Raw genomic sequence first — 57,671 nt, forward strand, 5'->3', positions numbered from 1 at the left:
GGCGGCTTGGTTGCTGACTCATGAAAGGAGGTCGCGTCAGGTCTGGGCCATGTCGACGAAGCGGGAGTAGTGGCCTTGGAAGGCGACCGTGATGGTGGCGGTGGGGCCATGACGGTGCTTGGCGACGATCAGGTCTGCCTCGCCGGCGCGGGGTGATTCCTTCTCGTAGGCGTCTTCACGGTGAATGAAGATGACGACGTCGGCGTTGTCCTCGAGGGCGCCGGAGTCACGTAGGTCGTTGAGCAGCGGTTTTTTGTCGATGCGTTGTTCCGGGCCGCGGTTGAGGGTGGAGATGGCAACGATGGGGAGCTGTAGTTCTTTGGCCAGCAGTTTCAGGCAGCGGGCGATCTCGGAGATTTCCTCGTAGCGGTTTCCTAGGGGGCGCGTGCCGTAGGTAAGCATGTGTACGGCGTCGACGACGATGAGCCGGATGCCGTTCCTGGCGTGCAGGTAGCGGCAGTGGGCGCGCAGGTCGTGGAGGTTGGAGTAGGCGCCGTCCTGGATGTAGATCGGTGCAGCGCTGACTTGCGGCATCCGGCGGGCCATCCGCGTCCAGTCTTCGTCGGTCATGGTGCCGGACCGCATGTGGTGCAGCGCTACGCGGGCCTCTGCGGACAGCAGCCGCATGCCGACCTCGTTGCGTCCGGCTTCGAGGGTGAAGATGGCGCAGGGCATTTGGTGCTTGATGCCGGCTGAGCGGACGAAGTCGTAGGCAAGAGTGGACTTGCCCATGGCGGGGCGTGCGGCGATCACGATGAGCTGACCGGGGTGGAGTCCGCCGGTGAGGGAGTCCAGGTCGGTGAAGCCGGTTGGTACGCCGGGCAGGGTTGCCTCAGGGCCGCCGGTAGCCTCGATCCAGTCGAGGGTTTCTTCCATGACGTCCCCGAGGGAACTGGCCGGCGGCAGCAGGCGCCGTCTCGTGGTCGCGGCAAAGATCTCGGCTTGGGCCTGGTCGGCGATGCGGTCGGCGGCCTCGGGCCCCGCATCCGAGGCCATGTTCTCGATATGGATGGCGGCGATCTTTGTGCGGCGCAGCATGGCCGCGCTCTGGACGCGCTCGGCTTCGGCCATCCAGCTCTTGGACGGGGAGGGGCCCGCCATCAGCGCAGTGAGGTAGGCCGACCCTCCGATCTCCTCGAGCCGGTCCTGCTTCGTGAGATGGGCGGCAACGTTGAGAGGATCGACAGACTGGCCACTGCCGTACAGCTCGAGGACTGTGGTGTAGATCAGGTCGTGGGCCGGCCGGTAGAAGTCATGGCCGCCCAGGACGTCGACGATGTCGGCTATCGCGTCCTTGGACTGCAGCATCGCCTTGAGCACCGCCTTCTCGGCGTGCAGGTCGTGCGGATGGTGCAGTGCAGCGTCGGCGTCCTCAACGGTCACCAGGCTCTCCCCCTTGTTGCCCGATTGATCTTTGCGACCCGCTCCCCCAGGGCGCCGGGCCAGCGTATCCATGGCCCGCCCCGGCAGGGCGCTTTCGCTGTGGCCATCAGCTGCATGTGGGCCCGCTGAAGGCCCCGAGCACCGACATGCAGCCCGCGTCAGGCCTTCGCCTGGTGGGCCGGCTCACGCGGCATGCGTTGAGCTTGGTGCCATCCGGCCGCCTCGATATCAAGATCGGGCAGCGGCGTATGCAGCCTCGGTACGACAGCGCGTTCACCCTCCGGCGCAGCTGCAGGCCGTGGCATGCGCGGGACGTCCCCTTTGGTAATGCGGAGCTTGCGTATGCTGCCGGCACCGAATTCTGCGTTGAGGCGCTGCAGCAACGCGTCTTCCAGGAGCCGGAGCTAGTGAGCCATGCCGACGATGCGCCGTGCAGCGTGAGGGTCCCGGTGTGCTCATCGAATCCGACCGGGATCACGTGCTGGGCGACGTCGGGTCCGACCACGGATGGCCACTGGGCCAGCACGGAAGCCCCGACTGGGTGGCACAGGCCGCGTTCGGTGAGCATTTCCAGCAGAACCTGCCCGAGCGGCACCGACCGTGTACGCCCTCGCCGTGTCCGGTGGCGCGCACTCTCGGTGGCTTTGGTGAAGCGGTAGCGTCTGGCGTCCTCTCTGGCGCGCCTCAGCGCTATCCGGGCGAGATCGGTCTCAGGGGAAGAGGGCGGCGGCGGGGCTGTCATTGGTCGAACGGCTGGCGCGGAGTGAACGTGGCTGTTCCCCAGACCCGCTGCACGTGATGGTCGGTGAAGGCGTACACCAGCCGGTAGGCGGAGGCTGCATCAGGGCCCTGGCGCAGCTGCGTCAGGTGCCGTTCGGCTTCCTGCTCGCTCAGGCGCGGCGTGCCGCACACCTGCCAGATCTGCCCGTTCCACATTTCTGGAATCCAGCGCTTCTTCGGCTCGGGCTGGTCGGCGTGGATGCCGTGGCGGGACTGCACGCGGGAGGGCGGCGCATCGGCTTCCGTGTGCGGGGGTTCGTGCCCGGAGCGTGGGCGTGGTGTCCGCAGTCCTGCCCGGCGGCGGGTTTCGCACAGCAGACACAGGTCAGCGGCGTCCGCGTCGACGGGGCCGTGCGGGTGCTCCGGGCAACGCGTGGTCGGCTTGGCCGCGGTGATGGCGTCGTTCAGCAGGACCAGGGCGCGTTCGAGGTCCCGGCGGATCTCCTCCGTGCTGGCGGCGCTGTCCTGGTCCTCAAGGCGCTGCCCGTGTTCGCCAGCGACACGAAGGGAACGGCCCAGGGCGACGAGCTGGGCGTGATTCACAGAGGTCTCCTTCATGCGTGCAACGGTTGCGCAGAGCCCGACTGTCGTGGCCCAAGTTATGCGCGTGATCATCTGCCGGGGTGTGCGCTGCTACGGGCCAGCCTCAGCCGCATCGCACGCCACAATTCACCGGCACCGCGGCTGGTGGCCGGCTGAGTATCGTGCAGTCCAGGGCAGCAGGCGTCATGGACCACCTTGGCACTGCCGTAGTCACGGTGATGAGGTCCTGGCCACGCAACCCCGCCGACCAGATGGTAGACCTCGGTGTCGGCGAAGAGACGGGCCGGATAGTCCCCCGGCATCAGAGCGATCCACGCCTGCTCCACCGGGGGCTCCTCCCCCTCGATGACACGGGCGGGATCGGGGCCGGCCTGGGGCCGGTAGATGTTCACCCCGTCGAAGTCCAGGGTGCGGTGACGCTGCGTCGCCAGACCGCAGTGCGCACAAGGCACGGTCAGCTTGCGCCCCCACGCCGGCACCAGGTCGTCGCCCGGCCCATGCTGGGAAGGAACTCCCACGTCCGCTCAGCCTCCGATGCGTGATGGACGACAGCCACCTGGCCGGGCGCGGCTCGCCCCACAGGCAGCAAATCCCAGGCTAGCGCCACAAACTGACATACCGACAGTCGCTCATCCGGCTCGCTGGTGCAGCCGACCAGCCGCGACCCGGAGGCGGCATCCTCGCCTGGTCAGGGTGTGCGGACTACGGCTCCGGAGATGAACCACTGCACCAGGGTGGCGGCGAGGTGGACTCCCGCGCGGGCCGCCTCCAGGGTCTCGGGCACGGTCGCGGTCCGAGCGCCGTGCCGGGAGGTCTGCCCATCCCACAGTGCGCGCATCATCGCCTCGGCCGGGGCGATCGGGTCGCCGCCCACCGGGGTGGGGATCGCGGCGGTGAACTTATGCCGGGCGTTCCTGATCTCCCCGAGCATGGTGCCGAGAGTGGCCTTGGCATTGTTCGGCTGAACGACCGCATGCGCCGCCGACTCCACCGCCTTGATCGCCTCGCTATACGCGCGCACCGCGTCCGGGCCGCGTCCGTACGCCGCCTTCCACGCCGCCTCCAGGTGGTCGGCCGCAGAGCCGGCAGACTGCTGGTCTGCGGCCTCAACGATGGTCTGCCTCACCGCGTCCCGGACGGCCGGGGCCACCCTTTCTTCCAGCCCGTCCTCCATGTCCGTGACCCGGTAGGCGGACCCACCTTTGCTAAGGAGCAGATCAAGAGCTTCGACAGATCCGTCCGCCTCCACCTCGAACCAGTAGCCGAGCAGCGCGTCGACGATGTCAAGCAGGGTGTCCCCGGTGCTGCTCGTGAGGGTTTTCGTGTACGGGAATATCCCGGCGCGCTCGCGCAGCACGGGGATCCGCACCTGCACGCACAGGAGCTGCGCTGTGGCTTCGTCGTATCGGCCACTCCCGATGAAGAGGGCTTGTTCCACCCACTTTTGCAGTGGCCCGGTGAGGTGCGGGGGTATGCCCTCGAACGGCCCGTCGAATTCGGGTTCGGCGAGGCCGACGCGGACCGAGAAGCGTGGGCGGGGCGTGGTTGTCATCGCGAAACGGTAGCGGCACGTGCGATCACATTCGACAGATTTGCCTCCGAGCGGGTTGCTCGCTTGGGACCGCACCGAGGGTCTCCTCGGCGGGCCCTAGGCAGAGGCGATAGTTGCATGCCTTCGCTTGCCCCTGGCACCGCCAGAGGCGGTCACCGCCGACCTCTTCGGGCTGACTGGCCCCGATCCAGGCTGACAGCATGGGGAGTTCCGGACACTGGAGCGGTCATGTGTCAGCGAAGCTCTACAGAAGGAGCAGATGAGGCACACCGTCCGCCGTATAGCGGCATGGCGACGACGCCCTTGCTTTTGTGACGACTATCGTGCTTCGGCTCACCGACACCTCGCGGCAGCTGGCGCGGCACAGAAATCACAATCCGACTCTTCGTCCTCGGCGGGAGGGCCATCTGGCCGACGAACGCTCACCGTCACAGCCGCACTGTCCACCCCACACCCCCAGCCCACGGGCAATAGCCCATGTAGCCAAGGATGTCAGCGCAGGCCGCTGCACGCCCGCAAGATCGTGTTACGAGTTCTAACAACGGCTAACACAATGAGGTGGATCGCTCCTGGTTGCCGTGTCCAGGGCGAGAGTTGAGCGTTCGGTCCTCTGTGGGGACGTCACCGTGGATCGTGTCGGATGAGCTGTGGGATCGCTTGGAGCCGTTGCTGCCGCAGCGAGGCCGCAGGTTCCGGTATCCGGGCCGCAAGCCGTTGCCAGACAGGGATGTGCTGTGCGGGATCTTGTACGTGCTGCACACCGGGATCCAGTGGGAGTACCTGCCTCAGGACCTCGGCTTCGGCTCGGGCATGACGTGTTGGCGCCGTCTGCGGGACTGGAACGAGGCCGGAGTATGGCAGCGGCTGCACGAGGTCCTGCTGGCCGAGCTTAACGCGGCCTCCCGGCTGGACTGGTCCCACTGCGTGGTCGACTCCTCCCACGTCAGAGCCTTAAAAGGGGGTTGCACACCGGCCCCTCGCCGGTCGACCGAGGCCGGGCCGGCTCGAAGCACCACTTGATCACCGACGGGCACGGCACCCCGCTCGCCGTCCTGCTGACCGGCGGCAACCGCAATGACGTCACCCAACTCCTGCCCTTGCTCGACGCCATCCCGCCGGTCCGCGGCCGGGTCGGCCGTCCCCGCCGCAAACCGGACTCATTGTTTGCCGACCGCGGCTACGACCACGACATCTACCGTGACCAGGTCCGCGCCCGCGGCATCGTGCCCGCGATCGCCCGCCGCGGCACCCGGCACGGCACCGGACTGGGCACCTACCGCTGGGTGGTCGAGCGGACCTTCGCCTGGCTGCACGGCTTCCGACGTCTTCGGATCCGATGGGAACGCAGAGCCGACATCCACGAAGCGTTCCTCAAACTCGCGTGCTGCCTCATCACCCAACGACAGATTCGCTTCCTGTGTTAGCTGTTGTCAGTAAGCTGTAGGTATGACTGAGATGGCGGCTGGCAGGCCCGGGCCACGCAAGCCGCGAGAACTGCGTGATGTCCACGAGTTCCTGGACCAGGTGAGGCTCCGCCCGGGAATGTGGGTTCGCCGCGGCTCTCTTCAGCATCTGGACTCCATGCTTGTCGGCTACGCAGTCGCCTGCGAGATCCACGACAGCGATGAAAGTTTTGACTTCTGGAACAGCGGCCCCTTCTCCCAGTGGCTGTGGAAGCGGATGAACATGGCGTACCCCAGCAACCTGGGCTGGGCTGTCGAGATCGAACGGGCAGCCGAGTCTGCGGGTATGCCACCGATGGAAATGTTCTTCTCCCTCTTGGACGAGTTCCGTGCTGAGCGGGGTAGAGCGCGGAGTACGCACGAGAAGTAGCAATCACTCCCGACAGGCGGGGACCCTCACTCCCAGCCGAACGCACAACTCGCTCCACCATTGCTCCTATCAGGAGCCATCCGCCTCATTGTGTTAGCCGCTGTAAATGAAGTCGATGAAGACTTGGTTCGGAGCGTTCCATGTGGCCTGTTTGTCGGCGCGCCCCTCTTGGAAAGTATCGCCCGTAAGGCGCCCCTGGCTATCGAAGCGACCGGTGTACCGTCCCGGCGGCATCAGGAAGGTGATGTCAGTGTCTGTCACCCTGGCGTCCTGCAGGTCCGTGAAACCCGCCTTGTTGTGGACGTTGACCTTCCCCCTGAGCAAGCCGTGCTCGTCCTCATTGTCGATCTGCACGTGAAGGATGAAGCCGTTGCTCTGGGCGATATCCCAGTTACCTACAACGTTTCTTGGCATTACAGGCTCCTCGCTCCCTTTCTCGCTATTCAGTCAATATCAAACTACCTCCGCTCCCGAAAGGCCACAACCTGGAGAATTCGTTAATTGGGCAACTATTCACTCGCGGTCCGAGACGACTCACAGATAGTCCAGAACCCCGATCTCAACCTGCCGCTATCAGGATCAGCCGCAGTTGGGAGCAGCGGGCCGGGGTCCGATCGCCGCGCCACCGAGGGCGTGCCCGGGGTGCTGCGCGCCCGGACGCATGATGCGCACGCTCGCACTGTCCCACCCCCGCCGGGCCGGGTTCCGGGGCAGTCGCCGCGCGCTGCGCCGCCGCCTGTGGCGCTCGGACGGGCAGATCCTCACCGCTAAGCGGCGCGCCGGACATGGAGCGGTCACGTGCCAGTGAAGCTCTACAGAAGCAGCAGATGAGGCACACCGTCCACCGTATACCGGCATGGTGACGACCCCCTTGCTTTTGCGACGTCTATCGCGCTTCGGCTCACCGACACCTCGCGGCAGCTGGCGCGGCACAGGAAATCACAATCCAAATTCGACGTAATCGATATCCGTGAATTCGACCCTGAGATCTCCGGCGCGGCGACCGCCGTCCTTGAAATAGACCTCTTGCAGTCCTTCCGCCGCGATCCGCTCGAGTTCGCGCTCGGACGCGCCCTGCTCGCGGGCAGAGAAGAGCCTGCCCGCGTACCCGGGAGGCAGTGCCTGGGTGAGACGGCGCATGCGTCCGTCGTCGGTGGTGCCAGGCGCCGCGGTGAATCCGAACCTCGCGCGGGTCTCGATGACGATTCCCTGTGTGGCGGCCGCCTTCCGGGCGCGGGCGCGGACTCCCGGCTGCCAGCGGGCCCGGACGGCGTCGGCCAGACGTTCGGCGAGATCGGGGCGCGGGTGCTTGAACTGGCCGCGCACATAGCGCTCGACGGTGCGCTGGGAGATGCCGAGCAGGCCGGCCACCGCACGGGTGCCGTCCAACTGTCTGACCAGGTAACGCATCTGCGCACCCGCGGTCTTGGGGATGGGGCGGGTGTCCGCCTGTTGCACGGCCCGGTCCAGGCCGTCACCGATGAGACCCATCGCGGCCTCCTCTCTTGATCGTCTGTATAGCTCTATGGGGGCCAATCTCCGCCCTGAAGCAACTCGGGGTCACTGGCGGGGGGATCGGCGCCGTGCGGGGCGCTGGACGCGCTTCACGGGCGCGGGCTGGGTGTTCAGGTCGCTGCCATGTCGACGAAGCGGGAGTAATGGCCTTGGAAGGCGACTGTGATCGTGGCGGTGGGGCCGTTGCGGTGCTTGCCGATGATGATGTCGGCTTCGCCCGCCCGGGGTGATCCCTCCTCGTAGGCGTCCTCACGGTGCAGCAGGACGACCATGTCTGCGTCGTTCTCGATGGCGCCGGACTCGCGCAGGTCCGAGACCTGGGGGCGCTTGTCCTGGCGCTGCTCGGACCCTCGGTTGAGCTGGGACAGGGCGATCACGGGGACGCGCATCTGCTTGGCGAGGAGCTTGAGGCCGCGGGAGATCGTGGCGACTTCTTCCTGCCGGGAGGCTCCGCGCCTGCTGAGGGGGGTGATGAGCTGGAGGTAGTCCACGACGATCATGTCCAGGCCGTCGCGGGCGGCGACGCGGCGGCTGCGGGTGCGGATGTCCGCGAGGGTCAGGCCCGGTGAGTCGTCGACGTGCAGGCGGGCCTCGCCGATCGCGGGCAGGCGCCGGCCGATGCGTGCCCAGTCGTCCTCGGTGACCGTGCCGCCGCGCAGGTGGTGCAGCCCGACCCGGGCTTCCGCGGACAGGACGCGCATGCCGATCTCGTCCTCGCTCATCTCGAGGGAGAACAGCGCCACCGACAGGCTGTGCTTGATGGCGGCGGCCCGGATGAAGTCCAGGGCGACGGTGGACTTGCCCATGGCGGGACGTCCGGCGAGCACGATGAGCTGGCCGGGCTGCCAGCCCTTGGTGAGAGAGTCCAGGTCGGTGAAGCCGGTCGGCACGCCGGTAATCTCGCCGTCGTTGAGGGTGCCGATCTGGTCGACGGCCCGCTCCATGATGGCCGCGATGCTGCTGCCGGGCTCGCTGACGGCGCGGGCCTCGGTGACCGCGTACATCTCGGCCTGCGCCGTGTTCACGATGTCGTCCAGCTCACCCTCGCCCGCGTAGCCGAGCTGCGCGATGCGGGTGCCGGCCTCGGTCAGGCGGCGCAGCACGGCCCGTTCGTGGACGATCTCCGCGTAGTGCTCGGCGTTCGCGGCGGTCGGCACGGTCTGCACGAGGGTATGCAGGTAGGACGCGCCACCGATCTTGGTGATCTCGCCGCGCCGGGTCAGTTCCGCCGCGATCGTGATCGGGTCGGCGGGCTCCCCGGCCGCGTAGGTGTCCATGATCGCGGCGTAGATCGTCTCGTGTGCCGGGCGGTAGAAATCGCGGGCAGTCAGGGTGTCGGACACCTCGCCGATGGCGTCCTTCGACAGCAGCATCCCGCCAAGGACGCACTGCTCGGCATCCAGGTCGTGCGGTGGTACCCGGTCCAGTGCGTCCCGAGGACCGGACTGGCGTGGTAGATCGGCGGCGGCGGTGTCTACGGTGGTGGTCACGGATCTCCTTGGGGTCCGTCGCGCCCGGGGCAGGGAGGTCAAACCAGGCCCCGGGCGCCAGCCGTTTCAGGTCAGGAAGCGGATTGGCCGCCGGCGGGCCGCTTGCCGTGCAGCAGACCGATGAGCGCGGCCGTGTCGACCCTCGAGGGACCTCCCCGGCGCGGCCGGGACTCCACCGCGCACTGCGGGCAGTCGTCCGCAGGGAAGGCCCCGCCGCCGTGGCCGGGCTTGCGGCACATCTCGCGTACCGGCCTCCGGCTGGCGGGCCGCTGCCCGGGCACGGGCACACGTGAGCGCTCCGCGTGCTTGACCAGGTCCCGCCACTCCGGGCGGGCAGCCATCTCCCGGGCCCGGTCCGCGACCCAGCCCACGGGCAGTCCTGCTGCCAGCAGCTCCAGTGCCTGCTCCCGCATCGCCTCTTTATTGCCGTTCAGCAGAGGTCTGCCCAGCGCCTGGATGTACGCGGCGATCACCGCGTCGGCGGAGTCTTGGCCCTCGCTGTTGTCGACGGCCTCCGCTGGCGGTTTTTCCGGCGCAGCCGCCTCTCTCTCTCGTTCGTGGGGCTGCTGCGACGGTTGGTCGCCGAACGCAGCAGTGGGAACAGAGAAGAGAGAGTTCAAATCCTTACAACTATTGGTGCTCGATTTGAACACCCGTGAGAGATCGATTTGAACACCCGTGACAGGGGCTTCCTTCGGCGGGTGCTCAGATCGAGCACCCGCCGACCTGCGCTTTTTCGACGGGTGCTCGATCTGAGCACCCGTACTGCGGGCCGGTTTCGACGGGTGCTCAATCTGAACACCCGTGGCTGGGATGCGGCAGACGTCGTCCACGTTGTGGCCTCCCAGGCAGCCCGATTCGTGCCCGCCGGCGAGGTCGTAGACAGGCGGGCGGCGATCCGTCCTCAGGTGGCTCACCAGGTTCGGGTCACCCGGCACGAGCACTCCGTCGGCCTTCAGGCGCCGCAGATGCTTCAGCACCGTGGACTCACCCATCAGGCACTCGCCCGCCAGCGTCTCCGCCGACGCGTAGCAGCCGCGCATAGCGGCGTTGGTGTGGTTCGCCACGCGTAAGAGCACGAGCAGCTCCCCGCCGTTCTTGCAGTGCGTGATGCCGACCTTGTCGACCCACGTCTGCGCCTGGTAGCTCACCAGGACACCCCCGGCGCGAAGCTCTCCGCGTCCGTCGGTCCATAGTCGATATACGTGCGCTGTATGTCAGCCAGCAGGCTCAGATCCACTCGGCGCAGATCCGACAGCTGCCCGTTGGCAGGATCGGTCCTCACGGCCGAGAGCAGCAGACCGCGCTGGATCAACTGCTGCTCGGTGTCCTGGGCGGCAGGGAGCAGCATGTGAGCTTCGTCGGCGAGCAGCTGCAGGGGCTCTGACACGTAACCCCGGGCGTCGGCATGCTGGCAGCAGGCCATGAGGAACGCTCCCTCACTGACGCTCAGGTTGTCGGCCTGGAACACCAGGCGCATGTGCTGGATCATCGGCGCGCCCCTGCCGAGCAGCGGGCGAGGGTGGTTTCGGCTGGCCCTCGGCCGGCTGGGATGGTGGCGTCAGTCGCTGCGCGCGTGAGGTGGTACTGGTTATGCACGGGGTCATCTCCCCAGGTTGAGGAGCCGGGACCGGCGCATGTGACCTAGCAGGACACCCGGAGTAGTGGCGTGCGCAATTCCTTGCGCATACTCTGGTATAGGTGACTACCGGGGCCGCGAGGCCTACGGGCATCACCCCGGCGAGGTCACCTCACCGGACACGACTCAAGAGCTTGGTAGGCAGAGAGTCGATCGAGGGCGGTTCCGTTGTGGCGACGGGCCGCCCTCAGTTTTTTGGGTCGTCAAGTCATTGGGGCATCTTCCCGGACATCCAGGAGTGGAGAGCTTCGGTCCGCTCACGGATCAGCGACATTCGTGCCCGCCACTCCTCACCCTCCTTGTGAGCTGGGGAGTTTGTGATTTGTCCGCCGTGCTTGCGATACAGGAGACCTACCTCGCCGATGAACTGGCCAGGCGTCAGGGCATCGAGCCCGAGCAGCAAGCCAGTGTCGCCAGAGGCTGGCAGGGCCATCCAACCGCCGAGCAAGACCACCAGCTCACGGCGTGCGCAGAGCGACGCTGGATGGACCTGCGGACGCTGGTGCTCCGACCAGAAGGTGTAGGCGCTTCCCCGCGGTAGCCGACCAGGCTGAGGGTCGCCCAGTTCGAACGAGCGCGTGCGTCCGTCCTCCAGCAGATCGGTTACGCGCGACGTGGTCCAACCGATTTCGGCGTCTCCCTCCAGCGCAGCAAGGTCGCGTGCCAGAGCCCCCGGAGTGAGCTGGTCGTCTGAGTCGAGAACCTTCACGTAGCTACCCGACGAACGCGCAAGGGCCATCGTCCGAGCGACGTGAGGTCCGCCCCGCCGAGAGGCGGAGACACGAATCCGAGGGTCGTTGGTAGGAACTTGCGCAGTGGCGCTGACGTGGTCACCGTCCTCTTGCACACACCATTCCCAAGTCCATCCCGCAGGAAGGGTCTGCGCCTTCAGCGACGCGTAGGCGGCCGGCAGGAACTGCACGTTCTCGGCGTGCACGGGAGTGACGACTGAGATGGTGCTCACCTGGCGTCCCGCCCTTCGTTCATCACGCTCAGTCCCGGAGTCCAGCGCCAGCCCAAGCCGCGTAGAGCACTCAACCGCGGCAGCAAGACCTCATCTAGCGCTGCCCGTTCGGCCGGGTCCCAGTGCGCTGGCTGAGCTGTCGACTGCTGCGGATGCTTTCGATAGATCGCCCCGGGCTCGTCAATCATCCAGCCCTGCGAGACAGCTTCACAGAGCATCAGCAGCGCCACGTCTTCGGAGGCCGGGACCGCAGGCCATCCCCCCATCGCGACCACTAGATCGGCGTACGCGGTCATCGTGGTACCGACCACGGGAAACCGGCCCGCCTGATAGCCAGCCAGCATCACCCCGTCTGCCAGCAAGCCTGTGGGAGGGTCATGCGGACCAGGGAGCATGGAACCGTCAGGCAGAAGATCAAGACAGGCTGATACACACCAGGCCACGTCACGGTGCCGTGCCAGGGTGTCGATGGCACGGCTGAGTGCCCCCTGAGGCAGCAGGTCGTCCGCATCCAACGCTCGGACAAGATCCCCACGGACCCGCCCCAGCGCCACAGTGCGCGCCATGGCGGCGCCACCGCGGCGACTCGTTCCTCCAGAAACGCGACTATCGTCGGGGAGAATTGAAGGCAGGAAGCCCGTCTGTCCGTCTTCCTGCACGATCCATTCCCACTCCCATCCTGGAGGCATGGATTGAGCAAACAGCGATTCGTACGCTTCGCCGATGTAATCGTGCCCCCCATTCCAGACAGGGGTGATGATGCTGATAAGAGGCATTATTTCCAGCGCTCCAGCTGAGTGGTGTAGAGCAGCTCGATTCGATCTGCTGGGATCGGGATATCGGTCACTTCAACCGGAATGTCATCCGTCGAGTAGCTCACTTTTCGGATCCTGATGACCGGGACGCTGGGAGGGATATCGAAATCCCTGACTTCTTCCGGCGTGGGCATACTTGCCGTTACGTGATCAACGATTCTGTCCAGCTCCACCCCGATGGTGTATAGCTGGTGCATCGTGCCTCCGGGCCACGGCTCCCGCGTGGAGTCCAGCAGCTCGGGGTTGCCACGTACCAGGTCATAGGGGATGTAGCTGATGGATCGGCTGGCACCTGCCTTTCGCGCGTGCCGCCTGGTGTAGACGCGGCGCAGAACCGGAGCGCCTGGCGGGATTCCGAGCGCTTCCCCGATTTCTTTGGGCGACTCGATCACCGAATAGTCGGCAGTGTCCTCGTGCAGGTCGTTAAGTGGAATACCCGAGTCGGCCTCAGAGACGCCAGCCGCAGAGCGATCGGATTCAGGGAGCCGAACTGCTTCCTTCTCTGAGTGATAGCGGATGTTGTGGCGCCTCTTGTTGGGGGGTGGCACGCGTACCCAGGTACTTCCTCCGGCGAGTCCGGAGAGGACACCTGTTGCCTTGAGGCTCACGACGGCCTTGCTCGCGGTGTTCTTATTTACGCCGTGCTCATCGGCAAGGGCGGCGATCGTAGGCAGCTGATCGCCGGGGCGCAGGGTGCCGCTCCGGATCTGCGCCATGAGCGCTTCGGCGACTCTCTGCGCGCCGCCATGGGCTCCCGTCGCGGGCTGCTTGGTCATGAGCAACACCTTCGCAGATCAGTTGAGCCGAAGCAACACCTTCCTAGGAAGGTGTTGACGGCGGCGAGTTGGCGTGCCAATCTCTACCCACCTTCCTAGGACGCCCTGGCCGAACTGGGAAGGTGGCGGCGTCACATGCTCAGTGTGGGCAACGCAGCCGCTCAAGAAACAGCAGGACCAACTGCCTCTTCGGGGGTGGCGGCAAGTGGTGAGCCTCGCTCCCCGGTCGACGGCACCTGTACCGAATAGATCCACTGCAACACCCCAATCAGCGCGCTGCGCTGTCTGTCCGTCAGGATCTCCCGATCCCGGCCGGCCTGGCGCGGCAGAGAGAGCAGCACTCGATCGCCCCTATTGAAAGGAGCCCGCGAGATGGCAGCCCGTAAGCGTCCCGGCCGCGTCCGTACGAAGCGCACCAACCGCCGCCCACCTTTACTCCTCAGCACGATCGCCCCTCAGGACATCAACGTTCGCGAAGGCGAGACCTGGTCGATCGTCTGCCCCGACTGCCGCGCCTGGCGGCGCCTGATGGGCGAGACACAGCTCAAGATCCGCGAGCACTGCCACAGCGACCAGGTCCCCGAAGGAAAGACCCACGAGCGCTGCCCCGGCAGCAACCAGTTGGTGCTCATGGACCACAGCGTCGATCAGTGGGGCGAGGCCATGCTCACCGCGGACAGCACCGCGACCGGCCGCCGCTCCGCCCGGCAGCACCACAAGCCGCTCCCCGCCCCGGCCCCGGCCCTCACCCACATGGCGAAGCCGACCCGGGTGCCCGAGTACGACGGCCGAGCCCCGTGGATCGTGCGGGAGCTCCGGTGGGCGTCGACCGCCCCGGCCGTACGTGACACCGACACCCGGCGCGCCCAACTGCCAGCCGGGGACGTCCCCACGGACGGCCCGGCCGTCCCGCTCACCACGCTCCGCCCCCAGCGCCCGACGCGCTGACCCGTTCCGCACGAACGACCGCGGCCCCGGCCGACCCGATCATCTCGGGCCGGCCGGGGCCGCGGCTGCTCGCCCGACAGCCCGACTCTCACTAGGCATGAGCTTGCCGGTACGAACCGCCCCGACTCCCTGGCCGCCGCCCGCTTTCTAGTGGCAGCCGAGGACGATCCGCTGTTCTCAGCAGATGACGCGCACTGCCCGTCCGGCGCGCACCGCCGTGCGTCGATCTCGGTCAGCGTGGATGAGGTCACCACAGGCGCCGAGCACCAGTCGCCGACCACGTTCTGATCGAACATGCAGCCTGCGCTGCCCGCCGTCGACCGCCCCGCCTCGCGCGAGTCCGGTGGCCGGCGGAGTGCGCAGGACGCACTCACGCGATGGACCCCGGGGTAGCCGCCCCGGGGTCCTTTCGCAGGTCAACCTTCCGAGAGGACGACCCACATGCTCAGCATGACAGCGCCGCTTCCCACCCTCATCACCCTGCCCACCGCCGCCGACGAGATCGGCCCCCGCCATCCGGGCGCGATCTACCAGAACAGCGACGGCCGGTTCGAGGTCCTGGCGCTCATCACCGACCCGCGCGAGGCCGCGCAGCTGCTGCGCCGTGACAGCGCTCGATGGGCGGTCATCGTCCGCGACACCCTGCGCCCCGACGGTCAGCCGTACGCGATCGGCTCGACCTGGACGACGTCGGACTACCTGCTGCGCGAGGGCAGGCCCGCCTACACCCAGGCTGCTTGACGATCCGCCACGGCCCGGCTCCCACCCGACCAGAGCGTTGGGGGGTGGGAGCCGGGCCGTGGCGGGCCGTCAGGCCAGCCATACGGCGGCGGCTCCGGAGGTAGAGCTCCGGAGCCGCCAGTACAGGAAGGTCTAGTTCCTGTGATCGACAGCATGACATGCAGCCGGCCGGCTGTGGCAGACCAGGGCGCCCACCGTCGTCTCGGACAGCACCTTTTGAATGTCGTCCGCCGCCAGGACGCAGCCATTCCCGCCGACCGGCGCGCCCCGCGCACCGCCGCGGAGATGCGGCTCCGACAGAGCAAGGCGAGCGGCCAGCAGGCCTGCGGAACCTGCCAGGGCGCCGGCGGCCGCACCGTCGACAGCAGCAGCAGCGGAATCACCCGGCAGGGCTGGGTGCGCTGCGACAACTGCCAGGGGACGGGGCGCGCGTGATGCGGGCACGCATGACCGTCGTAGCCCGCCGCCTGGTCCTCGCGGCGGGCGGCCAGTGCTCCTGGTGCCACGCGTGGTTCGCCGACTGGAACGGCGGCACGTGCGACGCCTGCCGGGCCGCCGGGCACTGATGCCGCACGTCATACAGGCGGCCCGAGCAGCTCAGCACCGCGCCGCCCGGGCCGCCGTCCGGCTCGGAACCCGGTACCCCTTCGCCCGCCGCCTGCTCGCCGCTCCAGCCGCGGCGGCCATCACGGCGTGGGAGGCGGGGCGCCGGATGGCCGACCTCCACCCGTGCCACCGACACCACCCTGAGGAACCCCCGCGTGCCTGAGGACCTCTACGACCGCTACCAGGTCGCCTTCACCGTCCACCGTCAGCATCGCGCCACCTGCACTGCCTGCGCCGACACCAGCCGCTGCCCGCAGGGGCAGGCAGCGCCTGTACGAGTCCTTCGCCCGCTTGCAGGACGCCTACCTCAACCGTCAGCGCCGCAAGCGGCGCTGACGCTCCGCCAGCCCGATACCGCCACCTCTGTCGGCTGCCTGACCCGCACAGCCCGCCCCCGCCCCCGTCGGCGGCCGGGCTGTGCGGCGTCCAGGGGAGCCGCGCAGCCGCGCGATCTCACGACTCACCTCATCCCGGAGGCATCACCTCATGCGGACGCTCCCGTTACTGACCCCACTGGACGACCCCGGCCTGCCTCGCTGCCAGCCGCGCTCCCTGTGCCTGCACACCCCGGCCTGTCCGACCGTCACCAGCACGGACGCCGAACGCGCCCGCGTGGTGGCCGCCCGCCCGGAGCAGGGCTGGAGCCTGCTCTGCAATGGCGTCCTGGTCTTCGACGACACCGGTGAACTGCTCCCCGACGGCCGGGCCGCCGACCCGCACCGCCCCGCCGTCGCCGCCGACTACTGGATCCGCTGGCGGCACCCGCACGTCGCGGGCTCCGACCCCGGACCCTGGGACACCCTCACCGTCCAGGTCCGGCCCTTCACCGGGCTGGAGGACCAACCGCATCTGCCCCTCGAGGCCTGGCGCGACCCGGCCCTCACCCGCGAGCAGCGCCGCCGTCTGTCAACGGAGTACGACGCCGCGCAGGTCGCCTGGTCCCAAGCCCGATTGCGCCAGCAGGCGGCCCCGCTGCTGCGCGAGGCCGCTGCGCTGTGGCAGGCCTGGATCGCCGCACGCGACACCCTGACCCGCACTTTCGACGGGTTCCGGGAGGCCACCGACAGCCACTGGCACGCGCAGCTACTGCGACTGGCCGACGCTGAAGCCGCCGCTGAAGCCGCCGCCGACCGGTTCGACGCCGTCGCGGCCAGTCTCGCCCGGCTCGCCCACAAGCAGATCCGGACGGCAGGCGAGGAACACGACCTGCCCCTCCATACGGTCGCGCAGGAAATCGGCCTGGACGCCTCCGACTGGCGCATCGGCTGGCACGGCTCCTACGACGGCTCCGCTCCCACCACCTACGGCGACCGGCTGACCGACCACCTGCACCAGCAGATCACCACGCAGCGCACGCGGCTGCGTGAGCTGGACGCCCTCACCGAGGGCCTGCGCCGGCACAGCACACTCCCGGCCCCGCACCGAACACCACTGCGCCGGCCGTAGGAACACCCGCCCGGGCCCCTCGCCGGGGCCGCTTCGTGGGCACCGACCGCCGTTTCGGGGTCAGCCGCCCACGTTTCGGGAGCGGCCCCCACCGTTTCGCCCACACCCTGAACGACCCATTCCGGAGGCCCCCATGACGATCACCGACTGGCCGCGAACCGCAGCCGAGACCGACCCCGACTCGGCTACACCGGCCGCCGTTTCGGGAACGCGTCAGCCGGTTTCGCAAACGCTCGACACCGTTTCGGACGCGCCGGACCTCGCTTCGGAGACGGAAAGCGGAACCCGGACGGAGACCTCTGCAGGGAAGCTGACCGGAAGCCAGAAGTGGGCGGCCGGAGCGATCGTGATCGCCGCGCTCGCCCTTGCGGGCATCGGCCTGTACCTCAGCTTCGAGCACGTCGCGGTCTTCGCGTTCGAGGAGCTACGCTTCGGCTCGCTGGGCAAGGGCCAGATGTTCGCGGTCGGCGTCGACGTCGGCATCATGGTGATGATCGCGGTCAACCTGCTGATGGCCTGGCTCAAGCGCCCCATCAGCTGGATTCGCTACCCCGTGTGGCTGCTGACGGCCGCGACGGTCGTCCTCAATGCCGCGTCCGGCGCCCCTGAGGGAGCCTGGCAGCTCCTCGACTACGTCGCCGCCGGCGCCCACGGCGTCGTGCCGGTCCTCTTCATCATGGTGGTGGAGCTGGGACGCACCTCGATCGACCGCATCGTCCGGCCTGACCAGGACGAACGCGACTCGATCCCGTGGCTGCGGTGGGTCCTCGCCCCCGTCGCGACGGCTAGGATCTTCCGCCGGATGCGGCTGTGGGGCGTCACCTCTTACCCGGAGATGATCTGCCGCGACCAGCAGCTCATCGCCTACGAGCAGTGGCTCAAGCGCAAGCACGACGGCGACATTTCCCAGGCCAGCGAGGACGAACTGCTGCCGATGAAGATGGCGCCCTACGGCTATACCGTCGCGCAGGCCCTGGCCATGCCCGACGAGCAGGACCAGGCCGCGCTGGAGCGGGAGGAAGAGGCAGAGCGTCGGCGCCGGGCCGCGGAAACCCGCCGCGAGGTTGCCGACGCCGACGCCACAGCCGAACGGCTGCGGGCACATGGCAAGGTCGAGACCGTACGCGCCGAAGTCGACGGCCAGACCGCACAGGCCCGCGCCCACGCCAAGGCGCAGGCCAGCGCCGCAGAGCGGGCCGCTGAGGTGGAGGAGAAGGCGCTGGAGACGGCGCTGGTCGCCGAAGCCCGCGCCCGTGAGGCGCAGGCGGCCCGGCTGGAAGCCCAGGAGCGCGAGGCGCAGGCCGCAGCCGACGTCCGCACGGCCGACTTGGAGCGCCAGGCAGCCGAGAAGCGGAGGGAAGCAGCGGAGGCCGACCGGGTAGCCGCAGCGGAGGCTCAGGCGATCGAGACCCAGACCATCGCCGAATCCCGCGCGGCCGCTGCCGAAGCTGACGCGGCTGCTGCCGAAAGGGAGAGGGTCGCTGCCGAAACGCGGTGCCGCGCTGCCGAAGCCGACCGGCTGACAGCGGAGGAAGAAGAGCGTACGGCGGCCGCTCGCGCCAACACGCAAGCTGCCCGTGAGCGTGAGGCCGAAGCCGAAATCCGTGCTGCCGAAGCGAGGCTCGCCGCTGCCGAAGTTGAGCGGCGCGCGGTCGAAATCGAGGACGCCGCGAAGCTCACCCCGCGCGAGCGGTCGGTCCGCAAGGTGGCACGCATGGCGCTTGAGGCCGGCGCGGTGACCGTGGGCCTCGAGCCCGACGGAATCCACCGCGAGCTGTGCCGGGTCATTTCGATCGCCGACATCCAGCGCGAGTTCGACGTGTCGTCCACCGACACCGCCTCGAAGTACCGGCAGGAGGCCGTCGCGCTGCTCGCGGCCGGCTACCGGCGCTGACCGACCTATCCGGCACCCATCAGTGAGGGCCAGCCCATCCGAAGTGGGCTGGCCCTCGCTGCGACTGCCGGAAGCAGTCACAGATCCCCAAGTACACCAGGAGGAACCCCCGCCGTGAACAGCAACGACCCGACGAACCACCCCCTGCGCGGCGTCGCGCAGTCTCCGGAGGCGACCGCCCGGTACCTGGCCGACATCCAGCGGGTCCTGCTGGAGATCGGCGACAACCTGGAAGTCTTGGCCCGCGAGACCCGCGTGCACCTGCGCACGACCCACGTGGAGGGTGACCGCTGGTATCACGCCCGGCTGCGCGCCCAGCCGGTCGAGAAGACACTCAGGGACGTGCTTCGGCACCTGAACGGCCTGACCGACGGGCTGGAAAAGGCGGCCTACAAGCGCAACGACTTTGCCGACAAGGTGAATTCTTTGCCCAGGGAGCGCAAGCAAAAAGAGCTGGAAAAGCAGCGGAAGAAGAATGCGCAGCTTCCCGCCGCCCCGAATTATTCTCCCGAGGGTGGACGGCAGGCCCCGCAGCAGGGTTACAGCGGTCCTGCGTCCATTTACGACCTCGGGCGCGGCAGGGAGTCCGCGTGACCCGGCCGCTTCTGAAATCCGAGCTGAAGGCGCAGCGCTCCCGCGAATATTTGATCGCGCAGCGGGCCGATTTCATCGCCAAACACGGCGAGGATCTCGGGGCTTTCTATTTCCTGGTCATGCTGGTGCAGACCCTCGGGAAGAAGGCGCTCAAGGGTGGCGACGTGCAGAGGCTGCGGGCGCTGGCCCACGACCTGAACGCCGTCTACCTCAAGCACACCCAGTAACCGCCGCACGCGTGAAGGGGGCCACCACGAAGTCTGCGGCGGCCCCCTTCGGCGTCTCCAACGCCCAGGCGCCCACACGCCCACCCGCCCAGGCGCGCACACGCGTACGCGAGGCAGTCACCCGCTGTCAAGCCCGACCGATAAGGAGATGAGGCCGTGTCGGATGACACCGAACCCGAGGGACGGCTGATCAGTTTCCCCCCTCCCGGGGGAGTTCTGGACCGGCCGCCGGACCTGGCGGATCCCGGACGACTCTTCCCCGCACCGGATATTCCGCCGGAATCCCCGGAAGAGACGACCATGGAACTGCCGGTCACTCCGGCGGCCCCCGACCCTCTCAATTCGCTGCGATCGGAAGGAATTCCGTTCGCCGATCCGGAAAGCGATACGTCCGGTGAATTAGGTGAGGATGGCGAGGGTGAATATGTGCAGCCTCGCTCTCTCGCTGACCGGCTGGGTGACTGGCTGGAATACCGGATCGAGATGGGCCGCGCCCGCCTGGAGAGCGACGCCCCGTTCCGTGAGGCAGAAATCGCGCGGAAAGTCGCCCTGCTGGAATCGCAGACAGCCCGGGAAACCGGCCTGATGGACGCGCAGAACAAGCTGCGCCAGGCCCGTCTGAAGGCCGGGGCCGACCGGGCGGGAGCGCGCGGCAAAGCCGACGCGTCGGCTGCCGGGTTCGGCTCGGACAAGGGCCGGGGCAAGTCCCCCGGTTCCGGGGGCGGGGCCGGCCGTTCCAGCGGTTCGGGCCGCGGCGGCGGAACCACCGGCCCTGGCGGCAGCCCTGGACGCGGATCCGGCGGCGCCTCAGGCCGCGGCCCCGGGGGCGGCAACTCGCCCAAGAGCGCCGGGAAGGGCCCTGATCGTTCCGGTGGTGGCCGTGCTAGCGGGCCGAAGGGCCATGAGTCGTCCGGCGGCTCGAAGGGCCGTCAGGGCGGTGCTGGTGGTCTCGGCTCGGGCAGGGGTAACGCAGGCAGAGGCAGTGCCGGCGGCTCCGGGACCGGCAGGGACCGGGGTGCTCAGCGCGACGGCGGCAAAACCCCCGCCTCGAGGCCGGCGGCCGAACGGGCCCGCGGTCGCCAGGAGCGCGCAGCTGCCCGCCAGTCCGCCCGGCAGCAACGGGCCGCGGCACGGCAGGCCGCCGGCCTCTCCGACCGGAGCAGGGACCGTGACCAGGACCGCGAGGCTGGGCAGGCAGCCCGCGACCGGTCCGAGCGCCGCGCGGACAAGAACCGCCGACGGCAGGAGAAGACGGAGCGAAAGGAGCAGCAGAGGAAGCGGCAGCAGACCGCCCGTGAGCGAGCCGAACGCACCGGCTTCGGCGAGGCCTTGGCGGAGGAAGCCCAGCGCCGCTGGGACAAGCGCCGCCCGGGCACCGACGCAGGGTCGACAGAGACCTCTGGCGGCGAAGCGAAGGAGAGGAAGGAAAGGAAGGAGGAGAAGGACGGGAAGCCGGAGACCGGCGACGGCGGCGCGAGGACGGAAGAGAAGAAGTCCGAGCCCGGCGACAACAGCCGCAGTGACGTCCCGCCTGACGGCGCGTCCGAGCCGCAGCAGCCTGGCGGCCCGGAGTTCGACCAGCCGGAGGACGACGGCAGGGGCTGGACATGGACAGACGTCGGATGGCGCCGCCGCACCTCACACAGCACCCCGGACGGTGACCCGGCCAGCCCGTTCGGACCGGACCGCACACCGCCCACCCCCGAGTGGGCCGACGGCCGCCCTAACCGCCCTGCTGACACCGAGCCGGAGTCCAGCACGGACATCTGGGACGCGGTGATCGTCGACGACGAAGGCGACCCGTTCCGCTCGTATGCCGCGCGCCGCCCCGGCCTGCCCCGCGCACCCCGGCAGCGGCCCGCCTACCGCACAACCGAGATCAAACGGCCCGGCACCAGCCGCCCGGCCGAGTCAACCGCCGCGGCCGCCGGGGACGACACCGTGCCGTCCCCGGCCACCGCCAGCACCCCACCAACCACGGAGGAACACCACGTGGCCCACACCCCCGCACCCCGCACACCCTCCGCGAGCGGGCCGCTGCCCGCTCAGCACCAGACCGACATCACCTTTGAGCAGTATCTGATCGAAGCCGTGAACTTGGCGGTCGCGGCCGGGGCGGACAAGGAAGAGGCCATCGAGCTGGCCAACGGGCTGGAGAAGGTCGCTGACGCCCTGCGCGACATGGCCGCCGACCTCACCGCCGGCCACGCCATCGACACCCGCGTGACGGCCCTGATCGCCGACCTCGCCGACGCCGCCGACCAGATGAAGAAGGACGCCACCCACTGCGCCACCGAGTCCGGCATGGCCTGCGAAGCCGCCGTGACCGTCGCCGGTGCCGTCGGCCTCATCTACGGCCAGGACCAGCAGGCCATGCAGGACGCAGGCCTGACCCACACATCCGCCGCCGCCCACCACTAGGGCCTGTTGCGAAAGTGGATCTTGTTCGTCGATGATCAGCTGTCGTGGGACGTGGGGATCTGACGAACGGCCAGTGGGCCCGGCTTGAGCCGCTGCTGCCGCAGGGCATTAAGCCAGGCCGTCCGCAGGTGTGGACGCGGCGGCAGCTGGTAGACGGCATACGGTGGCGGACCCGGACAGGTGCCCCCTGGCGTGACGTGCCGGAACGTTACGGGCCGTGGGACCGGGTCTACGACCTGTTCCGGCGCTGGCAGCGGGACGGCACCTGGGCGAGGATCCTCACCCAACTCCAGGCCGAGGCCGATGCCAAAGGCCTGATCACCTGGGACGTCAACGTCGACTCCACCATCTGCCGGGCCCATCAGCACGCCGCCGGAGCGGCGAAAAGGGGGACCTGCAGAAGGAACCGCCCGGCGGCGTCTTCGTCGAGCCGGCCGACCACGGCCTCGGACGCTCCCGCGGCGGACTGACCAGCAAGATCCACCTCGCGGTCGAGCAAGGCCAGAAGCCCTTGTCCGTCGTGATCACGGCCGGGCAGCGGGGCGATTCCCCGCAGTTCGAAGCGGTCCTGGAAGCCATCCGGGTGCCGAGGTTGGGCCTTGGCAGGCCGCGCAGACGCCCGGAACGGGTGCGCGCCGACAAGGCGTACGACTCTCGCAGTAACCGCTCTTACCTGCGCAGACGCGGGATCAAGGCCACGATCCCAGTCCCGGCAGACCGTGTCCGCAACCGGCTCAAGCGCGGATCGCGTGGCGGGCGACCGCCGACGTTCGACAAGGACGACTACAAGCAGCGGCACGCGGTCGAGTGCGGGATCAATCGCCTCAAGCGCCACCGGGCCGTCGCCACGCGGTACGACAAACTTGCCGTCCGCTACGAGGCAACCGTGCTGGTCGCAGCCATCAACGAGTGGCTGTGACCAGCACTTTCACAACACGCCCTAGCAGCCCACGGAGGGGCATGCACCGCGAAACAACGATCTACATCCTCGGCACCCGGCACACCGTGCGCACCGACGCACCGACGCACCGACGCACCGACGCACCGACACGGTGCGCCAGCTGGAGTCCGCACACCAAAAAGCGGTCCGCACCGCGCAGAAGGACCTGTACGCCGCCGTCCCCGCCCGCGACAAGCAGGCCGCGGCGGACCGGCTGCACGAGCAGGCCCGCACCGAACCCGACAGCTACCGGCGCGAGGTCCTCAAAGACACCGCCAGGGGCATCGGCAGCCACAAGTTCGCTCCGCCCACCGGCCGGTGGGCGCAGGTCCGCAGGACCCCGCGCACCCCGTCCGCACTGACCCCGCAGGACGTCCTGGACAAGCACAGCGGGGTGACTCACGAACACATCCCCGACCCGACATCCCCACCCCCGCCGGTGAACCCGGACCCGGCGCAGCGCCCCGACACGGACGCCGCACCCGGGGCCGGGCCGCCACCCGCCGGAACCACCCCTGAGGAGGGATCGATGAGCGACCTCGATGTTCCCGACAACTATCTGATCGGCCCCCCGGTGCGCGAAGTACCCGTCGCCGCGACGGACGGCGACAACCGGTACAAGGCGGTGCAGCAGAAGCTGACCGCCCTGGCCCGCACGCTCGACAGCTCCCTGCTCGAACTTGAGCAGCTGCACCTGCGGATGAAGGCCAACGCGACGCGCTCCGAGGAGGCGGCCCGCGCCATCGCGGCCGCGGACGTCGACCCGACGTTCGTGGAAATGCAGAACGCGGTGTCGCTCGCCCTGGGAGGCGCGCAGGTCGCCGCCCGCAGGCTTGGGGAGTCCGGGCGTGAGGTCTCCCGCCTGGCCCACGAGGCGCAGACCCTGCACGCCAGCCTCTACCAGGGCCTGGACGACATTCGCTCGTCCCGCCGCGAACGCACCCCCAAGCCGGGCTTCTTCGCCCGCTGACCCCTCCCCCACACCCTCTGTCCCTGTTTCCGGGCGGTCCCGCACCCTGCGGGGCCGCCCGCCCCTATTCCCTTGAAGGAGTATCTGGTGCCCGCGCCGCGCCCTGTCGTGCTGGAACGCCTCGCTTACACCCTGGCCGCGCCCGCGCTGGCCGTGGCCCCCAACGTCTCCCCCGACGGCGCCGTCAGTACGTCGGTCCTGCTCGCCGGGACCGCCGGAGTGGCCGGCACCTACCTCGCCGCGAAGAGCGGCACCGAGGGCGCCGGCCGCCGCATTCTGCGCTGGACTCCGCTGACCCTCGCGGCCGCGATCGACATCGCCGCCCAACACACCACCGGATATGGCCCTGGGGGAATGGATGCCCTGCTGGCCGCCGGGTGGGCGGCCGCCGGATGGACGCTGTTGCCCTTCTCCCGGCTCGCCCGCTCCCGCCACCGCCGCGCCCTCGCCGCCCCTGCACCCGTTGCCGCGGCCCTCCCTATGGCTGAGGCCCCGGTCATCGTCGACGACGGGGCCGACATCTTCACCCAGCAGGTGCGCCGGCTGTGGGAGCGGGCCGGACAGCCCGCGAACACGATCGTGGTCAAAGCGGTCCCGCACGAGGGAACGCCCCACGACCTGACCCTGCTGCTGCGTGCCGCAGAGACCGGGCGGCCGATCACCGGCCTCACCGAAGCCGGCGTCGCGGCCGCATTCGGTACCGACGTGAGCGTGGTGCGCTTCGCGGACGTCCAGCAGCAGCCGGGCCGCCAGGGCGGGCCGGGCTGGCTCGAGGTCCACCTCACCCCCGACGCCGACCGACGCCGGCGCACCGCGCCCACCGCCGCGGAGCTGTGGGCAGACACCATCGGCGGCGAGCGCGGAGCCATCCCAGGCTCCGTCTACGTCGACAAGGCCCGCGACGCCTCGCGCAAGGTGACGTTCTGGATCGCCCGCATGGCCGACCCGCAGACCGAGCCCCGCGTCAGCCTGCCCGCGCTGTGTACCGCGGTGGGCGCCGCTTACGACGACGGCCGCGTCTTCCTCACCCTCGACGGGCCGGAAATCCTGGTCTCCGTGTGGGACTCCTCCCCGCTCGCCGCGATCTACCCCGCCACCCGCGAACTGCTCACCCCGGACACGGACGGCCGGTGGGTGTGCGGCTACCTCACCAACGGCCAGCCCGCCCGCCAGCGCGTCTACACCGACCGCGGCGCCGCCCACGGCCTGCTCACCGCCCCCTCCGGCGGCGGCAAAACGCAGCTCATGGGCCTGTACATCGCCGCCGACTCCCTGTTCGGGAAAGTGGTGTGGCTGGCTACGGAGGCACCTGACGAGAAGACCGCCGCCCTCGGGGAACACACCGACCGCTACGGCATCGGCCCGTTGTTCATGGTCCGTATGACGCGTGCGCTGGTCGCCCTGATGGAGATCCGCGGCCAGATGCGGTGGGCCGACGGCGAGCTGCACGACTGGGCACCCGGCGCCCCCGGCTGCCCCTACCGGCCGCTCGCCGCGTACATGGACGAATTCCTGTCCGCCGCCCGCCACGACCTGTACGGGGCGGAGATCATGAACAACGCGGAGATCATCTCGGTCAAGGGCCGCAAGTACGGCGTGGGCGAGACCGTCGCAGGACAGTCGGTCTATGTGCAGGACGGGTTCACGCAGCTGCTGTGCGAGAACCTCCGCGAGAACTGCATCCCGATCGTGCTGAAGGTCGCCCCGAAGAAGATCCTGGAGATGTTCAAGACGCTCGGGGTCGCGCCCGAGGACACCCCCGACCCACTCCCGCGCTCGTTCTCCCCGGCGGAGGCCGGACGGATCGAGCGGATCATGGCGGGGCAGCCCGAGCCGCCGACCGACTCCAACACCGGCGGCGCCGGATGGATCATCGAAGGCAAGAAGCCCGAGGTGTTGAGGACGCTGTTCATGGACTTCGGGGCCGGGATCAGCCACCTGTTCGCCGACACCGTCCACGGCCTCACCGACCACGAGATCCGCGAACTGGACGCCCTCGGCCTGTGGTTCGACTGGACCGAACCGGCCCCCCGGCCCGGCGAGTTCGGACCCGAACCCGACGAAGACGGCGACGGAGAGGACATCCCGCGCCCCCGCAAGAGCCGCAAGCGCAGCCCCGCATCCCACCGCGACACCGTCACCTCCGCCCGCCAGGCACTGGAGACGATCAAGCACCTCACCTCCTGACGCCCCACCGCACCGTCCCTCCGCGCCCTCCCCGCCGCCCCGGCCGGGAGGGCGCACCCCTTCCCCCTGAAGCGGAGAGACCTTCATGGACGCCCTGCACCCCCACGGCATGCCCAAATCCGCAGCCGAGACCGAGGCCCGCCGGCTCATCGCGGACTGGGCACAGCAGCCCGACCAGCAGCCGGTCCGGCACTTCCCGACGGCCTACCGGGACACCACCCCGCTACCCGCCTACGGCACTACCCCGCCCGTCCCGCAGCCCGACCACCGCATCGTGCCCGCCTGGGCGGCCGGAATCGCCGTCGCCTCCATCGGTGTCGGTGCCGGCGTCACCGGCATCGGCTGCGGAGCCTGGCTGGTCCTCCAAGGTCTGGCCTCCGTCACCCTCACCAGCGTCCTGCTGGTCACCGCCCCGTTCGCCGGGCTCGCCATGGTCACCACCGCCGTCGCCGGTGCCGTCGGCAGGATCCGGGCCGCCGTCACCACCCACGTCTACGAGGGCCCGGTCACCCACCACACCGAGATCACCAACACCAGCCACCAGCAGGGCTGGTTCACCCGCACCCGCAACGACATCAGCTGACCCCGCGGCCGCACCTGGCCGCCTCTGCCCTGCACGTCACCACCATCCCAAGGAGCACCCGCCACATGCCCGCCGACAAGCCCCTCAACGGCCAGCACCGACCGACCAGCACCCACACCCCGCCGCCCGCCAGGCCCGACCGCCGCCCCCTCGCGCGGCTGCGCACCGCCTGGGGCACCGCGTGGAAGGACAGCGGATTCCTCCACCAGCGGGCGGCAGAGGTGCGCCGCTTCTGGCGCACCGGATGGGACGACGCCGCCGTCTGGATCAAAACCCTCGCCCTGATCGCCGGGGCCAGCATCGTCGTGCTGATCGTGGGCACGGCCGCCGACATCGTCACCACCGTCCTGGGCAAACTGTCCGCCGCCCCGGACTTGGACGTCACCGACATCGACGGCGTCGATGGCGGCGGTCTGTGGGGCACCGTCGACCACCCGGTCCGCGCCTACCTCACCGACCAGGCCGCCCACCTCACCGTCACCCCCGCCGCCCTCTACCGCGCCTGGCAGACAGCCGGCCTCATCGCTCTGGTCGCCGGGTTCTTCGGCTCCGCGGGCGCCCGCCTGACCTGGCTGCTGTGGGGCGCCGCCAGCGTCGTCATGGTCTGGTCCGCCTCCCCCGACGGCGGCCGCGCCGCCGCGACCGGCCTGGCCGCCCTCATGTGGGCCCTGGCCAGCATCGTCGCCCTGCACGGCCTGACCCTGCGCCCCGTCATCCACCACCACCCGCCGCGCTGGCAGTTCAGCCCCAACGTCCACGTCCACGCCGCCCCCATCCCCTCGACCAAAAGCCCCGACGACACCCCCAGCAGCACCGTCATCCGCCCACGCCAGCACTGATCTCCGGCCGCTCCGTCTGGTCCTCGCCCGATCCCGCTCCTTCGCGGGGCCGAGCGAGGACCGGGCAGGCCGACCGGCCGCCAGCACCACCCCGCGCCCCGCCCACGCACCCCGCTACCCGCACCGCCCCCGCCGGCTGCCTGGCGGCCGGTCTGCTCCGTGCGGGTCAGTTCTGCCGCTTGCGCCGCCACCTCGCGCCGGCCTCTCGAGCCCGGTCGTTCCAGTGGTCCCGGACCCATCCCCACAACAGCGCCACCGGCGCTCCGACCAGAGCGGCCAGGAACGAGTGGTCCCATGACATGCCGTCACGCCTGTACCGGAACATCAGCACAAGCAGCGCATAGACGCCGATGCCGAGTAAGAAAACCTTCAACGGTTTCGAGAGACTCATGCCGTGCGGATACCCGGCGTCCACCGATACACCGGGCACATCCTTCGTGCCGCAGAGCCTCCCGCCAGAACAGCAGCCGTCCTGTCTTTCCTGTCCCGAGCCCTCTCCGCCGACACGGTGGGGAGGGCGTCCTCGCATCTGCCCCGAACTCTGCACTGGCCGTTCAGCCCCACGTCCGCGCCGTCCTACTGCGAGCGACAGCCCAGCAGCACCATCCGCCCGCGCCAGCACTGATCTCCGGCCGCTCCGTGGGTCCTCGCCCGACCCCGCTCCCTCGCGGGGCCGAATGAGGATCGGGCAGGCCGCCCGGGCCGCCAGCGTGCAGGTAGCCGCGCACCGGGCGAACCATCCGGAAGGGCTGCACCTCACCGGTCGGGCCTCCTCACCGGCACGGTGGCGGATGACGAGCTGGCAGGCCTTGATCTCCTTGTCCGACAAAGGCGTGTCCTGGATGGCCCGATGGCGCGCAGGGTGCTGAAGTGCGCCTCGACCGAGGCCGCCGGGTGGCCGTGGTCGCCGAGGTCGGAGAGGTAGGAGAGGTAGGACAGCACCGCGTTGGGCTCCTCCTCGGCTGCGCGGCACGGCGTTGGTGAGCTTGCGGGCGGCCGAGGCCGAGATCCGCTCGCCGGCGGCGGAGACGATGTCCGGCTCGGCTCGGTGCCGGCGGCGGACGGCCTGACCGTGGCCGGGCCCGGCGGGAACGAGGTCGGTCGACGTCATGACTGCTGGAGCTCCCGGCAGTGGGCGGTGGGCTGTCGGTCGGTCTGGGCCACGTCAGAACCTTTCCCATGCTGCTGTCGTGCAGTTGTCGCACAGCGAGCCCGGGAAGTCGGCAGGCAGGAGCAGGCCGCAACTGCCCTCGCAGGCGTGCAGCTCGGTGTCGGTGTGGTCGGTCCCGCATCCCAGGCAAAGCCGGACGGTGTCCGGCACCGCCTCGACGGTGGCTGCCTCCAGCACCAGCGCCTCCTCGTCACAGGTCGGGCAGACCTGGACCGGGCGCAGTCCCTCGACCCGGTCGTCGGGTGTCTGGCCGCGCACGATCCAGGCGTAGTCGAGCGCCGCCCCGGCCGGGTCCTGCCAGGCCAGCAGGCAGAAGCGGCACGCCGGTTGCCCCCCGCCTGCGACGAGGGCGGGCTGCGCGCACTCCGGGCATTCCACGGTGACAGCCGTGAGCGGGGCCAGGCCGGCGCGGATGTCCTTGGTGCGCTTGTCCACGTAGGCGGTGATCCCGCGCAGCTGTGACCGCACCACGTTCATGGTCGTCTCCGCCGCAGCGGTGTCGGCCGCGTCCAGACCGGGCAGCAGCTCCGCGTCGAGGAAGATCAGCAGGAAGTCGAGCACGGCGGCGGCGCGGGACTCGATGGCGGCGGCGTTCGTGGTCAGGCCCCAGTGGGCCAGCGCGTTGCGGTCGCGGGCCAGCCTCTTGACCGCGGCGACGCCCTTGGGAGGCAGCTTCACTTCGGCGATCTTTTGGAGGCGCCCCATGGCCTCGGCCAAGGTGCAAGAGAGGAAGTCGCCTCTGGCGAAGGCGGCACGGGTGGCGCCGTCGGGCTTGGCGACCACCAGCGCCCAGTGCTCCTGCTGGAGCCTGGCCTTGAGTAGGGTCTCGGTGGCGTCCTGAAGGCTGCGCACCGCGTACTTCAGGTCCCGCGGGGTGGGGTCCACGCCCGGGGCCGTCGCGAGCCGGTTGGTGACGTCGACCAGGTAGTCCAGGCCGTTCTCGACCGGGGGGAAGCGGAGCTCGGGTCGCTGCGGCGCAGCGCTCACGCTTCGTCCTTCGGCCAGGCCGTGCGCCCCGTGCTCGGCGGGGTCTTCCCCGTCATCTTCTCCCCCGCTGCTCTCGGGCCGTCCTGGCCAAGTCCTCGCGTGAGCCGGAGACCTGCGGACGCTGCTTGTCGTGTCCAGGTCGGTCTCTGATTCCGGTTAAGCAGAGGGTATGCCGAGACAGCCGTCGAAAGCGCCTGCCACCTCGCCCACTCCCTGCGGCCTGAGAGTTAGAGCCCCGACGGCCGCGGACTATGCTCTGGGTGCGATCGACACCCTCGCCGGGGCGCTGTCCGCGCTCGAACCGGACGTCGCGGCAGCCCTCGCGCCAGTGGCGGCCGCCAACACCAATGCACAGGGCCGGAGTGATCGGCGCTACGGCCCTTCTGAATCTCTGCCGCTTTCAAACCTGGCCGCCGTCGGGCACAGCCGCGAGGGCATGTCACCCCATAGCCCGGGCAGCTCAGCACGGGCAAGGACCGCGACGGCCTGGACCACCTCCGAGTTGACGGGAAGCATGCGGTGAGCGGCGGCGCGGTGGCGGGCAGAGGGCCCGGACGACGGGGTGGGGGCGATGCCGCAGGCCCCGTCATCCCGCAGGATCTCGGCACGGTGGGGCCCGGTGTCGTGCAGGGCGCTGGCGGCGGAGGGTGGGTGAGAGGTCAGCCGACGATGTCGACGCCGAAGCCGCGGGCCAAGGCGGTCAGTTGGTGGTCATATCCCTGGCCGACCGCTCGTACACGCCATCCCGGACCACGCCGGTAGACCTCGGCGAGCAGCAGCGTTCGTTCGGTGGTCGCGGCGTCCAGGGTGGCCGTTGCCACGGCTCGCGTGCCGGTTCCCTGGGCGACGGTGATCTCGATGGCTCCGGCCTGGGCGAATGTCGCGGGTCCGTCGATGGCAGCGGCGATGACGATTTTACGGACGGCGTCGTGAAGAGAGGTCAGGTCCGCTGTGATGGCTTGTTCACTGGGACCGTCGGTGGTCAGGCGCACGGTCGCGTCGGGTCGTTCGGGCGCGCTGTAGAAGATGAAGTCCTCGTCGCAGGAGACCTGTTCGTCCTCGTCGAGAACGAACGCGACCACGTCGATCTCGCAGCTGATCTGATGGCCCCAGCTTGCAGTGACCGTCCACGTTCCGGCGCCGTCGTGTGCGGCCGGCAGGTCGATAACGCCACCGCGGGGAAGGATCTGGACATCGACCGGGTCGGTCGTCTCCACGTCTCGGGCGTTGCCCGATGGCGACGTGAGCGTGGTGAGCCAGTCGGCGTCGTGGACCGGCAGGTCGCGTGCCGTGATGTGGGGCATGCGGCGGTCCCCGGCCCCGTCGGCCAAGAGGATCACATCCGTGACGCCGGCGGAGAGATTGACGGCGGCGGCTCCGCCCAGCTCCGCGATGCGGGTGCGCAGCGCCGAAGCGTGGTCGTGGGGACCGCCCAGCACCAGGATCCGGCGCCCGGACAGCGGTGCGGCAGTGGCTGGGCGGTCGGTGCGCCGCTGGACGGGTATGGACGGTGCCGGCGGCACCGGGTTCGCGTGAGCGGTACCGGCCTGCACGCCGGCGAGCAGGCCGAGAAAGGCATCCTCCGTAATCACCGGCACGCCCGCACTTCGTGCGGCACGGAACTTGGCGCTGTCGGAGTCGGTCTCGTCGGTGACCAGCACGCTGGTGTGACGGCTGACCGAGCCCACCACGTTCAACCCTGCCTCGACGGAGCGCGCGACGAGTTCCTCCCGGGCGGTGCGCGTGTCACCGGTGAAGGCGACCTTCATGCCCTGCACCAACGGTGCGCCGGGAACGAGCCGACCGGGGTTACGGTGCACGCAGGGGGTCTTCGGCACCCTGGGCGGATACCCCGACCCTTGCTTGGGCGGGCACGCCACCAGCGGGAGGGAAAGGCCCAGCTCCCCCGCTGCGGCCAGCGAGCCGCGCAGGATCCCGGCGAGTACACGAGCGTCGTCCAGGGCATCGTGCGCCCGCTGCTGGGGCACTTTGTAGTGGGCGGCCAGGGAGGCCAGCTTCAGGTCGTCGGTGGGCGGCGCGACCCGCCGGTTTAGCGCGAGCGTGCACATCCGTTGCGATACCGGCAGCCACGATCGGGCCCGGGCGAACTCGCGCGCGAGGAACTCGTAGTCGAACTGGGCGTTGTGCGCCACCATCACCCGGCCGGCCAGCAGTGTCCCGATGTGCTCGGCGACCTCCTCGAACACCGGCGCGCCGCGCAGCCGCTCCCTCGTGAGGCCATGGATGTGCACCGGCCCGGGGTCACAGCCCGGATCCAGCAGTGTGGAGAACTCCTCCACCAGCTCCCCGGCCGTGTCCAGTGTCAGCACGGCCACCGAGAGCACCCGGTGCTCGTACGGCCTCAGGCCCGATGTCTCCACGTCCACGACCGCCCACCCGGTAGCTCCGGATACGGCGTTGAACACATCAGCGGCAACCGGCACCCCATTCATGCCGGTCAGCATCCCCTGCCCCGCCCCGCTGCTCAAAATCCTGCGGCTACGGCCTCACCTGCCTGGGCTCGGCCAGCGGTCTCCGCACCGGATCTTCCCGTCCTCGGAACACTGCGCACGCCATGGAGCACCGCGGCCGCGTGGTTCGATCCGGGCTGGGCCCGAGGGGCGCATTGAGAGGGCCTTCGACTGTCCACGCGCCACGTCGGGCGAGTCCGGTTCTCCGGTTCGATGCGGTTCAGGCGCTCACTGCAGGACCTGAGCGGTGCGAGCCGACGAGAGCCAGATGGGGAACTCCTGCAGAAGCCGGTCGTAGAGGAGGTCGTCGCGTACGGTGCGCGGATCACGGCCGGCGTGGAAGAAGCCTGCGTTGTCGACGATGCGATGTCTGGGTACGGCCAGGTCGTCGAGACGGCGGAGAAAGGCGAACTCGTTGTCGTCGGGGTCGCCGAAGCCGATGAACTGCCAGAACAGCGGCAGGCGGGCGGCTTTGCACAGGTAGCGTTCGGCGGCGGACTTGCTGGTGGGCCCGCCGTCGGTCTGGAAGAACACCAGGGCCGGGTCGTCGCTGCCGGAAGCCAGGTAGTGGTCGATGACCTCGTCCATGGCCCAGTGGTAGTTCGTCCGCCCCATGTGGCCAAGGTTCTCGTGCAGTTTGCTGATGCGGCCACGATGCCCTCCGAGCCTGAGGTCGGTGGATCCGTCGACGTCGGTGGAGAAGAACACCACCGGTACCGTGCCGTCGTCATCGAGGTGCGCGGACAGGGAGAGGACCTGTTCACCGAGATGCTGCATGGTGCCGTCTTTGTAGTAGGGCCGCATCGAGCCTGAACGGTCCAACACGAGATACACAGCAGCACGCACCCCCTCGAGACCGTGCGCGCGCACGCTGGACCCGGCCGCCTTGTACAGGCTCACCAGATCCGGGGCCTGCGCCTGCATCTTGGACAGATTGATTGCCGGGGCCTCGTTCTGAACCCTGCCCATGGTCACCACTCCTGTGTCGCGCAACACCCTCATCTTCTCGGTCGAGGTGACCCACGAAGGAGAGTTCTCCACCGGGTCTGATTGCTGTGCTGTGTGCGCTTTAACTTGCAGGCAACCGGATCATGGGAAAGCGGGGCTGGCGCGTCCGCGGCCCTATGCGTTCGGTCTTGCGTGTCAACGCTGCGGAAGATCCCACGAGAAGTGGGATGGGCCGTGCTTCGTCATAGCCTTGCACAGCGCTTTGACCATCGCTTGCGGGTTCGCTGCCGGAACTGCTCTGTACTCCGTGACCTCCAGTGCGAAAACGAACAGGTCCCGCGCGTGCAGGGCCCCGATGCTGTCGCTGGCCGCTGCGGTGAACAGTGCGTCGAAGGAGGTCACATCGTTGGACGACCAGGCCGACATGAGGCGCAGGGTGAGGGCGCGATCGGGCGGCACCCTTTCGTCCAGGCTTTCCGTCTCGCCGCTCTCCGCAGGCCTTCCGGTGGCGAACTCACTGCCGGTGACCATGGTCACCGAGTCCACGTAGGCGGCGACCGTACGAGCCATGGCCAGCAGGTCCTCAAGTGGCAGTGCCAGTATCGCGCCCAGACGATGTTCGGCTTCGTCGACCTCTCCCAGCGCGGCCTGAGCCACGGCTGCCTGAAGGTAGACCTGCGCCAACTGGTGTTCCTCGGCGACATGCTTCACGTACCGATCCCCTATCGTCGCATCGATGAAGCCGCAGCGAGCGGCAAGGTCCTTTTCGTCCTGGTCGGTCCAGGGCGTGTACGCATTGGGATGGGCCTTGCGTTTCTCCTCCACGGTGGAGGCTTTGGGCAGCTTTGGTGCTGTCTCGGTGGGTTGGATGGGCACGAGGTCGGCAGGGTAGGGGGTGAGTTTAAGTCCTTGGAGCTTCCAGCGGATGGAGTTCGCGCTTCGTCCGAGGTTAGAGGCCAATTGCTGGAGACTGCTGCCTGCGCGGTGGGCGTCCCGCAGATGCTGCTCGGCCTCGGCCGTCCACGCGGCCCCCGGGTGGGCGGCTCGTCTCTTCACGCTGGCCGCAGTGGTGGCCGATGGCCGGGGGCGGGGCGGTTCGGGGGTGGGGCAGGCTCTTGCTGCGGTGATGAGGCGGCCGATGTCGCTGAGGTCGCGGGGCCCAGTTCGCCCGTGAGTTCGCCGTGGATGATGCCGTCGGACGAGTAGACGAGGACGGTCAGTTCCATCCTGCCGTCGTGTGCCGGTTGCGCGGTCAGGCAGTAGCGGCGGTGCGGGTCGCCGAATTCCAGCTTCACCTTGGGCATAGCGGGACGGGGGTGCGGCTGGGTGTCGGGAAACTGATCGGGGCAGGGGGAACCCGGTATGCAGGGGCGAGCAACTCATGTGCGCGCCAGGACGTCGGCACGCTTTCCCCGTTGTCGAGTCGGTGGGAGGTCTGGCTGGCCTTCCTGTCGCAGGCTGCGTAGAGGACGTGCAGCCCCTGGCCGGTGAACAGACCGCTATGTTCCTGTGTTCCGAAGCGGGATGGTCAGGGTGCCCGCACCGGGTAAGGGCTCGAGGACGACGGCGTCCGGGTCGCCATGCCAGGAGTCGTCTTCGTCCCGGAAGGCGTAGATGAGGGTCAATCGTGTCCTTTCACGTGGAGATCGATTCGCCGGGGCGAGCTGTGCCATCCTCGCCCCCCGATAGACGGTCCGCGTCGTGCGCCGGAGCATGTGCCTTCGAAGTCGTAACGTTCGCGTCCTGCGTGGCGAGGAGGCGGTCGAGGACTGCGTCGTGTTCCTGGTATGACGATGCGGCCGCCTGTGTGCATGGCCCAGCTCTGTGCTGCTGTGGGCGGGTGGCAGTGCGCCGATGGGGATGGCTGAAGGTGTGCTTCGCGTTGTGTGGACGATGGTGGCGCCCATGGCCACCAGTTCGGCGCCGTAGAGCTGGTGCACTGTGGCGGCGATCTGCAGGCCTGCGTTGTCGAGGTCGCCGGCATAGTGCAGGGGGACCCCTTGGTCCACGGCGAGTTGGAAGAGGGCGTGGTCGACGGCGCGCAACTGGCCGCTGGTGCAGGCCAGGGGCAGGGTGCTGGCCCGGGCGAGGGCTTCTTCCAGGATCGAGGGATTTTCCACCACCGTGAGGGGTGTGGGTGCCAGGCGCGGTGGCGAGAGGGTGAGGTCGAGGAGGGTCAGGCTCCGGACACCGGTTCACCGCTGCGGCTCCACCGCGCGGCCGTGGCCGGGCAGCCCTGTACGCGCGGCCGGTGCCAGCACCGGCATCGCCTTGCAGCCGACGATGTCGCAGCGCCAGGGCGCATCGACGTACGCGGCCGTCCGCGTGGCTTCAGCGCCCCGCGTCGGCGCACCGTGAGCGACGAGGCCGGCCTCCTGGCCGCGCGAGGACCGCGCATCCACCACCCGCATCCGTCCTACACGCATTCTCTGCAGGCCGCTTCATACGTGATCAGCGGCGGATGTTCAAGCTGCCGCCAGACCCTCAACGTCTAGGCGCTGCAGTCCGATTGGTCACCGCAAAGCGTCGTTGCGTCTACTCCACCGACGGCACAGCCCCGCCGAGGCGAAAGGAGAGCGTTGTCTTCCAGCCACTGCGTGTGGCGTTGTCCGGGACGAAGCGCAGCTGGGCCGGCGGCCACGCGAGGCCTCTACCCGTTGTGCGGGGCGGTCAGCGTATGAAGAAAGTCCTGTGTCCTGTCGTCCGTCGAGTAGAAGCGCGTCCCTCGGGTGCCTCTGGTGGCGAGTACGCGGTAGGTGTTCAGTGCGTACTGCAGGTAGCGGTGGGGCGGGAGGTCGCGCAGCTGGGAGTCGCGGCTTTCCTCGGGGTGGGCGACCCACTGATCGCCCACCCGGACGAGGTCTCCGCCCATGATGACGGCGTTGTAGGCGTATTCCATTCCTTGGGCGGTGTAGATGCAGCCGATCTGGTCGTGGCCGCCGGTGTCGGTGGCCCAGAAGGGGCGGGCTGGTATGTCGGGGTGGTCGATTACGGGATCGTCGGCGCGGGAGTTCCATGGGCGTGCCCAGGTTTGTGGCCCGTTTGGCCCGTCCCAGGGGATTTCTACTTCCGGCAGCAGTGGTGGGGTCGTTGGGGAGTCCCATGGCCAGCAGTAGCCGGCGGTCATCCGTGCGGTCCGGCCGGCGTGGATATGTTCGGCGATCCAGTGCTCGAGCCGTTCGGGGTTGGGTGCGACTGCCAGGTCGTAGTCGGTGCCCTCCCAAACTGGGGCGGTGCCCTGGGGCCGGAAGAGGTGATCGACCCACTGTTGGTAGGCGCGTGAGCCGTTGCAGCGAAACTGGCTGACCAGGTCGATGTGGGCGAAGGAGTATCCGCTGCGCTGTGCGTGCTGTCGGAGCTGGTCGAGTGTGAGGCCTTCTGTCGGCCGTACGATCTGTCGCTCGTCGAGGAACAGCACCGTCACGGCGGCCCGGTCGAGCAGCTTGCCGAGGATCACCGGGAATGCGCCTTGCTGGTGATCGGGGTAGGTGCGGGCGCGGTGGGCCTCGTCCAGGAGGATCACACTGTCGTCGGTGATGTGGGCCGGGATCTTGTCGAGGAAGGTGGCGATAAGGCCTCGGAAGTCTTCGCCGACGGTCCTGCGTAGTTGTCGGGTGAGGGTCCCGGACGGGGACAGCAGTCGTGGATTGCCGTTGGGCTGTCTGCACAGGTCGCCCAGCAGCCGGCAGGCGATGACGGTCTTGCCGGTGCCCGGTCCCCCGGTCACGACGACGATGTTCTTCGTTCCCCGCTCGCGTGCCGCATCCACCGCGTGCAGGACCTCTTGGCGGGCCAGGTCCTGGTCGCCGATGAGGGTAAAGGCGTCGCGGCCCTCGATGACTTCACCTGCCCGCTCCAAGAGCGCCGCCGAGGGGCGGTGTTCGACGTGGAGGAAGCGCTCGATGTCGTCGCGGCCGGTGGGGCTCAGCTCGGCGCAGCCTAGTCGCTGGGCCAGGGCTTGCGGGGATGGTTGCGCAGTGAGATCGTCGCGCCCCAGTACGGGGTACGCGGCCGCCGGGCCGCGAGCGGCTGGTGCACGAAGGGCGGCGACCAGGTCGGCGGGGGCGTCGTGGAGTACTACGGTGCCGCGGGCGGTCAACGGGAAGTCGGCGCGGCTCACCCACTGCTGCAGGTAGTGCACGTAGCCGCCGACCTGACGGGCCGGGTGCTGTACGACGCGTTCTCTCACGCGGACCATTCCGGGCCGGGCGGTGCTGAGTTGGGCGCGCGTCCACTGCTTCAGCTCGATCGCAACGGCACACAGACACCCGTCGGCGTCCCTGCCAAGGACAAGGGCGTCGATGCGCTCTCCCGTGGCGGGCAGCGAGTACTCCAGCAGTAGGTGCAGGTCGTCCAGCCCGGCGATGTGAAGGATCGAGGTGAGGGCCGGCCAGCTGCGACGCCAACTGTGCACCTCCTGCGTGCTGGGTGCCAGCCCGAACACCTTCGTGAAGCGCCGTTCGGCCGCGTTGATGAACGCCTCATCGCCCACACTGCGGGCCGCCTGGGCCACCGTGCCACCGTAGAGATGCATACGCGATCTATATCAACCCCAACTGGCAGGCAGCACGGCGGCATTGCCCAGGCCGGGCGATGATGCTCCTATTGCTGTCAAGCGGCTCGGAGCCAGTCGCGGTAGGCGTGAGCGAGGTCGTCGTCCCTGCTGAGTCCCCTTTCGAGTCTGGAGATGGTGGTGGGCCAGACGCCGAAGTGCTGGGCGACGGTGGTGAGGGTGATGTTCTTGGCCTGCCGCAGAGGCCGTAGGTCGGCTATGCCTGGAATGTTGAGCGTGGTGGTGAGACAGCGGAACATCTCCCGGGCGATGGCCCGCTTCAACATCCGGATAATCTCTTTCTTCGTCCGTCCGGCGGCGACTTGCCGTGTGACGTAGGCGCGAGTTCGGACGTCGCCGGACATACGGACCAGGGCGATGCGGTAGAGCGCGGAGTTGGCGGTCCGGTCCCCGCCCCTGGAGAGGCGGTGGCGGTTGGTTCGGCCGCTGGATGCGGGGACCGGGGCGGCTCCGCACAGAGCCGCGAAGGACGCCTCGGTTCGCATCCGTTCGGGATTGCCGCCCGCGGTGATCAGCAGCTGCGCGGCGGTGTCGGGGCCGACACCGTAGGTCGCCCGCAGGCCGGGGTTGTGTGTGGTGACTTCGGCATCCAGGGCCCGCGTCAGCGTCTCGTGCTCGGCAGTGAGTTCCTTGACGCGGCGGGCGAGGCTTTTCAGCGCGGTCAGGACAGCGGTGTGCAGGGCGTCGCCGGCCGGTCGCAGCCGAGCCAGGGCCTCGGTGCGGTCGGTGCCCTTGAGCTGCCCGTACTTCGAGCGGATCGCCTCCGGAGCGGTGACGAGGACCTGGCCGATCTGGTTGAGCGCGGCGGTGCGGGCCTTGACGGCCGAGCGGGCGGTGTTGTGCAAGGCGCGTATCCCACCGACCGTGTCGTCCTTGGGGGAACTGGTGGCGCGTCCGGACAGGGCGGCGCGTGCGGCGGCGTAGGCGTCGATGGGGTCGGACTTGCCGGTGCGGCGACGTTCGGCCTTGTCGGGGCGGTTGACCTCGATGACCTGGTGTCCGTGAGAGCGGGCAGTCCGGGTGAAGCCGGCCCCGTAGGACGAGGTGCCTTCCACCCCGACCGCGATCACCCGCCCGTGGGCGGTCAGGAAGGCCAGGGCCGCCGCGTATCCGGCGGTGGTGGTGGCGAACTCCGCGTCGGCGAGATGGCCTCCGTTGTCGCTGATGACAGCGACGTGGACGGTGTCGGTGTGGGAGTCGACCCCGCCGAACACATCCTGGTCCACGATGTCCGCCGCACCCTCTGATGTCATGCTGATACAGCCTTCCCAGCCGAAGGTAGGCGCCGGCCGGGTGGCGCAGACAGGACATTGAAGGGGCTTCTGACCAAGCTCCTATCAGGTCATGTTCCGCCCGGCCGGGGCCATGAGAACAGATCCCGGCGGCCGGACAGAACAACGCGAAGACAGTCCAGCAGGGCGTCAGTCAGTGCCCGGGTCACGACCACCGGAACCCGAGTATCAGCATCAATGTCGGTGCCATCTGATACAGCTGGTGCCATGACACTGATCTCCCTGCAGCGGGCACTGGCCCAATTCGCCGTCGAACGCGAGTGGGAGCAGTTCCACACGCCGAAGAATCTGGTGATGGCGTTGGCCGGTGAGAGCGGGGAGCTGGTGGAGATCTTCCAGTGGCTGACACCGGAAGAGTCCGCCCACGTGATGCAGGACGACGAGCGTGCGGTGCAGGTGCGCGAGGAGTTGGCGGATGTCCTGGCCTATCTGCTCAGGCTCGCGGACGTCCTCAACATCGACCTCGAGCATGCTCTGGCTGAGAAGATCGAGAAGAATCGTCACAAGTACCCGGTGCATCTGGCCCGGGGTAAGGCTGACAAGTACACACAGTTGGGGGGATGATCCACGTCATGCGGATCGTGATGCAGCCGGCCCGCCGGTCGGAGAAGGACGTCGACCAGCACTACCAGGACACCATCATCAAGCCCGTGGTCTTCGACGACCACGCCGACATCCTCGACGCATCGACCATCGACGAGCTCAAGCAGCTCTTCCCCGGTGGCGAAGCCCAGATGTGGGGCGTCGTGCCGGGCAAGAAGAACGTCAACGTCTCCCGAATCAACAAGATGCGCCCCGGCAGCTGGGTCTTCTTCACCGGTGACAAGCGTGCCTACTTCGGCGGCACCATCGCCCTGATGTGGCGCAACAAGGAACTCGCCACACGCCTGTGGGGCACGGACCACGCCGGCAGTACCTGGGAGTACATGTACGCCCTCTCCGGCACCCGCGGCTTCGACATTGCCATCGAGGAGATCCGCACCCTGCTCGGCTGGAACCCCAACCGCAACATCATGGGGATCTCCGTCCTCAGCGAGGAGGAGAGTGAAACACTCGAGACCCTGCTGACACTTGATGCCTCAACGGCGGCCCTCGAACCGGTCGATACAGCCGAGGAGGAGGCCGCCGTGGCGGCCTTCGACGGGGACCTGGAGCGCACGGTCCAGCGCGCCCAGCGGGGCGAGCAGGCCGCGCTGAAGAGGCGTCTGCTGCAGGGCTCGACGGGCCAGTGCGCCTTGTGCGGACGTAGCCTGCCGGGCTCCTTCCTGATTGCCGCGCACATCAAGAAGCGCGCGATGTGCAGCGACGACGAGAAGCGCGACCTGGCCAACATCGCCATGCTCGCCTGCACCCTGGGATGCGACGCGGTGTACGAACACGGCTACGTCGCCGTCACGCCTGAAGGCAGCGTCCAGGTAAGCCGGCTGGCCGCCGAGATACCCGAGGTCGAGGCGTACATCCAGGAGAAGTTGGCGGGGCGCATCGTCAGCTGGTGGACGCCGACTCGGGAACCGTACTACCTGTGGCACCGCACGCACACGTTCAAATCCGCACCGCCGCTGTGAGGGGCAGCAGCTGACGCCTGTTCGCCGTGAACCACCCCATCCGGCCGGGCCCCTGTGGCTGCGACGGCTCGGCAACGCTGTTCGGCTACTGCGGAACACGGCGTGCAGACGGGGACCGCGGTACGACGACGGACGGCAGGGGCTTGTAGCCGGTGCTGGGCCTGATGGCCGACGGCCTCGGCTGCTCAGATACGGCGCGCCCGTATGTGAGCTGCTCGGAGCCGTGGTGGGACCTGTGCCCAGCAGGTTGCGCGGAGGCCGCCGCCGACGCGCATCACCTACTCAGGCCGCGCCACTCCCCGGCCGCCCACCGCCCCGCCCGTCCCTTGTTCCCTTTTTCCATCCTGTCCTGGGTTGGGCGGGGGGGGTGTGCAGGGGGGATGTCGGGCTGCCGACAAAGCCCGCGATACCGCGGTGACCTGCATCGATGATGCCCGGGGCTACCGCGGATGGGTACTGTTGTGGGTGGGGTTGTCGGCCCGGTTGTGAGCGGGGTCGGGGGCGGTGTTGTCGCACCGCGACCGTGGTCGGGCCCGGGTGGTCGGTGGTGCAGTCGGGGCCGGCTGGTGCGCTCAGCCGTAGGCGCGGTGCCGCATCAGGGCTGTACCGCAGGGCGTGCGAACGGGAGTTGCCGAGATGACACGGATAGACGTGGATGCCGGCGCCGGGGACCGGGAAGCGTTGGCGGTGCTGGTCCAGTAGTCCCGGCGCCGGAGATGAGGAGCACGCGGACAGGAAGCCACCACGGCGAGAGTGACAATCGGGTGCCCGCACCAAGGCCATCAGGCCATCGGGCCGACGGGCCGGCGGCCCGGCAGGGCGGCGCGTCCGGGCGGGGGGAGGGGGCGGCGGGCGGCTCTCGCCGTGGCCATCACGGCGACGAGGGTAAACAGGGAGAACAGGAGCGCCACCCCGGAGGCGATCAGGCCTCCGAGGAGGTTCTGGGCGTTGGGCACGGTGACGGCGGTGATTGCCAGGGCCGCGTTGACCTGCCGGACCCGGCGGAGCCGTTTACCGGCGTGGACGTGCAGGGGCTCGTGGTCGTCGGGGTGGGTGCGGTCCCGGGTGACGTCCACCAGCACGCCGAGCGAGGCGAGGATGGTGCCGATCACGGACAGCAGCTGGGTGCTGGCGAGCGTCAGGAACAGGGCGAACGCGGCGGCGAGGATACCGAGGGCCGCGGTGATGCGTACGTCCCGGAACTCATGGTCCGGTAGCCGGTAGCCCAGGTCGACCTCGATACGCACCATGCCGTCGTCCTCGCCGCCGTCCTCCGGACGGGCCGCACGGACGTCGAAACGCTGCACGGCGGAGGACTCCCCTTCGCGGTGCACCGGGACGAGTTCCGACTCCGACCGGCCCTCCGCTCCGGCGGCCACCAGCCCGGACGGAGTGACGAACTCCAGCCGGTTGCGCACCTCCCAGGGCAGGGTGAGGGTGAGCGAGACCACGACCCGTCCCCAGCTGATCCGCCGGGTGGTGCAGCTCTCCGGGTAGTTGTAGGTCACCTCAGAGGGCAGCCCCGGGTAGACGTCGAGTACGGCCACGACCGGCGTGTAACGCATCACGTCGGCGATGCGCCGTTGCAGGAAGTCGTCGACGTCGTCCGACTGCCGGGCGCGCAGCAGCAGGTCGTTGAGCTCGTCGGTGCCGCTGTGCCAGCCGAGGGCGCCCAGCCGCCGGGACACCTCGGCGCGCGAGGATCGCCCGGCCGGGTCCTCGCCCGGGCCCAGCAGCCGGTGGACTCCCTGAGCGAGCGCGCGCGTCGTCGCGTTCGCTCCAAGCACGCCCACCGGCCGGCCGCCGCTCTCACTCAGCCGCAGCGCGTCGAGTCGGTCCCCGCGTCCGGGCGGCAGCAGGTCCGCGAGGACCATCGTCCGCCCGGGCCGGTCCTCGGTGGCCAGTTTGGTCATGATCTGGTGATGGGCGAGGGTGCTGGACTCCAGCGACACACGCTGGGTGCGGGACGTGATGATCCTGGACGGCCGGGTGACGTCCTCCAGCAGCCGCAGCTCGCCGCCCAGTACCGGCACACCGCGCGGATCAACCACCGCCGTGGCGTCGGGAACCACCAGCGCGGTCAGCGGGGTAACCGGAGCCGGCCGCTCCGTGTAGTAGACGACCAGATCACGGGCGAGCAGCACGAGACGGACGGCCGCCGGGTCGGAGGGCGTGGTGTAGCGGGCGAGGTGATCGTCCAGCACAGCGATGGTGGAGTGCTCGACTTGGGAGGGCCCGCTCAGGATCTCCGCGACGACCTGGACTATCCCGGCCAGCCGCCGGCCGTCGGGCTCTGCGGACGCGGCCTTCAGTTCGGCGGCGGCACGGCCCGCGGCCTCGGCGTACCCGGCGATCAGGGCGTCGTGCGCGAAGGCCGCGAGCCGTTCCGTCGCCTGTTCCGGACGGCAGGCCGTCAGGTGCCTTATCTCGTGGACGTACCAGGTGAGCCGGTCGGTGCGCAGGGGGTCGAGGCGCTGGTGGAAGTAGTCCGCCGCGATCCGGTGTGCCTGGCGGTACACCGTCGGCCGCTCGTCCCGCATGCGCGCGTGCAGCGCCGTCGCAAGGACGGGCCTGACCCGATGGCGGGACTCGCCGCCGGGCAGGCCGAACCGTACCCGGTCGAGGGCGACGAACGGGGATCTGGTCACCCGCTCCGGCGCCACCTCCACTCCCAGATCGGCCGCGGTGTACGCCACCACGTCCGGGTCGAACCACCGGTGCACGACCAGCGCCTCGATCAGTCGTGCCTCGTCGGTCGGCAGCCGGGCGAAGCGAGCCAGGGCCTCCTGGGCGACGGGTTCCTGGGTCATGGCGTCAGCTGTCCCTGCTGTCCTGGTCGTCGCGGGCGGGCCCGCGCTTCTCGATGTGCTGCCTGAAGAACTCGTCGAGCAGCCCGGGCACACCGCCGTGACGCCGGTGGATCGCCACGGCCTGGTCCCGGAGGTAGGCCAGCCCGAGTTCCTCGATCCACTCCTGAACGGCCGTCACGTCGAACGGCGGCAGTACCAGCGTGTGCACGGCATCGGCGGTGAAAGCCCTTGGCAGCCTGGGCAGTTGTCGGCCGGCCACGAACACGCTGACCTGCCTCCGGGAGAGCAGAGCGGGCAGCAGCGACCGGCCGAGCCAGTTGCGCATCGGCTGGGCGCAGACGTCGAAGCTGTCGAGACAGATCACCGGTCGGCGCGCGCCCTCGATCAGGTTGTCGAGCAAGGCGTCGCTCAGCGAAGCGGTCTCCCTCGCGCGGTCCTTGCTCTCGGAGAGCAGCTGGATGGTGGTGTGCCGTGCCCATACGTTGCGGAAGTCGGCCTGAGTCGACCTGGACTGCTCCGCGAACCGGTCCCGTGCGGTCCGGTAGCTCGGCGCTTCGACGCCCTGCCACTGGGCCAGCGTGGCCAGTAGCTCCAGGACGCCCTCCTCCTCAGGGATGTCCGCCAGGTCGACGTAGTACGCGCTGTCCGCCCGGTGCCGCTGGTAGATCTCGAACAGCAGGGACGACTTCCCGATGTACTCCGGCCCCTCGAAGAACATCGCCTGGCGTTCGCGGTCCGCCCGGGGGTCCCGCTCGGTGACGCTCCGCGCACTCCGAAGCTGCTCGGCACGGTCGATGTGCCGATGTTCGTCTCGCTCCACCGGATGGTCCTAGCGGCCGTCCTCACCGGCTGTCCGCGCGGGCGGGGGCGGATCGGTGGGGCGGGGCAACGGGGAGCCGTCGTCCGGCAGGATCTCGATGACGCTCTCGTCCAAACGGGTCCTCTTGAACGACGTCCTCGCCGACTTCACCATCCGTATGGAGGACTTCTTGGTCCTGAGGCCGTCGGTCTGCATCGTCTGCCCCTTCAGGGGCTTGGACTCCTCGTGGCCCTCGACACCGGCCGTCACGCCCATGCCTCGCACGCTGGCGCTCTTCAGCGTGCCGCGCCGCAGGCCGAAGACGACCAGACCCAGTACGACGACCACGATGATGCCGATGACCACCAGTTCGGTGTTGGTGAAACCGCCCATGGAAACCTTGCCTCCCCCGCCGTCACTCTCCTGACGGACCATGAGTAACGTGCCACAACGGGGCATGTGCGTGCAGGAGTTACGGGAATCTTCCCGCGACCCGGCGGTTCTATGCCGACACTTTGGCGAGTTCCGGGACAGGCTGGGCGCCGAGCGCCCGGTTGTAGCGGTGGAGCAGCAGCTCGGCCATCGCGGGCGGAGGCGATCCACGATCGCCTGCGCTCTGCTCGTGCTCGCCATGGTCGATGCACTTTTCTCTGAGCCTGTAGGAGATCTTCCGCCGCGGCGTCCAGCTCGCCCGCGCCTCCACAGCCATGCCCTGGTGGGCGCCCCGCCGGGCGAAGTCGGTGCAGATCCGGCTGCGCGCTGACGGCTCCAGCCCGCTGCGCTACCGCACAGAAGGCCCGGCCGACGCCCAGCGGCTGCTGATCCATCACCCCGTTCGGACCGGACGTCACCGTCAGCCGGGCCAGGCCGATCGTCGACGAGCCAGCTAAGCACACCGTACGGGCCGAGTTCATCCTGCGTGGCAAGCCCACCGCGCCCTTGCGCGAGGTGCCCCTCACTCCCGACCCGCTGCAGCCGCTCGTCGATGCCGTGGCCGAACTGCGCGCCGAGCTCGGCGAACCTGGCCGAGATACGGCTCGACATCCAGCGCGCCCCCAAGTGGGCGCTGCGGGCGCGCCGCCTGCAGCTGATGGGTAACCGCGCGCCGGCCCGAGCGCCGGGAGGCCCAGCGGGCCGCGCGCTGGCTGCGGCAGGACGCCAGCGGCATCGAGGACTCCCTGGGCTGGCAGCTGCAGCAGCTCCTCAGCGACAAGCCTGCCACGGGGGGCGGACGGCGGCTGGTCATGCCACCGTGCCCCGCCGGGTCGAGCCGGCCGAGGCACTGGGCAAGCTCGCCGACGACGACCACCTGGTCCGGGTCCAGTTGCTCGTGACGTGCGCCTCGAACACCGAGGGCCGCGCCAGGCCCGGCTCGCCCAACTCCAGGCGTTTCGAGCGCCGCTGGAACCTGCGGCATTGCCAGCCGCCCCGCACAACTGGGTCCGGCTGGAAGAGCTGACCGGCCTGCTCAAGCCGCCCACCACCAACTGCCGTCTGCCGGTGCTCGCCGGTGCCCCTCTCCCGCGCGCGGAGGTGTCCCGTTTTATCGTGCACGCTGCTACCGCACCGACCGTCCTCTCCGCGCGAGCAGAGGTGTTCCGCGGCGGATCGTGACCGCGACCGCGATCCGGCGGTCCTCTCCGCGCGAGCGGACGCCCTCTCCGTGTGAGCGGATCCGGCCGGGTGGAGACGCGCAGAGCCATCCCAGCCAAGCCGGGCCGGAACAGACGGGCAGTCGGCGCCACTTCAGCCGGAGGAATTGCCGCACACGCGCCCCGGTAAGGCCAGTTCGGCGGGGCCAGTTCAGAGTGTTCAAGACAGGCCGGGAAACCAAACCGTTCGCACGCCGTCGTCAGACGGTGTGCGGTTCCTGCGTGCGATACGCCGTCACCAGGAGCGTGTCGGCGGCGCGCGGCCCCGGTCCGCCGGGCAGAACCTCGGTAGTGATCCGGGTGAACCCGGCCTCGTCGAGGAGCTTGGTCCACACGTGTTCCCGGAGCACCCAGCGGCGTATGACGGCCGCCGTGCCGTCCGGTGTCTTCCCGCCGATCTCGGTGTGCTGCACGTACGGGTGGGCGGGCGTGCCGCCGAGGTGATGGGCGAGGGTGGAAAAAACCAGCCGTCCACCCGGGCGTAGCGCGCTCGCCGCTGCGGGCAGCAACTCGCGCGGCTCGGTGAAGTCGACGGCGCCGAAGACGCTGTAGAGCACGTCGTAGGTGTCGGTGCTGGCCCTGAGGTGGGCGGGCACGTCACAAAGGGCCAGTCGCAGCCGCGGGGCGAGATGGCCGTACAGGTCGCAGGCCATGGCGTGCTGAGCGGGCGAGGCATCGACGGCGACGATGCCGGCGGGGTGGTGGTGGACAGCCAGGTGGGACGCCTGCCGGGCCGCCCCAGCTCCGAGATCGCCTACACACCGGCCGTCGAGGTCGCCGAGGAGTTCCGCTCCGGGGCCGCTGTCCTGGCCCCAGCTCCAGTGGAATTCGCCGGGCACGGCACGGTCGGTGGTGTGCCGGATGCGGCCGTAGTGGTGCCAGAGGTCTGCGGTGCGAGTCACCCGGCCCATCCTGGCGGGCACCGTCGATCGCGGAGCAGGTTCAGTCGAATCCCACCCGGAATGATCATGCATGCCCCCAGTGGATGCTCTGGGATTGCGCGGTAACCCGGACTGCGGCCTTTTGAACCGTCGGAGTTCCGGCGGCATGCCAGCGGCCCAGATGGTCCTCGATGGCGTCCCAGGGGGGTTGAGGACCGCCCTGCCGGACGATCCAGCGACCATTCTCTTCGTAGAGCGCGGCCCACGATCCGGTCATGGCATCGATCAGGACGTCCTCGTCTTGCTCGCCCTGCCGCAGTTGCATGTGCTGTGCCTGGGGCGCGGCGAACTGTGCGACAAAGCGGCTGGTCCAGTCGGTGAGGACGTCGGCCCCAATGAGGGCTTCGCGTTCGTTGCCGGCACTGAGGTCGGGGAGCAGCCCGATGGGCGGCGGCAGGTGGGGGCGGGCGAGCATGAAGCTGACCTGTCCGCTCAGTACTGGCCCAGATGCAGTGCCGTCTTCGTGGACGGTTAGGCGGACCAGTTCGGATGCGTTGAGCCAGCCGCCGATGGTCGTCAGGATGTGCCCGCCGGGCTGGGTCTGTTCGAGCCAAGTCGCGGGCACGGTGTGTACAGCGCAGGTGGCGATGATCCGGTCGTAGGGTGCGCCGTGCTCGTGGCCAGCAAGACCGTCGCCAGTCAGCAGAGTGGGAAAGGTGCCGAGTCGGCTGAGAGCGTCTCGAGCTTGCTGGGCGACCCCCTCGTCGTATTCGATCGAGCTGACGTGGTCATCGCCCAGGCGCGCGCAGAGCACGGCGGTGGAGTAGCCGGTTCCGGTCCCGATCTCCAGCACGTTCATGTCCGGCTCTACGAGGAGGTCCTCCAGCATGCGCAGTACCAGCGAGGGGAGCGTGCTGGAGCTGGTGGGTTCGCGCATGATCTCGCCGTGGATATTGGCTGGTCTGATCGTGCCAGCGATCTGTGTGACCAAAGATTCGTCGGCGTAACAGGCGGAGAGCCAGCCATCCTGATCCTGAAGTACCGGGGCCCAGGCGGTGGGCGACGTGTGGGGCACTGCGCGGAAGAAGCCAGTGCGCAGGAACTCGTGCCTGGGCACGGCCTCAGCGGCCTTCTTCCACGGGTCCGTGCGCAGAGATCCGACGGCCGTCACGGCGTCGATGAGCCGCCGCAGGAGTGGTTCGTAGTCGCTCACGATTTCCTTTCCAGTAGATCGGTCAGGGCTGCGCACATGGGCAGTCCGGTCTCGTTCTGTAGCCAGTACCACTGGCCGGAGGGGTTGCATTCCAGGAACCACCATTGGCCTTCGGCGTCGAGAGCGAAGTCGAATGCGCCGAAGAGCAGTCCGAAGTGGTCGAGGTAGTCGTGAAGTGCGATCTCGATCTGCTCGGGGGCGGATACGGGGGTGTAGGTCAGGTGGCTGTAGTCGGTGCGCCAGTCCAACAGATCCGAGTCGATCCGGACGCTGAAGGTGTGAGGTCCGATCGCTGTCACGCGGACGTCCGCTGTCTTTGGTACGCGCTGTTGGAAAAGGTGGGCGGTGCCAGACACCCGGTCGTCGATGTCTCCGGCAGCCGCCTCGGCAATCTCGACCGTGCAGGAGACGTCGTCGACGTGATAGGCGGGATTGTGCAAGGGCTTGTAGATCACCGGTCCGTGGCGCTCGATGAAGGTCCTGGCAGCCTCAGGTTGGGAGGTGACGAGAGTAGGCGGAACCTGGAGGCCGACCTGCACCGCAGCGGCGAGGCCGGCCGGTTTGAATTCAGCGTCGCCAATGCGGTGAGGGTGGTTCACATACAGGCAGTCAGGGAGCGAGGCGATCACACCGCCGAGGCCGTATCGGGCTTGTGTGATAGCGAACCGCGCATCCTGATCTTCGAGGTGAGGGAAGGCGAAGCCGGTTGGGCGACGGTAGTAGAGCGCGCGGACGTGGGCCAGCTCGGCACTGCGCGTCGGGGTGCTGATGCGTCCCTGGATGCCGTTTTGAGTGATCTCTGCCTCCACCGACAGCGATGCGGGGAAGTCTCCCGAGTCGAACCGCATGACTGGGACATCCCGGTCGTGGAGCTCGTTGATCACCACGTCGGCTGTGGGGTCATAAAGGCTGGTGACGACCAGCACTGGACGCTGATCGCTCATTGGTCGTTGTCGCTGCCTGTGTCGCTGTCTTGAGTGGAGCCGTTGCCGTCGGGGCTGGTTCCCGTGGCCGGACTGGTGCCAGTGCTGGTGCCGTGGCCGGGCATCTCCATCGCCCGGCCTGAGCCGTCGAAGAATATGGCGGTCTGGGTGACCGGGTTCAGCTCTGCCTGTGCGTATTCGGGAGCCGATGTCGGGTACGGCGCCATGCGGCTGATGCCCCACGGCTTGGGGGTGTTGATGCCCTGCGGGATGGCTACGCTTGTGGGCAGACGGTCTGAATGCACAAACATCGCGTCTCCTATGTGTGTGGCACGGGCACGTAAAGGTCTCGATGCTAGAGGTGGAGGCGGCTCCGCACGGTACGCAGTGCCAGACAGGTGAGCGGGCCGCGCTGCCGGAGCGTTGGGAGGGGCCTGCCCCTGTGTTATGTCTGGCGGATGAACTGGCCTTTTGTTGGTGGCCCGACGTTCGGACCATCGCCTCGCGCTGCTCGCAGCATCTGCTACGGCCGCACCTCCTAGATCCCTGATTAGGCGTCATGTCACTTACCACCCAAGCACCTGTACCCCGGTGGATTCGACGCCAGAGCAATGCAAGAACGATGTAAGTCGGTCCAGGCAAGTGAGCGTTAGCCTAGGCCGGGCATGAAATGAGAAGGAGCGCGGTACCGTTGCCGCACCCTTCCGCTTCGCGGACTCCGGAGCCCGGCATGACCGAACCTCGCAGAGCGCTCCCCAATACCGTGCTGCGTCAGGTGCGCGAGCTGGACTTCCAGATGAGCCGAATGGAGTTCGCCTCGGCGGTCCGCAAGGCTGGCGAGGAGCTGGGCGAGCACGTCGGGTGCCAGACCCGATTAGTGGCAGCCTGGGAAGACGGGGAGGTCGACTGTCCTCGCGCCGTCTACCGGCGGATCCTTACCCAGATGACCGGCCGCAGCATGGCACAACTGGGTTTTCGTACCAGCCCGGCGCCCTCTGCAGCCACGGTGGATACCGTGACCGTGCCACGGGAGGAGAGTGATCCGGTGGAGCGGCGTGACTTCCTGCTCGACGGCGCGGGCGTCGCCCTCGGGCTACCGTTCGGCGCTGACGACACGTATCCGGGAAAGATCGGCGCCACCCACGTACGCGCCGTTACCCGGGCCGTGTCCATGCTGTACGAGCAGGACCACGACCACGGTTCGGCGATGCTGCGGCAGGCCGCCTCACGGGCCCTGCACACCGCTTACCAGTGGTTACAGACCGGAACGTACACGGGGAAGACCGAGCGGAAACTCCGCTCGGCGGTCGGCGCTCTGTCGATCGCCGCCGGATGGTTGTCGTACGACTCCGGCCGCCCGGGTGATGCTCACTCGCTATACGGCGAGGCACTCGCGGCCGCGCGGATCGCCGATGACCCGGAACTGGAGAGCCATGCATTCGGCTGCCTGAGCCTGCTGGCCAAGGCCCAGGGACGGCCGCGTGAGGCGGTCGCCGCCGCGCAGGGTGCGCAGACTGTCGCCCGCCACATCGGTTCCGCCCGGCTGTTGTCCCTGTTCCACATGCGTGAGGCCGGAGGCTGGGCACTCGCTGGTGACGCCAGCGCGACGGATCGGGCGATCGTGAAGTCCCATCGTCTGTATGCCCAGGGGCCCAGCGATGCAGACCCGGCATGGCTGGGCTTCTTCGCACCCGGCGAACTCGCCGGGTTGGAGTCCCTGGCCCGGGCTGATCTCGGACAGCACGAACGCGCCGCGGCCGGGGCCGAGCAGGCAGTCATGCTACACGGGGGGACATTTGCGAGGAATTCTGCTCTGTACACCGCCGACGTAGCCATCCAACATGCCGTGAGGGGCAGGCCCGAGCCGGAGGCCGCCGCCGAGGCCGCAGGCAAGGTCTTGGAATTTCTCCCCGAAGTGCGCTCCGACCGGCTATTGCAAGCGCTTCACAATGTTGCGGGTGCACTCCAGCGGCACAACCGCGTCCCTGCGGTCGCAGACTGGGTCGAGGAGTACCGCACCATCACCGCCACCGCAGGAGGACGGGCGTGAGCACCCCCAGCACCCACACAGACGTCGTGATCCGCACGTACGGACCCGGCCAGGTCGCACCGCTGATCGACACGGTCGCCGACCTCTGGGCCGACGCCCACCCCGAGATCGTGGACACCCCTGGCGCCGCCACTGACGGCCTGTCCGTACCCGCGCTGCGCCGTCAGGTCCTCGGACATGTCCACCACCACAGGGAGGGATTCACACTGGTCGCGGCGTACGCGCACGGCGCCATGGTCGGCTTCGGGTACGCCTTTCCCTGCACGCCGGAGTACTGGTTCGGCAGCGAACTGCTGCCCCAGATCCCTGAACCTGTCCGCGCCGGTCGTCTGATGGGGCTGTGCGAGCTTGCGGTCACCGCAGCCTGGCAGGGCCGGGGCATCGGTACCCGTCTACACGCCGCACTCGTCACATCGATCAACCCGGAGTGGTCCTCTCTGCTGGTACGTCCCGACAACGCCAGTGGGCGCTCGCTGTACGACAGGCTCGGCTACCGGTACGCCGGCCCGTACCGCAACGAAGCCGACGGGCCGGTCTATGACCTTCTGCTCCTCCGGGTTGAATCTGCTGAGGGTTTGCCGGAACCAAGGCGCTGATGTGGCTTGGGAGTTGCCCGGGGCAAGGGGTAGAAGAGCGGACTCCTTCTGCAGCGTGTTGCCAAGCACAGACAGCGCGGGTCCCAGCCCAGGGTCCCTTGCATGATCGAGATTTGTCCGGATTCATACGGTGAGGCCGAGGGCGGTCAGGGATCTGCGGCAGTCGCGGGTGGTGTAGCGGAGGGCGGCGGCGATGTTGGTGCGACCGTCCTGACGGTGGACGCTGATGGCAAGGTTGCGCAGGCCAGCCATGATGCGTGGGAGGCGACCGACGTGGATAGTGGAGTCGTCCTCGTGGAAGGTGCGGTTGCGGACGTGGTGCAGGAGATTTTCAATCTTCCAGTGCCCTCTGATCCAGGCCGCGAGCTGGGGGCCGGTCGCCGTGTCGGGCGGCAGGCTAGTGATCAACATGCACGGCCAGACCGAGACCACCGGAATCGTCAGCATCCGCGGGTCGACGCCATCCCCGCATCTGGCAGCGTCCCGATCGGCCAGCCCCTGCACGGCACAGGACTGCCGCTTCTCGATGACCGCCTCACCCCTGTGCCCGATGGCGAGGTCGGGGAAATCGTCGTTGCCGGCCCCGCCATGGCCCGCGGCTGCTTGCCCGGCATCAGGCGGACGGTGCGTCGGTGCCGGCCGGGGGGCCTGGGTGAAACGGTGTCGGGGCGCGGTCGATCAGTCGCGGAGGCGTTTTTCGACGGCTTCCACGAGGGCGTCGATTACGCCGTCGGGTGAGGGGCTGTAGTGGGGGACGGCCCAGCGGGTGATCTTTGCGTCGATGACGGTGGGCCGGCCGGAGGCGAGGGCCGTGCGGAAGGCCTCCTCGAACTCGTCGAGTGTCTCCACGCGGTAGCCGTCGGCGCCGCACGCGTGCGCGTACGCCGCGAAGTCCGGGTTCTGGAACTCGACCAGGGCGCTCTCCCGGTAGGTGGCGAGCTGGAAGAGTTTGATCAGCTTGAACTCCTCGTCGTCGAAGATGACCCAGATGACGGGGATGTCGTTCTCGACGGCGGTCATGAGCTCGAACCCGGCCAGGGAGTAGCAGCCGTCGCCGCAGCCGACGACGACGGTCCGTTCCGGGTGCGCGATCTTCAGGCCGATGGCGCCGTTGACGTGCCCGGCCATCGGCCCGAAGGAGCCGGCCTTGCGGAAGTTCTGTCCCTCCTCCAGCTCGACGTAGTAGCCGAGCCAGGCCAGATGGGCGCCCGCGTCCGCGAGGAGGACGGCGTGCGGCGGCAGCATCCGGCCGATCGACTGCGCGAGCTGACCGGGGTGGATCTTCCCGGTGAGGTGGGTGATGTGCCGGGCCTCGTAGTCCCGGCTTTTGACGTCGGCCGCCGGCACATCGCCGGGCATCTTCTTCTCCAGTGCGTCGACGAGGGCCTCCACCGCCGGGCGGGCGTCGCTCAGCAACGCGTGGTCGGGCGGGTACGCCTTGTGGAACTCCGTCTCGGAGATGTTCACGTGGATGAGGAGCTTGTCCTTGAACAGGTCCTCGCGGTAGTTGAACGTCGCGTGCTGGTTGAGGGAGTTCCCGATGCACAGCACGATGTCGGCCTCGCGGAAGGCCTTCCAGGCACTGGAGTGGCCGCTGTCCGCGAAGACGCCCACGGCGAGTGGATGTGCCTCGGACACGATGCCCTTGCCGTCCAGCGTGGTGAGCAAGGGGATCTGGAACCGCTCGATCAATCGCTTGACCTGCGGTCCCGCCCCGCTGCGGATCGCGCCGAAGCCGGCAAGGGCCACGATCCGTTTCCGCTGGGCCAGGGCGTCGGCCAGCACCGACGTGATCTCGTCCACGCGCGCCGGGTCGGGCAGGACCGGGGCGACGTCGAGCCGGATCGGCCGGAAGTTCGTGACCTCGACACCAGGGTGGGTGAGGTCCTCGGGGACGTGGATGTGCACGGGTCCGGGCCGGCCCTCGAAGGCGATGTTGACCGCTTCCTCGAGGACGTCGCAGGTGTCGTTGGCGTCGGTGAGCAGGAAGGACTTCTTGGTGGTGGCCGCGAACATCGCCCGGGAGTCGGGCGTGCGGTTCAGGCCCGACGTTTCGTTGAGCGACCCCCGTCCCTGCCACTCCCGTGACGCGTACCCGGAGACGGCGAGGACGGTGTAGGAGTCGGACATCGCCACCGCCAGCCCGGAGAACAGGTTGAACGCGCCGGGCCCGGCGGTCGCGAAGCAGAAGCCCAGCCGGTTGGTGTACATGGCGTAGCCGCAGGCCATGAAGGACGCTGCCTGTTCGTGCCGGGCGATGATCGGCCGGATCTGCCGGGAATGTTTCAGCGCCAGCATCAGACCGGCGGCGTTCTCCCCCGCGCCGCCGAACGCCGCCCGCACGCCGACGCCTTCCAGCCCCTTGACGATGGCCTCATAGACTCTCATCGGTTTCTCCCTCATTGCGCGGCCCGTCCGCCCTGGTGGAGCCGGTCCTCGAGCGCCTCCCACATGCCGGGGACGACGCCTTCCGGTGATGTGCTGTAGTGGGGCAGCGCCCATCGGGTGATCTTGACGTCGATCACTGTCGGTCTGTTCGAGGTGAGGGCGGCCCGGAACGCGGCCTCGAACTCGTCGAGCGTCTCCACGTGGTAGCCGTCGGCACCGCAGGCCTTCGCGTACATCGCGAAGTCGGGGTTCTGGAATTCCACCAGTCCCGATTCGCCGTAGGTGGCGATCTGGTAGAGCTTGACCAGCTTGTACTCGTCGTCGTTGAAGATGACCCAGATGACGGGGATGTCGTTCTCGACGGCGGTCATCAGCTCGAAGCCGGCCATCGAGTAGCAGCCGTCACCGCACCCGACGACGACCGTCCGGTGGGGCTGGGCGAGCTTCACCCCGATCGCGCCGTTCACGTGCGCGGACATCGGCCCGAAGGTGCCCGTCTTGCGGAAGTTCTGGCCCTGCTCCAGGTCGACGTAGTAGCCGAGCCAGGCGAGGTGGGCACCGGCGTCGGCGAGGAGCACGGCGTCCTCCGGCAGCATGCGGCCGATCGCCTGCGCCAGCCGCCCCGGATGGATCGCCCCGGGAAGGTGGGGGACATGCCGGGTCTCGTGGTCCCGGCCGAGCACCTGCACGGGTCCGGCCGGAGCGGACTTCCGCTCCAGTGCCGCGCCGAGCGCCTCGACCGCGAGACGCGCGTCGGAGACGAGGGCGTGAGCGGGCCGGTAGTGCTTGCCCATCTCGCCGGCGTCGATGTTGACCTGGATGAGCGTCTTGCCGTCGAACAGGCCCTCGCGCAGGCCGAACGTCGCGTGTTGGTTGAGCGAGTTGCCGATGGCCAGGACCACGTCGGCCTCACGGAACGCCTGCCAGGCACTGGCGTGGCCGCTCTCCGAGAACACTCCGGCGGCGAGCGGGTGGGTCTCGGGGATCACGCCCTTGCCGTCCAGGGTGGTGACGACGGGGATCTGGAAGCGCTCGACGAAGCGCTGCACCGCCGCCTCGGCGTAACTGCGGATCGTGCCGAAGCCGGCCAGGAGGACGATCCGGCGCCCCTCCCGCAGGGCGTCGGCCAGCACTCCGGCGATGGTCTGGACCTGCTCCAGGTCGGGCCGCACGGGCGCCACGTCCAGCCTGACGTCGTGGTAGTTGTCCACGGTCGTGCCGCGGTGGGTGAGGTTCTGCGGGACGTGGATGTGCACCGGGCCGGGCCGGCCCTCGAAGGCGGTGTTCACGGCCTCCTCGAGGACGTCGCACGTGTCGGCGATGTCCGTGAGCAGGAAGGACTTCTTGGTCGTCGCGGCGAACATCGCCTGCGAGTCGGGGGTGCGGCCCCGCCCCGACGTGTCGTTCACCGCGCCGTGGCCGCGCCAGTCGAGGGAGACGAAACCGGTGAGGGCCAGCACCGGGTAGGAGTCGGACAGGGCGACGGCGAGGCCGGAGAAGAGGTTGAACGCGCCGGGACCGACGGTGGCGAAGCAGACCCCGAGCCGGCCCGTATACATGGCGTAGCCGCACGCCATGAACGAGGCGGCCTGCTCGTGCCGGGTCATGATCGGCCGGATCTTCCGCGACTTCTCCAGTGCCAGGGCCAGACTGGCGATGTTCTCGCCGTTGCCGCCGAACGCGGTGTCGACACCCGCGCTCTCCAGCCCCCTGACCATGGCTTCGTACACCTGCATGGCGCTCCTTCGGTGCGTGCTTCCGGGGCCCATGGTGGGTCGGCTACTCCTTCCAGCGCGCGGCGTGGGCGCGGTGGGCGTCGGTCAGGCCGTTCCGGAAGAACCGCTCGTAGTACTCGGTTTCGACGTGGTGCGTCTGCAGCCAGATGCCGGGCACGTGGATGGCGTCGGTGTGGGCCGGGAAGCGTCCGTGGGTGGCGTGGATGTACACGCAGACGTCGCGTGCGCAGTCGATCACCCGCTGGTCGTACTCGCCCGCCTCTTCGAGGTAGCGGGGCGCGTACCCGTCCTTGTAGATGCGGCTGAAGACGTCCTTGTCCTCGTAGATGCCGCCCTTGCCGAACTTGCTCTGCACCACCGCGTCCACGGCGGCTTCCATCGAGGGGTAGTTGGGCGGGCAGGCGCCTTTGATGAGGTGTTCGCCGGCGGCCCGCAGTCCCACCGGGTGGGCGCGCAGGGTCGCGTACTTCGGCAGCGGCACCTGCCAGCGCAGGAGGTCGGCGGGTTTGAAGCGCGGGGTGACGAAGTCGAAGCCGAGCATGCGGCCGTAGGTGCGGGAGAACTTCGGGTCGCCCAGCATGAGCTGGGGGTTGATCGAGGCGTGGATCCAGGCGCCGAGTCCCATGGCGTCGGCGACCAGCATCATGTTCTGCAGCAGCAGGTCGGCTTCCACCTGGGTGCGCATCGGCCCCAGGGCGCCGAGCGGCAGCTTGAGGTCGGGGTTGAGGAAGCCGTTGCGCACCCACTTGCGCACCCCGGCCGGGCGGTAGAGGTTGCGGTCGTCGACGAAGGTGGGCCGGGCTCCGTCGGGCTGGGTCAGCAGGTACATCAGCGCGTTGATGTACTGGTGGGAGAGGTCGACGACCGGCAGGAAGACCGTGGTGCCCGGGAGGTTGGACAGGAAGCGGTTGGAGTCGAGGTAGGCGGGGAAGTCGCGCATGCCCTCGGCCACGTCCAGGCGGCGGTCCAGCACCTTCACCTTCGCCCGGCCGGCCCGTTCGAGCAGTGTGTCGGGGTCGAATCCCGCCCCGGGCGACGGGGGCAGCTTCCTCAGGTAGTACGTCCCGCTGTCGTTGATCATGAAGAAGTGGGTGCCCTGGGCGTTGTCGGGGCTGCCCGCCGTACGCCCCACCATGTTCAGGTTCGGCTTGGCCATGATGGGCTTGTGGTCGCGCGGGTCCTCGAAAGGCCGGTCGGGCATGCTGAGGCCGGAGCAGCCGGTGAGGGCGATGAGCACGGCCTCCTCCAGCTCGCCCAGGGGCTGCGGCCGGTGGGGAGAGTCATAGCTCATCGACCTGGCCGCGACGGACGCGCCCCTGCTGACCCGGTGGGTGCGCCGCCGGAAGACGCTCTCCCACAGGGGCCGGGCCAGGAGGTCTTCGAGGCCGGTGTGCGTGGCTCGCTGCTGTACCGCCATGTCCTTCTCCCGGTCAGTCGTGGTCCGCGTCACCCTGATTGCGCACGGGCTGGACGGCACGCCACGGCGCGAACGCGCTGGCCGTGCGCGGCAGGAGGCTCGCCAGCTCGGGGCAGTGCCGCTGGATGACGCTGGTCATGCCACTGCGGTCGATCCAGTCCATGCCCAGCGGGGTGTAGACCTCGGGCCTGAAGTCGACGGTGAGGAAGCGGTCGCTCTGCAGACGGCGGCTGGCCATCAGGATGAAGACGCGGAAGGCGGTGTCGCTGAATCCGAAGCCGGTGGGCGGGTTCTCGGCGAAGAGGCCCACCATGGTGTCGATCTCGTCGACAGAGCGGTACACGTCCTTCAGCCGGGTGACCGTCTCCGGGTCGGAGGAGAGGTCCTCGAACCGCCGGATGCGCGGCTTGTGCAGGCCTGCCAGGAAGTCGTTGTAGCGCGGGACGCCACGGCGCCGGGTGCGCACCAGGTCGACGACCGACAGGTCGATCACCTCTCCGTCGCGCTCGAACG

The 57,671-nt window shown here is 68.9% G+C and carries 54 protein-coding genes and 1 pseudogene (1 of these 55 only partly in view); 20 read left to right on the plus strand and 35 right to left on the minus strand.

The genetic code is table 11. The annotated features are described in order from the left end of the window. Positions 1–36 precede the first annotated feature (36 nt). The 5 genes from dnaB (QF030_RS00295) to QF030_RS00310 all read right to left on the minus strand — a co-directional run bounded on the left by dnaB (QF030_RS00295) (position 37) and on the right by QF030_RS00310 (position 4,258). Positions 37–1,455 (minus strand): replicative DNA helicase, encoded by a 1,419-nt coding sequence (gene dnaB, locus QF030_RS00295; protein ID WP_373428699.1) that lies wholly within the window; start codon positions 1,453–1,455, stop codon positions 37–39. 34 nt (positions 1,456–1,489) lie between these two features. Continuing rightward, positions 1,490–2,125 (minus strand): DUF721 domain-containing protein, encoded by a 636-nt coding sequence (locus QF030_RS40370; protein ID WP_373428700.1) that lies wholly within the window; start codon positions 2,123–2,125, stop codon positions 1,490–1,492. Beyond that, the gene (locus QF030_RS00300) at positions 2,122–2,721 is read right to left on the minus strand and encodes a hypothetical protein (RefSeq protein WP_373428701.1); all 600 of its coding nucleotides are present in this window, start codon (positions 2,719–2,721) and stop codon (positions 2,122–2,124) included. The genes QF030_RS40370 and QF030_RS00300 overlap by 4 nt, the downstream gene beginning before the upstream one ends. A gap of 53 nt (positions 2,722–2,774) precedes the next feature. Further along, complete coding sequence (locus QF030_RS00305; protein ID WP_307160623.1) at positions 2,775–3,224, minus strand: hypothetical protein; 450 nt, start codon at positions 3,222–3,224, stop codon at positions 2,775–2,777. Between the two features lie 170 nt (positions 3,225–3,394). Next, complete coding sequence (locus QF030_RS00310) at positions 3,395–4,258, minus strand: hypothetical protein (RefSeq protein WP_307160624.1); 864 nt, start codon at positions 4,256–4,258, stop codon at positions 3,395–3,397. Between the two features lie 612 nt (positions 4,259–4,870). Here QF030_RS00310 and QF030_RS00315 point away from each other — a divergent pair. Together QF030_RS00315 and QF030_RS00320 are read left to right on the plus strand one after the other, a co-directional pair. Next, positions 4,871–5,682 (plus strand): IS5 family transposase gene (locus QF030_RS00315; RefSeq protein WP_373428702.1). Its coding sequence is split into 2 segments (ribosomal slippage): positions 4,871–5,209 and positions 5,212–5,682, totalling 810 coding nucleotides; the frame shifts between segments, so codons are not numbered across the junction. Between the two features lie 22 nt (positions 5,683–5,704). After that, positions 5,705–6,091 (plus strand): hypothetical protein, encoded by a 387-nt coding sequence (locus QF030_RS00320; RefSeq protein ID WP_307160625.1) that lies wholly within the window; start codon positions 5,705–5,707, stop codon positions 6,089–6,091. A gap of 93 nt (positions 6,092–6,184) precedes the next feature. Here QF030_RS00320 and QF030_RS00325 read toward each other — a convergent pair whose 3' ends face one another. The 8 genes from QF030_RS00325 to QF030_RS00360 form a co-directional block, all read right to left on the minus strand. Next, entirely contained in the window at positions 6,185–6,505 is a 321-nt protein-coding gene (locus tag QF030_RS00325; protein ID WP_307160626.1) for a hypothetical protein, read from the minus strand. 525 nt (positions 6,506–7,030) lie between these two features. Beyond that, entirely contained in the window at positions 7,031–7,582 is a 552-nt protein-coding gene (tpg, locus tag QF030_RS00330; protein ID WP_307160627.1) for a telomere-protecting terminal protein Tpg, read from the minus strand. A 134-nt stretch (positions 7,583–7,716) separates the two neighbouring features. Beyond that, positions 7,717–9,138, minus strand: a complete 1,422-nt coding sequence (gene dnaB / locus QF030_RS00335) for a replicative DNA helicase (RefSeq protein ID WP_307160628.1) — start codon at positions 9,136–9,138, stop codon at positions 7,717–7,719. Positions 9,139–9,167: 29 nt separating this feature from the next. Continuing rightward, positions 9,168–10,247 carry a helix-turn-helix domain-containing protein gene (locus tag QF030_RS00340; protein WP_307160629.1) on the minus strand — a complete coding sequence of 360 codons (1,080 nt, stop codon included), beginning with the start codon at positions 10,245–10,247 and terminating at the stop codon, positions 9,168–9,170. Beyond that, a complete protein-coding gene (locus tag QF030_RS00345) occupies positions 10,244–10,588 on the minus strand; it encodes a hypothetical protein (RefSeq protein ID WP_307160630.1) in 345 nt (114 codons plus the stop codon). The genes QF030_RS00340 and QF030_RS00345 overlap by 4 nt, the downstream gene beginning before the upstream one ends. Positions 10,589–10,943: 355 nt before the next feature. Further along, complete coding sequence (locus tag QF030_RS00350) at positions 10,944–11,699, minus strand: glycosyltransferase family 2 protein (RefSeq protein WP_307160631.1); 756 nt, start codon at positions 11,697–11,699, stop codon at positions 10,944–10,946. After that, positions 11,696–12,475 (minus strand): glycosyltransferase, encoded by a 780-nt coding sequence (locus QF030_RS00355; RefSeq protein WP_307160632.1) that lies wholly within the window; start codon positions 12,473–12,475, stop codon positions 11,696–11,698. Before QF030_RS00355 ends, QF030_RS00350 begins: the two co-directional genes overlap by 4 nt. After that, the gene (locus QF030_RS00360; RefSeq protein ID WP_307160633.1) at positions 12,475–13,290 is read right to left on the minus strand and encodes a GntR family transcriptional regulator; all 816 of its coding nucleotides are present in this window, start codon (positions 13,288–13,290) and stop codon (positions 12,475–12,477) included. The genes QF030_RS00355 and QF030_RS00360 overlap by 1 nt, the downstream gene beginning before the upstream one ends. Before the next feature lie 372 nt (positions 13,291–13,662). Between QF030_RS00360 and QF030_RS00365 the strand changes: the two genes are divergently transcribed. From QF030_RS00365 to QF030_RS00425, 13 genes and pseudogenes are all read left to right on the plus strand, one after another. After that, positions 13,663–14,238: a hypothetical protein gene (locus QF030_RS00365; RefSeq protein WP_307160634.1), complete on the plus strand. Its 576-nt coding sequence runs from the start codon at positions 13,663–13,665 to the stop codon at positions 14,236–14,238. Between the two features lie 441 nt (positions 14,239–14,679). After that, positions 14,680–14,979 (plus strand): hypothetical protein, encoded by a 300-nt coding sequence (locus QF030_RS00370; protein WP_307160635.1) that lies wholly within the window; start codon positions 14,680–14,682, stop codon positions 14,977–14,979. Between the two features lie 174 nt (positions 14,980–15,153). Next, complete coding sequence (locus tag QF030_RS00375) at positions 15,154–15,414, plus strand: hypothetical protein (protein ID WP_307160636.1); 261 nt, start codon at positions 15,154–15,156, stop codon at positions 15,412–15,414. Between the two features lie 723 nt (positions 15,415–16,137). Then, a pseudogene (locus QF030_RS00380) lies at positions 16,138–16,317 on the plus strand (DUF5999 family protein); the annotation flags it as partial. Positions 16,318–17,164: 847 nt separating this feature from the next. After that, positions 17,165–18,925: a DUF2637 domain-containing protein gene (locus QF030_RS00385; protein ID WP_307160637.1), complete on the plus strand. Its 1,761-nt coding sequence runs from the start codon at positions 17,165–17,167 to the stop codon at positions 18,923–18,925. Between the two features lie 114 nt (positions 18,926–19,039). Further along, positions 19,040–19,519, plus strand: coding sequence for a hypothetical protein (locus tag QF030_RS00390; protein ID WP_307160638.1), 480 nt, complete (start codon positions 19,040–19,042; stop codon positions 19,517–19,519). Continuing rightward, entirely contained in the window at positions 19,516–19,746 is a 231-nt protein-coding gene (locus tag QF030_RS00395; RefSeq protein WP_307160639.1) for a carbohydrate ABC transporter, read from the plus strand. The genes QF030_RS00390 and QF030_RS00395 overlap by 4 nt, the downstream gene beginning before the upstream one ends. Before the next feature lie 156 nt (positions 19,747–19,902). After that, positions 19,903–22,167 (plus strand): ATP/GTP-binding protein, encoded by a 2,265-nt coding sequence (locus tag QF030_RS00400; RefSeq protein ID WP_307160640.1) that lies wholly within the window; start codon positions 19,903–19,905, stop codon positions 22,165–22,167. Positions 22,168–22,211: 44 nt separating this feature from the next. After that, a protein-coding gene (locus QF030_RS00405) for an IS5 family transposase (RefSeq protein WP_373428703.1) occupies positions 22,212–23,086 on the plus strand; the annotation gives its coding sequence in 2 pieces (ribosomal slippage) (positions 22,212–22,605 and positions 22,605–23,086; 876 coding nt in all). A gap of 133 nt (positions 23,087–23,219) precedes the next feature. Then, entirely contained in the window at positions 23,220–24,077 is an 858-nt protein-coding gene (locus QF030_RS00410) for a hypothetical protein (protein ID WP_307160642.1), read from the plus strand. Between the two features lie 87 nt (positions 24,078–24,164). Then, the gene (locus QF030_RS00415; protein WP_307160643.1) at positions 24,165–26,264 is read left to right on the plus strand and encodes a chromosome segregation protein ParM; all 2,100 of its coding nucleotides are present in this window, start codon (positions 24,165–24,167) and stop codon (positions 26,262–26,264) included. Between the two features lie 109 nt (positions 26,265–26,373). Beyond that, positions 26,374–26,847: a hypothetical protein gene (locus tag QF030_RS00420; RefSeq protein WP_373428704.1), complete on the plus strand. Its 474-nt coding sequence runs from the start codon at positions 26,374–26,376 to the stop codon at positions 26,845–26,847. 65 nt (positions 26,848–26,912) lie between these two features. After that, on the plus strand, positions 26,913–27,686 hold the full coding sequence (locus tag QF030_RS00425; RefSeq protein WP_307160645.1) for a hypothetical protein: 774 nt from the start codon (positions 26,913–26,915) through the stop codon (positions 27,684–27,686). A gap of 166 nt (positions 27,687–27,852) precedes the next feature. Here QF030_RS00425 and QF030_RS00430 read toward each other — a convergent pair whose 3' ends face one another. The 10 genes from QF030_RS00430 to QF030_RS00475 form a co-directional block, all read right to left on the minus strand. Further along, complete coding sequence (locus tag QF030_RS00430; RefSeq protein ID WP_307160646.1) at positions 27,853–28,077, minus strand: hypothetical protein; 225 nt, start codon at positions 28,075–28,077, stop codon at positions 27,853–27,855. 774 nt (positions 28,078–28,851) lie between these two features. Continuing rightward, on the minus strand, positions 28,852–29,844 hold the full coding sequence (locus QF030_RS00435) for a hypothetical protein (protein ID WP_307160647.1): 993 nt from the start codon (positions 29,842–29,844) through the stop codon (positions 28,852–28,854). 659 nt (positions 29,845–30,503) lie between these two features. Continuing rightward, positions 30,504–32,297: a DEDDh family exonuclease gene (locus QF030_RS00440; RefSeq protein WP_307160648.1), complete on the minus strand. Its 1,794-nt coding sequence runs from the start codon at positions 32,295–32,297 to the stop codon at positions 30,504–30,506. Between the two features lie 246 nt (positions 32,298–32,543). Continuing rightward, a complete protein-coding gene (locus QF030_RS00445) occupies positions 32,544–33,284 on the minus strand; it encodes a VWA domain-containing protein (protein ID WP_307160935.1) in 741 nt (246 codons plus the stop codon). 174 nt (positions 33,285–33,458) lie between these two features. Continuing rightward, complete coding sequence (locus tag QF030_RS00450; RefSeq protein ID WP_307160649.1) at positions 33,459–34,139, minus strand: hypothetical protein; 681 nt, start codon at positions 34,137–34,139, stop codon at positions 33,459–33,461. A 176-nt stretch (positions 34,140–34,315) separates the two neighbouring features. Further along, positions 34,316–34,567 (minus strand): hypothetical protein, encoded by a 252-nt coding sequence (locus tag QF030_RS00455; RefSeq protein WP_307160650.1) that lies wholly within the window; start codon positions 34,565–34,567, stop codon positions 34,316–34,318. A 195-nt stretch (positions 34,568–34,762) separates the two neighbouring features. Next, positions 34,763–35,443 (minus strand): DUF2399 domain-containing protein, encoded by a 681-nt coding sequence (locus tag QF030_RS00460; protein ID WP_307160936.1) that lies wholly within the window; start codon positions 35,441–35,443, stop codon positions 34,763–34,765. A 15-nt stretch (positions 35,444–35,458) separates the two neighbouring features. Further along, positions 35,459–35,668: a hypothetical protein gene (locus tag QF030_RS00465; RefSeq protein WP_307160651.1), complete on the minus strand. Its 210-nt coding sequence runs from the start codon at positions 35,666–35,668 to the stop codon at positions 35,459–35,461. 245 nt (positions 35,669–35,913) lie between these two features. Continuing rightward, complete coding sequence (locus tag QF030_RS00470; protein ID WP_307160652.1) at positions 35,914–37,797, minus strand: DNA/RNA helicase domain-containing protein; 1,884 nt, start codon at positions 37,795–37,797, stop codon at positions 35,914–35,916. A 77-nt stretch (positions 37,798–37,874) separates the two neighbouring features. Then, positions 37,875–39,089, minus strand: coding sequence for an IS110 family transposase (locus QF030_RS00475; protein ID WP_307160653.1), 1,215 nt, complete (start codon positions 39,087–39,089; stop codon positions 37,875–37,877). A 246-nt stretch (positions 39,090–39,335) separates the two neighbouring features. On the opposite strand from QF030_RS00475, the gene QF030_RS00480 reads away from it, so the two are divergent. Both QF030_RS00480 and QF030_RS00485 read left to right on the plus strand, forming a co-directional pair. After that, positions 39,336–39,692, plus strand: a complete 357-nt coding sequence (locus QF030_RS00480) for a nucleotide pyrophosphohydrolase (protein ID WP_307160654.1) — start codon at positions 39,336–39,338, stop codon at positions 39,690–39,692. Further along, the gene (locus tag QF030_RS00485; protein WP_307160655.1) at positions 39,689–40,693 is read left to right on the plus strand and encodes a hypothetical protein; all 1,005 of its coding nucleotides are present in this window, start codon (positions 39,689–39,691) and stop codon (positions 40,691–40,693) included. Before QF030_RS00480 ends, QF030_RS00485 begins: the two co-directional genes overlap by 4 nt. A 782-nt stretch (positions 40,694–41,475) precedes the next feature. Here QF030_RS00485 and QF030_RS00490 read toward each other — a convergent pair. From QF030_RS00490 to QF030_RS00500, 3 genes are read right to left on the minus strand one after another with little or no spacing between them, the layout of a single operon-like run. After that, positions 41,476–43,503 (minus strand): hypothetical protein, encoded by a 2,028-nt coding sequence (locus QF030_RS00490; protein WP_307160656.1) that lies wholly within the window; start codon positions 43,501–43,503, stop codon positions 41,476–41,478. Between the two features lie 4 nt (positions 43,504–43,507). After that, entirely contained in the window at positions 43,508–44,323 is an 816-nt protein-coding gene (locus QF030_RS00495; protein ID WP_307160657.1) for a hypothetical protein, read from the minus strand. A 9-nt stretch (positions 44,324–44,332) separates the two neighbouring features. Further along, complete coding sequence (locus QF030_RS00500) at positions 44,333–44,695, minus strand: hypothetical protein (protein ID WP_307160658.1); 363 nt, start codon at positions 44,693–44,695, stop codon at positions 44,333–44,335. Between the two features lie 859 nt (positions 44,696–45,554). On the opposite strand from QF030_RS00500, the gene QF030_RS40375 reads away from it, so the two are divergent. After that, positions 45,555–45,761 carry a hypothetical protein gene (locus tag QF030_RS40375; protein ID WP_373428705.1) on the plus strand — a complete coding sequence of 69 codons (207 nt, stop codon included), beginning with the start codon at positions 45,555–45,557 and terminating at the stop codon, positions 45,759–45,761. Positions 45,762–46,154: 393 nt separating this feature from the next. On the opposite strand, the gene QF030_RS00510 is transcribed toward QF030_RS40375, so the two are convergent. The 4 genes from QF030_RS00510 to tgmA are packed head-to-tail and all read right to left on the minus strand — an operon-like array spanning position 46,155 to position 49,282. Beyond that, positions 46,155–46,865 carry a class I SAM-dependent methyltransferase gene (locus QF030_RS00510; protein WP_373428706.1) on the minus strand — a complete coding sequence of 237 codons (711 nt, stop codon included), beginning with the start codon at positions 46,863–46,865 and terminating at the stop codon, positions 46,155–46,157. A gap of 55 nt (positions 46,866–46,920) precedes the next feature. After that, positions 46,921–48,048 (minus strand): ATP-grasp peptide maturase system methyltransferase, encoded by a 1,128-nt coding sequence (tgmC, locus tag QF030_RS00515; protein WP_307160660.1) that lies wholly within the window; start codon positions 48,046–48,048, stop codon positions 46,921–46,923. Next, positions 48,045–48,992, minus strand: a complete 948-nt coding sequence (gene tgmB, locus QF030_RS00520; RefSeq protein WP_307160661.1) for an ATP-grasp ribosomal peptide maturase — start codon at positions 48,990–48,992, stop codon at positions 48,045–48,047. The genes tgmC and tgmB overlap by 4 nt, the downstream gene beginning before the upstream one ends. Continuing rightward, positions 48,989–49,282 (minus strand): putative ATP-grasp-modified RiPP, encoded by a 294-nt coding sequence (gene tgmA / locus QF030_RS00525; protein WP_307160662.1) that lies wholly within the window; start codon positions 49,280–49,282, stop codon positions 48,989–48,991. The genes tgmB and tgmA overlap by 4 nt, the downstream gene beginning before the upstream one ends. Before the next feature lie 419 nt (positions 49,283–49,701). Here tgmA and QF030_RS00530 point away from each other — a divergent pair, with 419 nt between their 5' ends. Then, a complete protein-coding gene (locus QF030_RS00530; protein WP_307160663.1) occupies positions 49,702–51,021 on the plus strand; it encodes a hypothetical protein in 1,320 nt (439 codons plus the stop codon). Further along, complete coding sequence (locus QF030_RS00535) at positions 51,018–51,617, plus strand: GNAT family N-acetyltransferase (RefSeq protein ID WP_307160664.1); 600 nt, start codon at positions 51,018–51,020, stop codon at positions 51,615–51,617. The genes QF030_RS00530 and QF030_RS00535 overlap by 4 nt, the downstream gene beginning before the upstream one ends. Before the next feature lie 123 nt (positions 51,618–51,740). On the opposite strand, the gene QF030_RS00540 is transcribed toward QF030_RS00535, so the two are convergent. The 5 genes from QF030_RS00540 to QF030_RS00560 form a co-directional block, all read right to left on the minus strand. Beyond that, positions 51,741–52,064 (minus strand): hypothetical protein, encoded by a 324-nt coding sequence (locus QF030_RS00540; protein WP_307160665.1) that lies wholly within the window; start codon positions 52,062–52,064, stop codon positions 51,741–51,743. A gap of 231 nt (positions 52,065–52,295) precedes the next feature. Beyond that, positions 52,296–54,005 carry a thiamine pyrophosphate-binding protein gene (locus QF030_RS00545; protein ID WP_307160666.1) on the minus strand — a complete coding sequence of 570 codons (1,710 nt, stop codon included), beginning with the start codon at positions 54,003–54,005 and terminating at the stop codon, positions 52,296–52,298. An 11-nt stretch (positions 54,006–54,016) separates the two neighbouring features. Further along, positions 54,017–55,741, minus strand: a complete 1,725-nt coding sequence (locus tag QF030_RS00550; protein WP_307160667.1) for a thiamine pyrophosphate-binding protein — start codon at positions 55,739–55,741, stop codon at positions 54,017–54,019. 43 nt (positions 55,742–55,784) lie between these two features. Beyond that, entirely contained in the window at positions 55,785–57,158 is a 1,374-nt protein-coding gene (locus QF030_RS00555; RefSeq protein WP_307160668.1) for a hypothetical protein, read from the minus strand. A 13-nt stretch (positions 57,159–57,171) separates the two neighbouring features. Continuing rightward, positions 57,172–57,671, minus strand: the final stretch of a protein-coding gene (locus QF030_RS00560; protein ID WP_307160669.1) for a peroxidase family protein. The gene runs 2,365 nt beyond the window's last position; only the last 500 of its 2,865 coding nucleotides appear in the window; its start codon lies off the right edge, out of view; it ends in the stop codon at positions 57,172–57,174.

The organism is Streptomyces rishiriensis (assembly GCF_030815485.1).
GTDB classification, from domain to species: domain Bacteria; phylum Actinomycetota; class Actinomycetes; order Streptomycetales; family Streptomycetaceae; genus Streptomyces; species Streptomyces rishiriensis_A.

Bases quoted from the DNA above. Each gene is read 5' to 3' on its own strand.
- dnaB (WP_373428699.1), bottom strand. From the start codon at position 1,455: ATGGATACGCTGGCCCGGCGCCCTGGGGGAGCGGGTCGCAAAGATCAA.
- QF030_RS40370 (WP_373428700.1), bottom strand. From the start codon at position 2,125: ATGACAGCCCCGCCGCCGCCCTCTTCCCCTGAGACCGATCTCGCCCGG.
- QF030_RS00300 (WP_373428701.1), bottom strand. From the start codon at position 2,721: ATGAAGGAGACCTCTGTGAATCACGCCCAGCTCGTCGCCCTGGGCCGT.
- QF030_RS00310 (WP_307160624.1), bottom strand. From the start codon at position 4,258: ATGACAACCACGCCCCGCCCACGCTTCTCGGTCCGCGTCGGCCTCGCC.
- QF030_RS00320 (WP_307160625.1), top strand. From the start codon at position 5,705: ATGACTGAGATGGCGGCTGGCAGGCCCGGGCCACGCAAGCCGCGAGAA.
- QF030_RS00325 (WP_307160626.1), bottom strand. From the start codon at position 6,505: ATGCCAAGAAACGTTGTAGGTAACTGGGATATCGCCCAGAGCAACGGC.
- tpg (WP_307160627.1), bottom strand. From the start codon at position 7,582: ATGGGTCTCATCGGTGACGGCCTGGACCGGGCCGTGCAACAGGCGGAC.
- QF030_RS00345 (WP_307160630.1), bottom strand. From the start codon at position 10,588: ATGATCCAGCACATGCGCCTGGTGTTCCAGGCCGACAACCTGAGCGTC.
- QF030_RS00355 (WP_307160632.1), bottom strand. From the start codon at position 12,475: ATGCCTCTTATCAGCATCATCACCCCTGTCTGGAATGGGGGGCACGAT.
- QF030_RS00360 (WP_307160633.1), bottom strand. From the start codon at position 13,290: ATGACCAAGCAGCCCGCGACGGGAGCCCATGGCGGCGCGCAGAGAGTC.
- QF030_RS00365 (WP_307160634.1), top strand. From the start codon at position 13,663: ATGGCAGCCCGTAAGCGTCCCGGCCGCGTCCGTACGAAGCGCACCAAC.
- QF030_RS00370 (WP_307160635.1), top strand. From the start codon at position 14,680: ATGCTCAGCATGACAGCGCCGCTTCCCACCCTCATCACCCTGCCCACC.
- QF030_RS00385 (WP_307160637.1), top strand. From the start codon at position 17,165: ATGACGATCACCGACTGGCCGCGAACCGCAGCCGAGACCGACCCCGAC.
- QF030_RS00420 (WP_373428704.1), top strand. From the start codon at position 26,374: ATGCCCAAATCCGCAGCCGAGACCGAGGCCCGCCGGCTCATCGCGGAC.
- QF030_RS00425 (WP_307160645.1), top strand. From the start codon at position 26,913: ATGCCCGCCGACAAGCCCCTCAACGGCCAGCACCGACCGACCAGCACC.
- QF030_RS00430 (WP_307160646.1), bottom strand. From the start codon at position 28,077: ATGAGTCTCTCGAAACCGTTGAAGGTTTTCTTACTCGGCATCGGCGTC.
- QF030_RS00440 (WP_307160648.1), bottom strand. From the start codon at position 32,297: ATGAATGGGGTGCCGGTTGCCGCTGATGTGTTCAACGCCGTATCCGGA.
- QF030_RS00445 (WP_307160935.1), bottom strand. From the start codon at position 33,284: ATGGGCAGGGTTCAGAACGAGGCCCCGGCAATCAATCTGTCCAAGATG.
- QF030_RS00455 (WP_307160650.1), bottom strand. From the start codon at position 34,567: ATGCCCAAGGTGAAGCTGGAATTCGGCGACCCGCACCGCCGCTACTGC.
- QF030_RS00470 (WP_307160652.1), bottom strand. From the start codon at position 37,797: ATGCATCTCTACGGTGGCACGGTGGCCCAGGCGGCCCGCAGTGTGGGC.
- QF030_RS00475 (WP_307160653.1), bottom strand. From the start codon at position 39,089: ATGACATCAGAGGGTGCGGCGGACATCGTGGACCAGGATGTGTTCGGC.
- QF030_RS00480 (WP_307160654.1), top strand. From the start codon at position 39,336: ATGACACTGATCTCCCTGCAGCGGGCACTGGCCCAATTCGCCGTCGAA.
- QF030_RS00485 (WP_307160655.1), top strand. From the start codon at position 39,689: ATGATCCACGTCATGCGGATCGTGATGCAGCCGGCCCGCCGGTCGGAG.
- QF030_RS00490 (WP_307160656.1), bottom strand. From the start codon at position 43,503: ATGACCCAGGAACCCGTCGCCCAGGAGGCCCTGGCTCGCTTCGCCCGG.
- QF030_RS00500 (WP_307160658.1), bottom strand. From the start codon at position 44,695: ATGGGCGGTTTCACCAACACCGAACTGGTGGTCATCGGCATCATCGTG.
- QF030_RS00510 (WP_373428706.1), bottom strand. From the start codon at position 46,865: ATGGGCCGGGTGACTCGCACCGCAGACCTCTGGCACCACTACGGCCGC.
- tgmB (WP_307160661.1), bottom strand. From the start codon at position 48,992: ATGAGCGATCAGCGTCCAGTGCTGGTCGTCACCAGCCTTTATGACCCC.
- tgmA (WP_307160662.1), bottom strand. From the start codon at position 49,282: ATGTTTGTGCATTCAGACCGTCTGCCCACAAGCGTAGCCATCCCGCAG.
- QF030_RS00530 (WP_307160663.1), top strand. From the start codon at position 49,702: ATGACCGAACCTCGCAGAGCGCTCCCCAATACCGTGCTGCGTCAGGTG.
- QF030_RS00540 (WP_307160665.1), bottom strand. From the start codon at position 52,064: ATGCTGACGATTCCGGTGGTCTCGGTCTGGCCGTGCATGTTGATCACT.
- QF030_RS00545 (WP_307160666.1), bottom strand. From the start codon at position 54,005: ATGAGAGTCTATGAGGCCATCGTCAAGGGGCTGGAAGGCGTCGGCGTG.
- QF030_RS00550 (WP_307160667.1), bottom strand. From the start codon at position 55,741: ATGCAGGTGTACGAAGCCATGGTCAGGGGGCTGGAGAGCGCGGGTGTC.
- QF030_RS00555 (WP_307160668.1), bottom strand. From the start codon at position 57,158: ATGGCGGTACAGCAGCGAGCCACGCACACCGGCCTCGAAGACCTCCTG.